Source organism: Streptomyces sp. NPDC088730 (assembly GCF_044751215.1).
Taxonomy (GTDB): Bacteria; Actinomycetota; Actinomycetes; order Streptomycetales; family Streptomycetaceae; genus Streptomyces.
In genome coordinates this window covers 72667-129337 of the sequence record NZ_JBIVLK010000004.1, presented here as the reverse complement: position 1 = coordinate 129337, position 56671 = coordinate 72667, and the positions used below count along the sequence as shown (strand labels likewise).

Sequence of the window (56671 nt, the reverse complement as noted above, 5' to 3'; positions counted from 1 at the left end):
CGGCACCGACGTACGCACCGCCCTGCGCGAACGGCGCAGCAGCTTCGGCCGCTTCGACGCGCAGCGACCGCTGACCGCCCAGCAGCTGGCGTCCTGCCTGGCGGCTGCCGCGGCCGGTTCGCGGATCGGCGGGGACGACGGCGGGCAGCGGCTGGCGAAGCTGTACGTCTTCGTCAGCCATGTCGAGTCGCTCACCCCCGGGGCGTACGAGTACGACCCGGAGGCGCACGGCCTGCGCCTGGTGAAGGCGGGCCGGCCCGGCGAGTTCCTCCAGCGCAACTACTTCCTGACGAACTACAACCTGGAGCAGGCGGCCGCCGTCCTGGTGCCCGCCGTCCGCACCCACGCCGTGCTCGACGCCGTCGGCGACCGGGGATACCGGCTGGTCAACGCCGTCGTCGGGGCGATGGCCCAGACCGTGTACACCGCCGCGTCCGCCGTGCACACCGGCTGCGGGGTGGCGCTCGGCTTCGACAACCTCAGCTACGCCGAGGAGCTCGGGCTGGAAGCGACCGGTGAGGCACCGCTGCTGATCATGATGATCGGCAACGAGCGGCCCGCCCCGGCCGACTTCCGGTACGAGATCGCCTGACAGCCGCCGCGCGGGAGGGCCGCAGGCCCCCACCACCCTCGACGATGCCCGCAACCGGAAGGGGAAGCCCCGAAATGACCCCGGACAACCCACCCACCCCCGCCGTCACCCGGCCCCGCTTCATGCTGCGGGTCGCCGGGCTGCCGGTGGAGAGCGTGCAGGCGCTGCGCTGCCCGGAGAGCCGCCGCTGGGCCGATGAACTCCTCGTCGCCACCGAGCGGTTGCGGGCCGGGGGCGAGGCGCTCTGCGACCTGGTCCACGGCCTGGTCGGCGGCAGCGAGGACGAGGCGCTGCGCCGGACGCTGCTCAAGCTGCGCCGCGACGTCTTCAACAACCGGCTGCCCCGCCCGGACGCCGCGGAGCGGTCCCTCGCCGCCGTGCGGGACCTCGACCCGGCGACGGCCGCGGCACTGTCCGACTGGCTGGCCGCCAGGCGCAGGCTGGACGGGCAACGGGCCGCCGGCGCCGGGCTGCTCGCAAAGGAGACCGGCCGGGCCCGCGAGGCGCTGCGCCGGACGGCGGGCGAGGAGCGGCTGCGCGCCGGGCTGCTGCTGGCGTCACCCACGCTGGAGGCCCAGCTCGACGCGTACGCGAGAGACGGCGGCGGCCCGGCCCCCGACCGCAAGCAGCGCAAGATCGAACGCTCGCTGCTCTCCTACGTGTACCGCACGGCCTGCAAGACCAGCCCCTTCTCCACGTTCACCGGGGTGGCACTGGGCACCCTCGGCGAGCCGGACCCGGGCGGCGGCGGGCTCGGTGTCCGGGTCGACGACGTCTGGAGCGGGCGCATCCGGCTCAATGTGGTGGCGGTGGGCCGGCTCGCCGAAGCGGTGATCGCCGATCCGGTGCGCCGCGCCGACCTGCCGGTCGCCCCGGCCTCCGGCTGGGGCCGCGACGACGACCGGGTCCGCTATGTGCGCCGCTGGGTCACCCAGGGCGACGAGGACAACGCCGTCACCTTCGACGCGGTGAAGGACCGGCTGTTCTTCCTCCACCGCAGCGGCACCCTGGAACGGATCCTCGCCGTGTTCGAGGAGCGCGGCACCCTGCGCTACGGCGAGCTGGTGAGCTGGCTGGCCGCGGACCGGGGCGCCGGGGAGGAGGAGTGCGCCCAGTACCTCAAGGCACTCCTGGACCTCGGCATGGTGCAGGTCCCCGGCCTGCGCACCGAGGTCCACGACACCGACCCGCTGGCCGCCTTCCAGTCCTCCCTGCGAGGGCTCGACAGGCCCTGGGCGGACCGGCTGGCCGCCCGGCTGGACACCCCGGTGTCCTGCGTCGGCCGGTTCGCGGACGCGGACCCGGCCGGGCGGCGGGCGCTGCTCGACGAGGTGCGCGGCTCGCTGCGCACCCTCCAGGAGGAGGAGCTCGGCGTCGCCGCCGCGAAGGTCCCGCAGACCCTTCTCTACGAGGACGTGGCGGCCGGGCACACGGCCCGGCTCTCCGCCCCGGACTGGGAGCGGCTGGCCGCCGGTCCGCTCGGCGCCGTGGAGCGCGTCCTGCCCGCCTTCGATCTCACGCTGCCGCAGCGCGTCACGTTCAAGGGGTTCTTCCTCGCCCGGTACGGGCGGGGCGGGCGCTGCGACGACCTGCTGAAACTGGTCCACGACTTCCACGAGGACTTCTTCGACCAGTACATCTCGTTCACCTCGAAGCACACCACGTTCGACGCGGACGGGAACTACGTACCCGAGGAGAACTGGCTCTCCCTGCCGCAGCTCAAGGCCCTGGACACCGCCCGGCTGGCCTTCGTCGAACGGATGCGCGCCCTGTGGGCGGAGACCACCGCCGCCGGCCCGGTCCCGGACGAGATCCGGATCGACGACGGCTTCCTCGCCGAGGTCGCCGCCGAACTGGAGCCGCTCGCGGCCGACTTCACCCCGCTCACGCACCATGTGCAGATCGTGGACCGGCCGGTCGACCCGCTGGTCGTCCTGAACCGTTCCTACGGCGGGGTGTCCTTCCCGTTCAGCCGGTTCACCCATCTCTTCGACGGCCTGGGCGAGCAGCTCCTCGACGCCGTGACCCCGCTCGTGCCCGAGGGCGCCGTCCTCGCGGAGGTCACCGGGGGACCCGTCACCAGCAACCTCAACCTGCACGACCGGCTCACCGGGTACGAGATCGTCTGCCCCGGCGAGCGCGGCACCCTTCCCCCGGACCGCCGCATCCACCTGGACGACCTGTACCTCGTCCACGACCCGGGCACCGACCGGCTCACGCTGCGCTCCACCCGCCTGGACAAGGAGGTCATCCCGGTCTACCTCGGCTACCTGGTCCCGCTCGCGCTGCCGGAACTGCCCCGCACCCTGCTGCTGCTCTCACCGACCTCGATGTCCCCGCTGCACGTCTGGGGCGGCGTCCCCGAGAGCGCCCCCGTCGACGGGGTGACCAGCAGACCGCGGGTCCGGCACGGCAGCGTGGTGCTCAGCCGGCGCAGCTGGACCGCGCCCGCCCAGGCCCTGCCGCTGCGCGGGCCCGGGACGGCGGACGACGCGTGGTTCCTGGACTGGCACGCGTTCCGCCGCGCCCACGCCCTGCCGGACCGGGTGTTCGTCACCGTCTCGGACAGCGGGGCGCGCGGGGCGACCGGGGCCAAGCCGAGCTACCTGGACTTCGACAGCCCGCTCTCGCTGGCGGCGTTCGAGGCGCTGGTCAGGAACCCCGGGGCGCGGGTCGTGTTCCGGGAGATGCTGCCCGACGAGGACTCCCTGCACACCGTCTCCGCCCACGGCCACCACGTCGCCGAGCTCGCGCTGGAGACCCTCGCCCCCGCCCGAGAGAGGAACCACCCATGAGCTCAGCCCTCACCGGCCCCGCCCCCGCGGACACCCGCAGGGCGGGAGCCTGGCAGGCCACCCACATCTTCTACGCCGCCAACCCCCGCCCGATGCTCACGCACTGCGTCCGCCCCCTGATCGCCGCGCTGGAGGCCGACGGGCTGCTCGCCGGGTACTTCTTCATCAACTACTGGCTGGAGGGTCCGCATGTGAGGCTGCGGATCAGGCCCTCCCGCCCGGACGCGGAGGCGGAGGTCCGGCGCCGCACGGAGGAGGCACTGGACGCGTTCCTGGCCGAACGCCCCGCCCTGTACGAAGTGGACTCGGGCTTCCTCAACGAGTTCTACAACGCTCTGTTCGACATCGAGTTCCCCGGCGCCGAACGCGGCCCGTACCTGGACGACCGGGGCCGGATGAACCTGCGCCCCAACAACTCGCGCAGTCAGGAGCGTTACGAACCGGAGTACGCCAAGTACGGCGGCCCGGCCGGGGTCGAGCTGGCCGAATGGCACTTCCGGCACTCCAGCGACCTGGTCATCGACGCCTTCCGGTCGAAGAACCTGCACCTGCGGACCGTACTGCTGGGCACCTCCGCCCAGCTGATGATGGTGATGTCGGCGACCTTCCTGCCCGACCGGCGGAAGCTGGCCGACTACCTCGACAGCTACTACGAGTTCTGGCACCGGGCGTTCCCCGGGACCGGCTTCATCGGCAGCGACGAGTACGACAGCAACTACGCCTCGATGGCCGCGGGCCTCGCCGCCCGCTTCGACCGCGTCCGCGCCGCCACGGCCGCCGAGGGCGGGGCCGCCGGGCTGCCCGGCTTCCTCGCGGGCTGGGCCGAGCACTGCGCCGAACTCCGGGACCGGGTGGTCGCGCTGGCCCGCGACGGAGATCTGGTCTTCCCGTCCCGCGACGGGGCCGGGGGCGGCGAGGAGCGGGTCACCGCCCCGTCCGCCGCGCTGCCGATGCTCCTCTCCCCGTACATGCACATGACCAACAACCGGCTGCACGTGACGATCAGGGACGAGGCCTACCTCTCGCACGTGCTCGGCCGCGCCCTGCGGGAGTCCGGATGAGTGCCCCGGCGCCCGGCGCCGAGGCCCTCGCCGCCTACCGGCCCGCACTGCGGCCCGGAGTCCTGCTCAGCGAAGCGCTGCTGCACGGCCCCGCGACGGTGCACCTGATCAAGGACACCGGCCGCGACAGCTCCTTCAAGGTCGGCCCCAAGGAGCACTTCCTCATCGCCCGGATGGACGGCGAGCACACCCTCGGAGAGATCGGCGAGGCCTACGCCCGGACCTACGGCCGCCGCCTCGACCACGCCCGCTGGCAGCAGATCCTCCGGATGCTCGGCACCCGCGGCCTGCTGGCCGGCGCCCCCGGCCGGCCGCCCGCCCAGGCCGCGGACGGCCCCGGACCCGCCGCCGCGCCGCCCCCGCGCGGCGTCCTGGGCGGCAGCATCCGGCTGGTCGCCGACGCGGACGCCACCGCCACCCGGCTGCACCGGGCCGTGGGCTTCCTCCTCGCCCCGGGGTGGACGGTGCCGCTGCTCACCGCCCTGGTGGCGATGGAGGCGGTGATCGCCCTGCGGGCGGGCGAACTCCTCCAGGCCACCCGCGAGGTCTTCACCAACCCCGTGCTGCTGACCGGACTGGCCACCCTGCTCTGGTTCAGCACCGCCCTGCACGAACTGGCCCACGCCGTCGTCGCCCGGCACCACGGCGGCAAGGTCGCCGAGATCGGCCTGCGCTGGCGGTTCCCCGTGGTCATCATGTACTGCACGGTGGACAACTACCTCTACCTGGGCTCCCGTCGGCAACGCGTCGGCACCGCGCTCGCCGGGGCGGTGATGAACCTGCTGTTCCTGCTGCCGTTCTCCGCCCTGTGGCTGTTCGCCCCGCTCGACGACGCCACCCACGACGCGTTCGGCGCGCTGCTGCTCCTCGGCAGCGTCCAGGCGCTCGCCATGCTGGTGCCCCTGCCGCCGCTGGACGGCTACCGGATCGCCGGCCAGCTGTGCGGGGCCACCGAACTGGCCGCCTCGACCGCCACGTATCTGCGGCTGGCCGCACGCCGCGACCCGGCCGCCGCCGGATATCCGCGCCGCGCCCGGACCGCGTACCTCTGCTACGGGGCGTGCGCGGTGCTCTCCCTCGTCCTGGTCGTCGCCGTGGCCGTCGCGGCCGTTGTCCACCTGCTCCCCGCCTGACCGCCGCCCGACCCGCCGATCAGCGGCGGACAAGGAGAAGCCCATGACCCCCACCGCCCCGTCCACCTCCTCCGGAGCCCAGGCCGGCCCGGACCGCGACCACCCGGCCGCCGTCGTCCTGGACGGCGTGCACAAGCGGTACGGCGACACCCGTGCCGTCGACGGGGTGTCACTCACCGTGCCCTGCGGCGAGTTCTTCGGACTGCTCGGCCCCAACGGGGCGGGCAAGACCACGCTCGTGGAGATCATGGAGGGCCAGCGCGAGGCCGACTCCGGGACCGTGACCGTCTTCGGCAGCAGCCCCTGGCCGCGCAACGCCGCGCTGCTGCCCCGGATCGGCGTACAGACCCAGAGCTCGGCGTTCTTCGTCAGGCTCACCGCACGCGAGCACCTGCGCACGGTGGCGGCGCTGTACCGGACGGACGACGCGGCGGCCGAGCGGGCCCTGGCCTCCGTGGGCCTCACCGAACACGGCGACACCCGGGTCGGCGACCTCTCCGGCGGCCGGCGCCAGCGGCTCGCCATCGCCTCCGCGCTGGTCCACGAACCGGAACTGATCTTCCTCGACGAGCCGACCGCCGCCCTCGACCCGCAGGCCCGGCGGGATCTGTGGCAGGTGCTGCGCGAGCTCAAGGGGGCGGGCCGCACCATCATCTACACCACCCACCACCTGGACGAGGCCGAGGCGCTCTGCGACCGCGTCGCCATCATCGTCGACGGTTCCGTCGCCGCACTGGACAGCCCGGCCCGGCTCATCGCCGGCTCCAGCCCCACCACCCGGCTGCTGATCCCGCCGGGCCGGCTGGACGCGGAGGCGGCGCGCGGGATCGACGGCGTCGACCGGGTCACGGAGGAACCCGAGGCACTCGTCCTGGAGACCCTCGAATCGGGCCGGGTGCTGTCCGCGATCGACCGGCTCATCGGCCTCCAGGGCGTACAGACCCGCACGGCCAGCCTGGAGGACGTCTACCTGACGCTCACGGGCGCCAACCGGCCCTGATCCGCCGCACCGTCCCCACCACCCCGCTCCCAGCGATACGGAGACCCCGATGAGCGCATACGCGGCGCTGACCACGGCCGGATACCGGGCCTGCACACGCGACAAGACCACCCTCTTCTTCACGTTCGCCTTCCCGCTCGTCTTCCTGGTGGTCTTCGGCCTGATCTTCCACGGCCAGACGGTCGAGGAGAGCGGCAGGCCCTACATCAACTACATCGCCCCCGGAGTGCTGTCCTGGGGCATCGGGAACGCGGCCGTCTTCAGCGTCGGCTTCACCCTCATGCAGTGGCGGCGCGACGACGTCCTGCGCCTCATCCGGATGACCCCGACCCCGCTCTCCGCCGTCCTCGCCTCCCGCTACGTCCTGGCGACCGGCATCGGGGCCGTGCAGGCCGTGCTCTTCGTCTCGGTCTCCCTGCTGCCGGTGTTCGGCCTCCAGCCGGCCGGCCGCTGGCCGCTCATGCTGCCGGTGCTGGTCATCGGCATCACGGCCTTCCTCGCGATAGGGGTCATCGTCGGCAGCAGCGCCGGCACCCCGGAGGCGGTCGCCGCCGTGGCCAACTGCCTGATGGTTCCGATGGCGTTCCTCTCGGGCTCGTTCTTCCCGCTGGACTCCATGCCGGCCTGGATGCAGAACCTGTCGTACGTCCTGCCGCTGCGCTACCTCAACGACGGCATCTCCGGCGCACTCACCGGCGACGGCACCACCGGCCACATCGCGCTCTCCTGCGGGGTGCTGGCCGGATTCGCCGTCGTCCTGTGCGTGATCGCGGCGAGGACCTTCCGCTGGAGCAACAAGTCATGAACACAGCCACAGCCACAGCCGCCGCCACGGCCACCGAGCGCCCACGGCCGGGAGAGAGCCCGCTGGAGTCGGCCCGCACCGCCCTCCAGCACGAACTGGCCCTGCGGCACGCGCGACAGGCCTCCGGGACGCTCCCCGCCCCCCTCGTCGTCCCGCTGGGGGCCGCCGACACCCTCGGGCACGGCCTCCCCGACCCGTACGCGGACAGCCGCCCGGCCGCCAACGTCCAGCTCACCTCGCGGGCCGTGCTCATCGGCCCCTGGGGCGGCGACGGCACCGCGACCGCCTGCGGCCAGTGCCTCGCCATGCGCTGGCAGCGGCTGCGCAGCCGCTCGGAGCGCGAGGCGCTGGAACTCGGCCGCGCACCGCACGGCGCCGCCCACTGGCCGGTGCTCACCGGGTACGCCGTGGACGCGGCCTGGGCCGTCTACCGCGCGGTCCTGGGCGGCGGCCACGGCACCCCGGAGGCGGCCCCCGCCGACCGGGCGCTGCCCAGGGTCACCCGGATCGATCTGGTCACCCTGGCCACCGCCACCTTCCCGCTGCTGCCCGAACCGCTGTGCCCGCACTGCGTCCAGGAGGTCCCGGACACCGCGGAGGCGGCCCGGATGACGCTGGGTCCGGCGCCCAAACCGGACCCGGACGGCTACCGGCTGCGCTCCCTCGGCTCCTACGCGCTGCCGACGGCCGCGCTCGCCAACCCGGTGTGCGGCGCCCTCGGCGCGGACACCTGGATCAACCCGACGTCCACCACCACCGCCCCGGTCGCCGGTACGCACTTCGTACGCGGCTACGCCGGCCTCAACGACGTCACGTGGAGCGGCCAGGCCAACAGCTACGCCACCAGCCGCGTCCTCGCCCACCTGGAGGGCCTGGAACGGTACGCGGGCACCACGCGCCGACGCGGCACCTCACCGGTGCTCGACAGCTGGACCAACCTCGCGGACCGGGCCCTGGACCCCGCCGACTGCGGCTTCTACGCCCCGCAGACCTACGCGGACGACCCGATGGTCTCCCCGTTCGACCCGGACCGGCCCATCCCGTGGGTGTGGGCCCACTCCCTGCGCAGCGACCGCCCCGTCCTCGTGCCCGCCCGACTGGCCCATTACAGCGCCGGCGTCGAGGCCGACAACTTCGTCTTCGAATGCTCCAACGGCTGTGCCACCGGCGGCAGTCTCCAGGAGGCGATCCTGTTCGGACTCCTCGAACTCGTCGAGCGCGACGCCTTCCTCCTCGCCTGGTACGGCCGCACCCCGCTGACCGCGATCGACCTCACCACCTGCCGCTCCGCCGCCGTCCGCAGCATGATCGACCGGGCGGCGCTCCAGGGCTACGACGTCCATGCCTTCGACACCCGGATGGACCTCGGCGTCCCCGTCGTCACGGCGCTCGCCGTGCGCCGGGACGGCGGTCCGGGGACGCTGTCGTTCGCCGCCGCGGCCGGATTCGACCCGGAGGGAACCGTCGAGTCGGCCCTGTCCGAAGTGCTCACGTACATCCCGCACCTGCCCTACCAGGTGACCGAGCGGCTGGACGAACTCACCGCCATGTCACGCGACTTCACCCGGGTGCGGCAGCTGAAGGACCATGCCCAGCTGTACGGCCTGCCCGCGATGTCCGCCCATGCCCGGGAGTACCTGGAGCCCGTCGGCGTACGGACCCTGGACGCGACCTTCGCGGACTGGCAGGAGCGGCGGCCGCGCACCGGGGACCTGCTGGACGATCTGAACCTGCTGCGGGACGGGCTCGTCGCCGCCGGGCACGATGTCATCGCCGTCGACCAGACCACCCCCGAGCAGCGCCGGATGGGTCTGCGCACCGTCGCCACGATCGTGCCGGGGCTGCTGCCGCTCGACTTCGGCTGGACGCGGCAGCGGGCGTTGCTGATGCCCCGGCTGCGGACCGCGCTGCGGGCGGCCGGCCGGCGCGCGGACGAGCTGCCGGAGGCCGCGGTCAAGCGGGTACCGCACCCCTTCCCGTGACACCCGCGGCGGCGGGACGGTGCCGGCCCGGCATGCGGCAGCCCCCTCGCGGAACGGTTCGCGAGGGGGCTGTGACGCGTGCCGGCCGGGTGTGGATCAGGCGCAGCAGGAGGTGGTGCTGGTGGTGCTGGAACAGGTCGAGGTCGAGGAGCAGGACGTGGAGCCGGCGAGCACGACCTCCGCGTCGTCCGAGTAGTCCGAGATCTCGAAGGTCTCCGACTCCAGCTCCAGGATCTCGCTGGCGAGGGTGGCGAGCTCGGTCTTGGGGGCCATGGTGTTCTCCTCGGTTCATGGGGGTGGACCGGCTGTTCCGGCACCGTTCCCCTGCGCTGATGGCATTCCAGCCCCGGCCGCTGTCGGATCGGCCGCGGTTTCGCTGTCACCCCGCTGGCACCCGGTGACAGCGGAACGCCGGACTTACGCCGGGGAAGCGGCGCAGGCTCGGTACCGAGACCCACTGAGCGGAAGAGGCGAGCCCATATGCCAGCCCGTGTGAAGGAGACCCCCGCCCCGCCCCGGCCCCCGGCCGTATCCCGTGAGGTGCTGCGCCCGGCGCTGGAGTTCTGTCTCGACGTGCACGCCCACCCCGAGCTCTCCGGCGCCGAGCGGCGCACCGCGGACCGGTTCGCGGCCCGGCTGGCGGCGAGCGGCTGCACCGTCACCCGGGGGGTCGGCGGCGGCCACGGCGTGGTGGGTGTGCTGCGCAACGGCGAGGGTCCCACGGTGATGATCCGGGCCGAGCTCGACGCCCTCCCGGTGACCGAGCGGACCGGACTGGCGTACGCGAGCACCGTGCCCGGTGCCATGCACGCCTGCGGGCACGACCTCCATCTCGCGGCGGCCGACGGTGCGGTGGCCGAGCTGGCCCGTACGCGCTCCGCGTGGCGCGGCACCGTCCTGGTGGTGGGCCAGCCCGCGGAGGAGACCCTCCGCGGTGCGCGGGCGATGCTGGCGGACGGGCTGTACGAACGGTTCGGCACCCCGGACGCCGTCCTCGCCCAGCACGCCTCGCCCGCCCCGGCCGGCACCCTGGCGCACGCGGCGGACTTCCGCACCCCGCTGCTGGCGGCCAGTACGGCGCTGGACGTCACGCTGTACGGCAGGGGCGGTCACGCGGGCACCCCGCACCTCGCCGTCGATCCGGTGCTGCTGGCGGCCGCCACCGTCATGCGGCTCCAGTCCGTGGTGTCCCGGGAGACGTCCCCGGCCGAGCACGCGGTGCTGACGGTCGGTTCCGTCCATGCCGGTGAACGCGGCAACGTGATCCCGGAGACCGCCGAACTCGCGCTCTGCATAAGGGCGTTGTCGGACCCGGTGGTGGACCGGATGGCGGCTGCCGCGGAGCGGATCGTGCGGGCCGAGTGCGCCGCGTCCGGCTGTGTGCGGGAACCCGGCCTCGTGGTCACCTCGCGCTCGCCCGCGCTGTCGCCGGACCCCGCCGCCACCGCCGCCGTCCGCGGGGCGCACGAGGCCCTGTTCGGTCCGGACCGGGTCCTGGACTGCGGGCCCCTCACGGCCACGGAGGACTTCGCGTGGTTCGGGGAGCAGGGGGTGGCGACGGTGTACTGGATGCTCGGTGTCACCGGAGCCGGGCCGTGGCGCGCGGCCAGGGCCGGAGGACCGCCCGTACCGGCCAACCACGCGCCGGAGTTCGCCCCCGACCTCCGTACCGCGCTGCCGGCCGGGATCGGGGCGATGGCGTCGGCGGCCCGGCGGATTCTGGACGGCGAGGGGGGCGGCCGGTGACGAGCGGGGCCGGGCGGGATCACGACCCGGACCCGGACCCGGCCCACGGCCATGTGCCGGGAGACGAACCCGCCCACGTCCCCGCCCGGCTCCGGGGCCACGCCCCCGGACTTCCCCCGGGGCCCGCCCCCGCGGACGGACCCGGCCGCGCCCCCGGCGAGGCGTCCGGCCATGCCGGCCTGGTGGTCGTGCGGGTCGACCGCACCGCCCCGGCCGGCGGGACCACCGTCCTGCGCCTGCTGAGCCTGCTGCCGCCCCACTGGGACTGCGCACCGCGTTCCGTCACGTCGGACCGGATCGTGCTGCGGATCGCCCTCGGCCCGTCGCCGGACCTGGCCGCGGTCCGCCGCGCCGTGCGCGGGGCCCTGGCCGACCGCGCCCTGGCGGGCTGGGCGGCCAGGGAGCCGGAGGGCGGGGGGCTGGGCGGGGGCGGGCCGGGCGAACGGTCCACGGGGGCGTCACACCCATCCGCGCTCCCGTGCCAGCAGCGCCGCCTGGGCCCGGCTGGAGGCGCCGAGCATCTGTATCAGCTCGGCGACATGCCGCCGGTACGTCCGTACCGAGACGCCCAGCTCGCGGGCGCCCGCCTCGTCCTTTCCCACGGTGCACATCGACACGAGCACCCGCCGCTCTGCCCCGGACAGCGCCGCGTCCGCCGGATCGCGGCCCTCGTCGTCGGCGCGGGCGAGGTCCACGCACTGGTCCCAGATCTTCTCGAAGAGGGCGACGATGTTGGAGACCAGGCCGGTGCGCTGGGCGAGCAGCACGCCGCGCAGGGGGTCGCGCGGGTCCAGCGGGACCAGAGCGGTCCTGCGGTCGTACACGAGCAGCCGTTCGGCGGTCTCTGACGTGAGCCGGATCGCGGCGCCGTGCGCGGCCAGCTCCCGCAGGTGTGCGGCGGTCGCCGGATCCTCCAGCGCGGCCCGTGCCACGACGGACCGGATGCGTACGCCGCGGCGCAGACATCGCAGATCCATGGGGCGGGAGCGGGCGATGCTCTCGGGGGAGAGCCGGGTGTGCGGCTCCACGGAGAGGATCTCGTCCCGGGCGAAGAACGCGAGGTCGTCGATCCGGTCACGTATCCGGTCCACCCCCTCTAATTGTTCGATACCCGCCGGAGACGGTCTTCGGCCGCTCTGCTCCGCGCGTAGACCATCAATGAGGTGGCGTGATCGGGTGACCTGCTGGAGCTCCTGGTGGAGGATGTTCAGCCGCAGGTCGACCAGCCGGGGCAGTGCGATGTCCGGATCTGTCGGAAAGATCCCCGTGCTGTGGCTCTCGGGGCCGTGGCTCTCGGATCGGAGCAGTCCGAGCTCCCGGAGCCGGGCGATGCAGGCGTGCAACGCCTGTGCGTCGATGTGCAGCAGCAGGTGCAGGCCGTCGGTACCGGCGCCGGGATTGCGCAGGAAGTGCCGGTAGACGTCCTCCTCGGTCTCCGAGACCCCGAGTGCGTACATCTCGTTCTTGCCCACGTATACCCCCACTGCCTGGTCCCTGTGCAGCCGACATTTCGGGTATTGCCGTTGATCGAGAGCGTGTCCACGAGGGTCGTCAGCCCTGCCCGGGCAACGGCTCGCGGGGTCGGTAGCGTACCTGCTGCCACTTGCGCCGCGGCAGTGCCCGTGCGCGTCCACGGGTGACGCGTTCCCGCCGTACGGCCCCGCCCGTTCGCGTTCGTGGGAGCGGCTGTCCGAGCGGAGTCGTAGGCTGGAGAACACCCCGGCCCGCCCGGAGGGTGCTTTCCGGACCGGTCCGGAGACCGCCCCCCACACGTGTCGGGCCCTTCGCGTTGCCCCCTGGCAGCAGCCGGCTGCCGGACCCTCGCCCTCGTTACCCGGACGGAAGCCCTTCATGAGCCTGCACGGTCTGCTGGATGTCGTCGTACGTGACCCGGCACTGTCCGAAGCGGTGCAGGCCGCCGGGGACGGCCACCGGATGCACATCGACCTGGTGGGACCGCCTGCCGCCAGGCCCTTCGCGGTGGCGGCGCTGGCCAGGGACACCGGGCGGACCGTGCTCGCCGTCACCGCGACCGGACGTGAGGCCGAGGACCTAGCGGCGGCGCTGCGCACCCTGCTGCCGCCGGACACGGTCGCGGAGTTCCCGTCCTGGGAGACGCTGCCGCACGAGCGGCTCTCGCCCCGCTCCGACACCGTGGGCCGCCGCCTCGCCGTACTGCGGCGCCTGGCGCACCCCCGGCAGGACGACCCGGAGACCGGCCCGGTCTCCGTCGTCGTCGCACCGGTGCGCTCCGTGCTCCAGCCGCAGGTCAAGGGGCTCGGTGACCTGGAACCCGTGGCGCTGCGGATCGGCCAGAGCGCCGATCTCGGGGAGACCGTGGAGGCGCTCGCGGCCGCCGCGTACTCCCGGGTCGAGCTGGTCGAGAAGCGCGGCGAGTTCGCGGTGCGCGGCGGCATCCTGGACGTCTTCCCGCCGACCGAGGAGCACCCCCTCCGGGTGGAGTTCTGGGGCGACGACGTCGAGGAGATCCGCTACTTCAAGATCGCCGACCAGCGGTCCCTGGAGATCGCGGAACACGGGCTGTGGGCGCCGCCCTGCCGCGAGCTGCTGCTGACGGACCAGGTCCGCGAGCGGGCCGCCGCGCTCGCGGAACGCCACCCCGAGCTGGGCGAACTCCTCAACAAGATCGCCGAGGGCATCGCGGTGGAGGGCATGGAATCGCTCGCCCCGGTCCTCGTCGACGACATGGAACTGCTGATCGACGTGCTGCCCGAGGGCGCGATGGCCGTGGTCTGCGACCCCGAGCGGGTCCGCACCAGGGCCGCGGACCTGGTCGCCACCAGCCAGGAGTTCCTCCAGGCGTCGTGGGCGGCCACCGCGGGCGGCGGCGAGGCCCCGATCGATGTCGGCGCGGCCTCGCTGCGCGGCATCGCGGACGTCCGGGACCGGGCCCGCGAGCTGGAGATGATGTGGTGGTCGATCTCCCCGTTCGCCGCCGACGACGAGGTGGACGAGGACACCCTCAAGCTCCGGATGCACGCCCCCGAGGCGTACCGGGGCGACACCGCCCGCGCGCTCGCGGACACCAAGGGCTGGCTGGCCGACGGCTGGCGCACGGTGTACGTCACCGAGGGCCAGGGCCTCGCCTCCCGTACCGTCGAGGTGCTGGGCGGCGAGGGCATCCCGGCCCGCCTCGACGCCGATCTGGGCGAGATCTCGCCGTCCCTGGTCCACGTCTCCTGCGGCGCGATCGACTACGGCTTCGTCGACCCCGGGCTGAAGCTCGCCGTCCTGACCGAGACGGACCTGACCGGCCAGCGCACCGCCATCAAGGACCTGGGCCGGATGCCGGCCCGCCGGCGCAAGAGCATCGACCCGCTGACGCTGGAGACCGGCGACTACATCGTCCACGAGCAGCACGGCGTGGGCCGCTACATCGAGATGGTGCAGCGCACGGTGCAGGGCGCCACCCGGGAGTACCTCCTCGTCGAGTACGCCCCCGCCAAGCGCGGCCAGCCCGGCGACCGGCTCTACATCCCGACCGACCAGCTGGAACAGGTCACCAAGTACGTCGGCGGCGAGGCGCCCACCCTGCACCGGCTCGGCGGCGCCGACTGGACCAAGACGAAGGCCCGCGCCAAGAAGGCCGTCAAGGAGATCGCCGGCGACCTGATCAAGCTCTACGCGGCCCGGATGGCGGCCCCCGGCCACGTCTTCGGCCCGGACACCCCCTGGCAGCGCGAACTGGAGGACGCCTTCCCGCACGCGGAGACGCCCGACCAGCTCTCCACCATCGCCGAGGTCAAGGAGGACATGGAGAAGTCCGTGCCCATGGACCGACTGATCTGCGGTGACGTCGGTTACGGCAAGACGGAGATCGCGGTGCGCGCGGCCTTCAAGGCGGTCCAGGACGGCAAGCAGGTCGCCGTCCTCGTCCCCACGACCCTCCTGGTCCAGCAGCACTACGGCACGTTCACCGAGCGGTACTCCCAGTTCCCCGTCAACGTACGGGCGCTGAGCCGCTTCCAGTCCGAGTCCCAGTCCAAGTCGACGCTCGAAGGGCTGCGCGAGGGCTCCGTCGACCTGGTCATCGGCACCCACCGGCTCTTCTCCTCCGAGACGAAGTTCAAGGACCTCGGCCTGGTCATCGTCGACGAGGAACAGCGCTTCGGCGTCGAGCACAAGGAGCAGCTGAAGAAGCTCCGCGCCAACGTGGACGTCCTCACCATGTCCGCGACGCCCATCCCCCGTACGCTCGAAATGGCGGTCACCGGCATCCGCGAGATGTCGACGATCACCACCCCGCCCGAGGAGCGCCACCCCGTCCTCACCTTCGTCGGCCCGTACGAGGAGAAGCAGATCGGCGCGGCCATCCGCCGCGAACTGCTCCGCGAGGGCCAGGCGTTCTACATCCACAACCGCGTCGAGTCGATCGACCGGGCCGCCGCGCGGCTGCGCGAGATCGTCCCGGAGGCGCGGATCGCGACGGCCCACGGCCAGATGTCCGAACAGGCCCTGGAACAGGTGGTGGTGGACTTCTGGGAGAAGAAGTTCGACGTGCTGGTCTCCACCACGATCGTCGAGTCCGGCATCGACATCTCCAACGCCAACACCCTGATCGTGGAGCGCGGCGACAACTTCGGCCTCTCCCAGCTCCACCAGCTGCGCGGCCGTGTCGGCCGTGGCCGCGACCGGGGCTACGCCTACTTCCTCTACCCGCCGGAGAAGCCGCTCACCGAGACCGCCCACGAGCGGCTGGCCACGATCGCCCAGCACACCGAGATGGGCGCGGGCATGTACGTGGCCATGAAGGACCTGGAGATCCGCGGCGCCGGAAACCTGCTGGGCGGCGAGCAGTCCGGCCACATCGCGGGCGTCGGCTTCGACCTGTACATCCGCATGGTCGGTGAGGCGGTCGCCGGCTACCGGACCGCGCTGGAGGGCGGCGCGGAGGAGGAGGAAGCGCCGCCGGAGGTCAAGATCGAGCTCCCGGTCGACGCGCACATCCCGCACGACTACGCCCCCGGCGAGCGGCTCCGCCTCCAGGCCTACCGCTCGATCGCCTCCGCCACCTCGGAGGACGACATCCGGGCGGTCCGCGAGGAGCTGACCGACCGCTACGGCAAGCTCCCCGAACCGGTCGAGAACCTCCTCCTGGTGGCCGGCCTGCGGATGCTGGCCCGCGCCTGCGGCGTCAGCGACATCGTGCTCCAGGGGCAGAACATCCGCTTCGCCCCGGTGGAGCTGCGCGAGTCCCAGGAGCTCCGCCTGAAGCGCCTCCACCCCAAGACGATCATCAAGCCGGCCCTCCACCAGATCCTGGTCCCGCGCCCGACGGCCGGCCGGATCGGCGGCAAGCCGGTGGTGGGCCGCGAACTCCTGGCGTGGACGGGGGAGTTCCTGACGACGATCCTCGGGTCGTAGCAGCCCGGAAGGTTACTGGAGTCCAGTTGTGAGAGTTGACTCTCACAATATGTGAGAGGAAACTCTCACGTCATGGACTCCGGTAACCGCATGGGCGACCTCGAAATCACCGACCCGCAGACGATGCGCGCCCTCGCGCACCCCGTGCGCCTCGCGATCCTCGAACGGCTGGGCCGGGACGGTCCGGCGACCGCGACCGAGCTGGCGCCGGACGTCGGGGCGACCCCTTCGGTGACCAGCTGGCACCTGCGACACCTCGCGACGTTCGGCCTGGTACGGGACAGCGCGCCCGGCCCGGACCGCCGCAGCCGCCGCTGGGAGGCGGTGGCACGCGGATTCCGGTTCGAGGAGTCGCGGGACCCGGCGGACGACGAGGGCCGCTCGGCGGCCCGGGAGCTCTCCCGGCAGATGTTCCTGCGCTACGCGGACGTCCCGGTCCGCTGGTCGGCCGAGGTCGAACCCGGACTCGATCCCGCGTGGCGCAGGGCCGCCGGGCTCGCCCACACCCGGATCAGGGTCTCCGCGGAGGAACTCGCCGCCATCCAGGACGGGATCGAGCGCGTCCTCGCGCCGTACGTCACCCGCGACCCGGCCGACCGCCCGGACGGCAGCCGTGACGTCGTGCTGATGCGCTACGCCCTGCCGGAGGGCGAAGGGGAGGAACCGGACGAGGGCCCGGCGGAGCGGACGCCGTGAACGGCGCGGACGGGGGGAGCGGCGCGGACGGGGCGTCGGGCGCGGAAGCCGTGCGCGCGAGGGACGGGATGAGCGGAACGGGAGGCGTGAGCGGCGCGGACGGGGGAAGCGGAACGAACGCCGTGCGCGGTGCGGACAGGGCGTCGGGTGCGGACGGGGCCCCCGCCCTACCGCCGTCGCTGTGGCGGGACCGGCGGTTCACCCGGTTCTGGGCGGGCAACTCCGTCTCGCAGTTCGGTGACCGGATCACCGAACTGGCCCTGCCCCTGATCGCCGTCGGCGCGCTGAACGCCTCGGCCAACCAGGTGGCCTGGCTGACCGCGCTCATCTGGACCCCCAACCTGCTCGCGATACTTCTGGGCGCCTGGGTCGACCAACAGCCCCGCAAACGCCGCCTGATGATCCTCGCGGACCTCCTGCGCGCGGCCGTCCTGCTGAGCCTGCCGGCCGCCTACGCGCTCGGCGCGGTGACGCTCGCGCACCTGTACGCGGTGGCGGTGCTGGCGGGTGCGGCGGGGGTGCTGTTCAACACTTCTTACCCGCCGTTCTTCGTACGCCTCGTCCCGCGCGCCTCCTACGTGGACGCGAACAGCAAGCTCAGCACCAGCCGTTCGGCGTCCTACGTCGTCGGCCCCGCGATCGGCGGCGCTCTGGTCCAGGCGCTCACCGCACCCGTGGCCATCGTGGTGGACGCGCTGACCTTCCTGGCCTCCGCGGTGCTGATCGGCAGGATCCCGGACGAGGAGCGGCGGCCGCCGGCCACCGCGGACCCGGACGCGCCCTCCCTGGCGCGGCGCGCCGGGGAAGGCCTGGCGTTCGTCGTGCGTCACCCGGTGCTGCGGGCCTCGCTCGGCTGCGCGGCCACCGTCAACTTCTTCACGTTCGTGGCGGGCAGCGGGCTCCTCGTGCTGTTCGCCAGCCGGAGCCTGGGCCTCTCGGCGGGCACGATCGGCCTCGCCCTCGGGGTGGGGGCGACCGGCGCCCTGCTCGGCGCGGTGTGCGCCCCCGCGATCTCACGGCGACTGGGCGTGGGGCGCAGCATCGTCGCGGGCGCGGTCCTGTTCCCGGCGCCGATCGCCATCGCCGCCGCGGCGGACGGTCCCGTCTGGCTCCGCGCGGGGGCGCTGGCCGGGGCGGAGTTCCTCTCCGGATTCGGCGTCATGCTCTTCGACATCAACCTCAACTCCCTCCAGGCATCGGTGATCCCCGACGGGATGCGCAGCCGCGTCGCGGGGGCGTACAGCACGATCAACTACGGCATCCGCCCCCTCGGCGCCGTCGCGGGCGGCCTGCTCGCCACCCTCGTCGGGCTGCGGCCGACCCTGCTCGTCGCCGCGGTCGGCGGAGCCCTGTCGGTGCTCTGGCTGCTGCCGTCCCCGATACCGGGCATCCGCTCGCTGGCGCCGGACACCGCTGCGAGCGCGGTTGGCGAGGCGGAGGGCGAGAGCCGGCCGGTGGCCGGATGACGCGGCGGTCACGAGGGTGCGGGTTCGGGCGTGGTCGGCGTCTTGAAGACCAGCCATACGGTCTTGCCGACGACGTGATCATCGATTCCGAAGTCGTCGGCGAGTTCGCGTACGAGGTGTAACCCGCGTCCGGAGCAGGCGTCGTTGTCCGGCTGCCGCACCACCGGTAGGCCGGGCCCGCTGTCGCGGACCTCCAGGCGCACCAGTCCCTCGCCCCGGTGGATTCCGACACTGAATTCGCGGCCGGGCGGCACCCCGTGCAGCAACGCATTGGTGGCGAGCTCTGACACGCACAGCTTTATGTCCTGGACCAAGGGGCGGAGCTCCCACTTGAGGAGGGTGCTCGTGACGAAGTCGCGTGAGGCACCAACAGAGGCGCGCCTGCGGGGAAAGCGTTGTTGCTGAGACAGGGACACGGTGGTTCACCGCCTTGCTCGCGGAACGTAGTGTGGTGGCGACTGTATTGCTATTCGCGAAAAGCAGCAAGGTGAAATCGATGAGGGCGCCGCCTGGGTCGCCTACCGTGTGATGCGGCAGGCTGGTGCGGGTCTCGATGTTGGCTGTGGAGGAGAACGGCATGGGCGGCAGTGAATGGATCAGTACTTCGGTGCCTTATCTCGCCGCGCCTTCCGGAGCTCCGGTCGACGCGTGGGCTGCGGAAGCCGCCGCCGAGGGGCGTCGGGGTGGTCAGCGCATCGTTCGGGCGGGCGAGGTGGAGGCGCCGGAAGCCGTCGCGGAGCTGCTGGGGCTGTCCGCCGGACAGCGCGTCGTCGCTCGGCGCAGGATCATGTTCCTCGACGGTGAACCTTGCGAGTTGACGGATACGTACTACCCCGTGGACATCGCGGGCGGTACCGGTCTGGCCGGTACCGCCAAGATCCCGGGCGGGGCGGTCAGACTGCTCGCGGACCTCGGGCATGTGGGCGTCCGGGTGCGCGAGGAGGTGACCGCGCGGCCGGCGACCGGGCCCGAGCGGGAACAACTTCGGCTGGAGGCGGGGGAACCCGTGCTGCAACTGACCCGGCTCACGCTGAACGACGCGGACCGGCCCATCCAGGTCGACATCATGGCGATGCCGCCGCGACGCCAGAAGCTGCGGTACGAGATCAGGATCGGATGACTGTGCCCAGACCCGAAGCGGATGCCGTCGACCGCCGCTCGCTGCACGAACGGATCGCGGCCGACCTCAGGGACGAGATCATGAGCGGGGATCTCGCCCCCGGCGCCAGTCTGCCGTCCACCGTGCACCTCAAGGAACGGTTCGGTGCCTCGAACGCGACTGTGCAGAAGGCTCTGCGACTGCTCAAGGAGGAACAGCTGGTGATCGGCAGGGCCGGTGCCGCCGTAACGGTCCGCGAGCATCGCCAGCGAACGGTCCGCCCGGCCTCGTACATGGCGCCGGCGGGTTCGGGAGAGCCGTACCGCTGGCTGACCGAGGCCGCCAGGACGGGCTCCCGAGCACACAGCACGCTGCTTGAAGTGGCCGAGTGCGCACCTCCGGCGGACGTCGCCGAGGCCCTTCGCCTGCCGGACCGCGGCACCGCACTTCTGCGGCGTCAGCTTCTCGTGATCGATGACGAACCGGCCGAACTCGTGGCGTCGTACTACCCACTGGAGATCGTCGCCGGTACGGCGATGACGGGGCGCCGAAAGATTCCCGGCGGCACACCCACCCTGCTCGCGGAACTGGGCTACCCGCCGCGACTCAGCGTGGACCGGGTCTCGGCGCGGGTACCCACCCATGAGCAGTACCAGGCGCTGCGGCTGCCCGGTGGACTGCCCGTTCTGCGGACGCTGCGCGTCGTCTACAGCGAGGCCGAACGGCCCATTGAGGCGACCGTCATGGTGAAGGCCGGCCATCTGTACGAGTTGCAGTACGAGTTCACGGCGGAGTGAGGCGGGGCGGGGAGCGGTGCCGCGGCTCTGTCCACCCGGCGCGTACCCCGGCCCCGCCGCCGGGCGGCAGCGGGGCCGGAGCCCGTCAGAGGCCGCTCAGGTCCAGGGCGTCGGCCATCGCGTGGTAGCCCGCGTCGTTCGGGTGGAGGTGGTCGCCCGAGTCGTAGGCGGGGGCGATCCTGGTCCGGTCCGCGGGGTCGGCCGTGGCGTGGTCGAGGTCGGCCACCGCGTCGTACTCGCCGGAGGTGCGGATCCAGTGGTTGACGGCTACGCGCTTGGCCTCGTTGGCGGGGCTGTCGTAGGCCGAGCCGCCGATGGGGGTGAGGGTCGCGCCGATCGCCCTGATGCCCTTGGCGTGGGCCTGGCGGATCAGTGAGCGGTGTCCGGCGATCAGCTGGGCGACGGAGACCTCGGGGCTCGGGGTGCCCACGGCGCCCGTGCCGGCGGCGCCGATGTCGTTGATGCCCTCCAGCACGATGACCGTGCCCACGCCGGGTTCACCGAGCACGTCCTTGCGGAAGCGGGCCACCGCCTTCTCCCCGGCCCACTCCGTGTCCTGGGTGACCTGGTTGCCGGCGATCCCCTGGTTGACGACGCTGCGCGGCCTGCCGGCGGCCACGAAGCGCTCGGCCAGCTCGTCGGGATAGCGGTTGTCCGCGTCCGGGGTGGACCCGACGCCGTCGGTGATGGAGTCACCGAAGGCCACCACGCCGTTCCGGGGTGCCGGACGGCCGCCGCTGACCTCGACGCCGGTCAGGTAGTACGAGGAGTCGCTGGTCTCCGTGAACGCCGTGCCCGCGCGGTCGGAGCGGTGGTCGCCCGCGCCCGGTAGCTCGTGGACGAGGAGATCAGGTGGAAGGTGGCCGGTCCGGTCGGCTCGGCCAGGTACAGCGTGACGGTCAGCGACTCAAGGGCCCCGGTCCTGAACGGCAGGGCGTCACTGGTCAGTTCCGCACCCGCCGGGACGGTCGTCGAGCGGTGTCCCCCGAAGGACAGCTGCCGGAGCGAACCCGGCGTCACCGAGGCCCCGTTGTCCGTGCGGCCCACGGTCGCGCCGGTGATCCGCAGCGGGGTGCTGCCGTAGCGGTTGGACAGCTCGACGCGGGCCCGGGTCCCGCCGGTGCTGACCCGTACCACCTGGCGCACCGTCTGGTCCGCGAAGCCCTGTTGCGACCAGTTCGGTCCGAAGGGCGCGGCCGGGGCCTGCGGCGAGGTAGCCCAGCCGCCCTGCCAGTGGTCGTGGTCGCGCTGGGACGAGGTGCCGGGCCCGGACGTCGCGGCATGTGCCGGTCCGGTGAGCCCCTCCCCGCCGGCGACCGGCAGTAGCGTCAGTGCGGCCGCGGTCAGCATCGTGGCAGCCGTGCGCCGTGCTGCGTGCGTGGTTCTCATGTTCCCCACCCTGTCGTCTTCCGAAGTCCATGTTGCCGATCACGTGCGCACGACACGGTCAAGCGTCGGCCGGCTCCGGCTATTCCCCTGGGGTGAGGGTCAGTTGGCCCCGTCCGCCTCGAATATCAGAGCGGCCAGTGCCCGGAACACCTCCTCCGGATCCCGCTCGCCCACCGCGCCGACCAGGTTGCCGCTCAGCAGCAGGGTGGCGAAGCCGTGGGCCAGGGACCAGGCGGCCGTGCCCGCGAGCCGGGGGTTCTCGCCGCGGCGTACGGCGGGGAGCCCGCTGATACCGGCCCGCAGTTCCGTCGACGCCCGGTCCTTCGCCGCCACCAGTTCCGGGTCCTCCGCGCGGAAGAGCTCCGGCCGGAACATCACCTGGAAGTGCGCCGGGTGCTCGGTGGCGAACCGCACGTACCGCACGCCGCGCTCCCGCAGGTCCGGGGCGTCGGCCAGGGCGTCCGCGAAGAGCTCGTAGCCCTCGGTGGCGATGGCGGTGAGCAGCCCCGTGCGGTCCTTGAAGTGGTGGGCGGGGGCGGCGTGCGAGACACCCGCCCGGCGGGCCAGGTCGCGCAGGCTCAGCGCGCCGGGGCCCTCGGTGCGGATGACGTCCAGCGCGGCGGTGAGGACGGCCCGCCGCAGATCGCCGTGGTGGTAGGTGCGGGTGCTGGTCATGGCAGCAGATTACGCAGAATCTAGGCATTGACAAGTTGTTGGGGGAGGGGCAGTCTGAGGATCTAGTCACTGGAAAGATTCAGAGCGGCGCGGAAGGCGGAGACATGTACGAGGAGTTGGGGCGCGCACGGCAGATGTGGCACCTTCTGGAGCCCCTGCACGCTGTTCTCTACTACGCGCCGGAGGCCTTCGAGGAGGCCGCCGCGCTCGGCTACCGGACCGACGAGCGCTGGCCGAGCTACTTCGCCTGGCGGGCGGCGCCGCTCGGGGACGCGAGCGCCGCCCGGGTCGCCGGGGTGTTCTACAGCTTCAGCCCGGCCATGGTGGACGAACACGTGCCCGCCGCCTGGTCCGTCGCCTCGTCCGACGCCGTGCTCGCGGCCCGCACCAGGGCCGTCGACCGCGCGTACCGGACGCTGCTGGGGGAGGCGTGCGCCGCACCGGACACGGCAGAGGCCGTCGCGCTGCTGCGCCGCGTCACGGATGCGGTCGACACGGCGAACTGCCCGCTCGCCGCGGCCAACGCCGCACTGCCCTGGCCGGACGAACCCCACCTCGCGCTCTGGCGGGCCGCGACCGTCCTGCGCGAGCACCGCGGCGACGGGCACCTCGCGGCGCTCGCCCACGCGGAGCTCGACCCGGTCGAGTCGCTGGTCTCCTTCGCGGCCGTCGGCGCGGCGGCACCCGAGGTGTTCGCGAGCCGCGGGTGGGGCGCGGAGGAGTGGGACGCGGCCCGGCAACGGCTGTTCAAACGCGGTCTGTTGACGGACGACGGTACGGCGACCGAGGCGGGCCGGGCGCTGCGCGCCGAGGTCGAGCGGCGTACGGACGAGGCTGCCGCCGCCCCGTGGCGGGAGCTCGCGGGCGGGGAGCGGGAGCGGCTCGTGGAGCTGCTCGGGCCGTTGTGGGTGGCGGTGATCGGGTCCGGGATGCTGCCGTCCGAGACGACGCTGGGCATCGGAAAGGTGTGATTCGGGCCGCATCCGGGGTGAACGGCGGTCATGAACACGTCGTGGCGGGGAAGACGTCCATAGAATTCCCGAGTTGGTTCGGCTTTCTCCCCGTCAGGACGGCTTCGAGTGATATCTCCCCGCGCATACCGAGTGATGGTGCCCGCCCTCGGCATGGCCGCTGTGCTGGCCCTGACGGGCTGTGACCCCGAGAAGATCGCCTCCGGTGCCGAGTCGCCGGGCACCGGATCGAACGGCGGCGGCCCCGTCACCGGCTTCGGTGCCAGGCCGCTCGACAACGCCGACGGTACGAAGCCCGGCCTGGCGCCCCTCACCTCGGACCAGGACCGGGCGGCGGCCCGGAAGGTCATCGAGAAGGTGGCCACCAAGGGGCGCGGCCCGAAGACCGGATACGAGCGGGACAAGTTCGGGTACGCCTGGAAGGACTCCGTCGACGGCATACCGCTCTCCCACAACGGCTGCGACACCCGTAACGACCTGCTGGCCAGGGACGGCAAGAAGGTCGTGCTCAGGTCGGGTTCCAAGTGCGTGGTCGTCTCGATGACCCTCAAGGACCCGTATACCGGCAAGGCCATCGAGTGGCGCAAGCAGCAGGCCACCAAGGTCCAGATCGACCACGTCATGCCGCTGTCGTACGACTGGCAGATGGGCGCCGCCCACTGGAACGAGGCCAAGCGGCAGCAGATCGCCAACGACCCGCTCAATCTCATCCCGGTGGACGGACCGGCCAACAACGCCAAACGCGACTCGGGCCCGGCGTCCTGGCTGCCGCCGTACAAGCCGGTCCGGTGCTCGTACGCGCTGCGGTTCGCCCAGGTCTCGCTGAAGTACCGGCTGCCGGTCACCACGGCCGACAAGAAGGTCATGCTGGAGCTGTGCGGCGGCTGACGGCTCCGGCCGGCCGGGTGCGGGACCTGTCCCGCCCGGGTCGCGGCCGGGCGGGACAGGCCTGAGTACAAGCGCCCCCGGCCGCGGGGGACTCCCTGGCCGGCAGATCGACACCCTTCCGGGGCCGGGGATGCCGCGGCCGGTCCCCGTCCGGACCCCGATCTCCAGCCCGGCGGGGTTTCGTCATCGGCCACCCGAGGGCCACCACGCCCGGCGACCGCCCAGCGCGAAGCGGCTCCAGGGTGTTCGTCCGGATCAGGCCGGATCAGGGAGCGATCAGGGAAGCGGGGCGTACGGAACCACAACGGTTCCGCACACCCCGGCACGCCGGCCCGCGCCGCCCTCTACCCTCGGAGCTGCGCGTACGCCCGTGTGCGCGGACCTTCCACGACCAGGTGTCCAGGAGCAGCCATGTACGCGCCGGGTTATCCGCAGAGCGTTCCGCCCAGAATCCCGGGGCGCGCCTGGATCGTGTCGATGCGGGTGCTGTTCTGCGCGCTCTCGGTGTTCTCCGTCGGGATGCTGCTCTGGGCCCCGCTGCTCCGGCTCGCGATCGTGCGCCGCAGGGCCTCCGACTGGTGGCTGACGGGCGGCGCGTTCGCGTTCGTCGTCGCGGTCATGATGGGCATCGGCCGGGACGAGGGCGATGCGCACGGCATCGACTTCGTCCTCATACCCCTGCTGCTCCTGGCGATGGTGGCCGCTCCCGTGTACTACCTCGTCGCTGACATCCGCCACTACGGGCCGCACGGGGCGAAGCAGCACGCCATGGGCGGATACGTACCGCCGGCGCCCGGATACGCGTACGCGACCACCACCCCGGTGACCGGAAAGCCGGGCCCCGCCGCGCAGCCACCGCACCAGCAGCAGACCTTCCCGCAGCAGCCCGTCGCGCAGCAGACCTTCCCGCAGCAGCAGTACGGGCAGCAGCAGGCCCCGCCGCACACCCCGGCACCGCCGCACACCCCGTACCCGCAGCAGCTCCACCCGCAGCCCCAGCGCATCGACCAGGTCCGCGCCGAACTCGACGAACTCAGCGACTACCTCCGCAAGGAGGAAGGCCGGTGAGCGGTCGCGTCATCGGCGGGCGCTACGAGCTGGCGGCCATCCTCGGCCAGGGCGGCATGGGCCAGGTCTGGACGGCCTACGACCAGCGACTGGACCGCCGGGTCGCCGTCAAGCTGCTGCGCCCGGACCGGGTCACCGGCCCCATGGGCAGCGAGGCGGCCGCCGAACTGCGCAGCCGCTTCGTCCGCGAGTGCCGCGTCACCGCCCAGGTCGACCACCCCGGCCTGGTCACCGTCCACGACGCGGGCAGCGACGGCGACGAGCTCTTCCTCGTCATGAGTCACGTCGAGGGCACCGACCTCGCCGACCACCTCGCCGAGCACGCCCCGTACCCCTGGCAGTGGTCCGTCGCCGTCGCCGCCCAGCTCTGCGCCGTCCTGAGCGCCGTGCACGCGGTGCCGATCGTCCACCGCGACCTGAAGCCCCGCAACGTGATGGTGCGCCCCGAAGGCACCGTCCTCGTCCTGGACCTCGGGGTCGCCTCCGTCCTGGACACCGACACCACCCGCCTCACCCACACCGGCTCACCCATCGGCTCCCCGGCCTACATGGCCCCCGAGCAGGCGATGGGCGGCGCCGTCGGCCCCTACACCGACCTGTACGCACTCGGCGTCCTGCTCCACGAACTCCTCAGCGGCGACGTGCCGTTCGCCGGCTCCACCGCACTGGGCGTGCTCCATCGCCACCTCTACGAAGCGCCCGTCCCCGTCCGGCAGCTCCGGCCCGACATCCCCGAGGCGCTCGAAGCGCTCGTGCTGCGGCTGCTCGCCAAGGACCCGCAGCACCGCCCGTCCGGCGTCCAGGAGGTCTACGAGAGCCTCGCCCCGCTGCTCCCCGTCCGGGGCGGCGGACTGCCCGGCGGGCCGCTCGACCCGACCCGCCCCTTCCTGCGCCCGCACGCCCCGTGGCCCGACCGCGCCACCACCCCGCCCGCCGCCGCCCCCGCACCGGCGCCCGCCCGGCCCGATGTCGCCGCCGCCGTCGACGAGGTCAAGAAACTCCTCGGCGAAGGCCGGATCACCCACGCCGTCGACCTGCTCGGCGGCATCCTCCCGGCCGCCGCGGAACAGCACGGCGAGAGCTCCCCGGTCGTCCGCATCCTGCGCAAGCAGTACGCGGCGACCCTGATGGACGACGGCCAGTACCGCCGCGCCCTGCCCGAACTGCGCCGCCTCGCCGACGACCGCGCCGCGGAGGCCGGACCCGCCGACCCGCAGACCCTCCAGTTCCGCCAGGACACCGCGCAGTGCCTGGAGCAACTGGGCGAGCCCGCCGCCGCGCTCGCGGAGTACCGCGCCGTCCTCCCGTACTACGAGAACCGCTACGCGACGGGCGACGACCCGGCCCGCTCCTACGAGATCCGCCACCGCATCGGCCACCTCCTGCTCGCGCTCGGGGACCACGCGGCGGCCATCGGCGGACTCCAGTCGCTGCTCTACGACACCGAGCGCAGATACGGCCCGAACCACCCGCTGCCCGCCGAACTGCGCCGGCAGCTGGACCGCCGCCGCAAGGTCCGGGGCGGCTGACGGCCTCGTTCCGCGGAAGGGCCGGGCGGCTGAATCCCGGTCCTCACGGGCCAGTTCACCCAATGGTCGCCCCCGGGCCACACCCGGCATCCGCTCCCGACACATTGACCGGCTGGTCTGCATGGGTGCTGATCTCGCTGGTGGTGCCCTGCTTCAACGAGCAGGAGATACTCGAACGCTTCCATGAACGCGTGACGGATGAGATGACCCGGCTGGGTCATGAGTTCCAGCTCGTCTACGTGGACGACGGGAGCGCGGACCGGACCCTGCCGATCCTGCGGCAGCTGGCCGCCGCCGACCCACGGGCCCGCTACGTCTCCTTCAGCCGCAACTTCGGCAAGGAGGCCGCCATGCTGGCCGGCCTCCAGCACGCCGAGGGCGACGCCGTCGTCATCATGGACGCCGACCTCCAGCACCCGCCGGAGCTCGTCGGCCGCATGCTGGAGGAACACGCGCACGGCTACGACCAGGTCATCGCCCGGCGCACCCGCAAGGGCGACCGCGTCACCCGGACACTCACCGCACGCGCCTACTACTGGCTCATCAACCACCTCGTCGACGTCGAACTCGTCGACGGAGTGGGCGACTTCCGGCTGCTGTCCCGGCGGGCCGCCGACGCCGTACTCGAACTCACCGAGTACAACCGCTTCTCCAAGGGCCTCTTCGCCTGGGTCGGCTTCCCCACCACGACGTTCAGCTACGAGAACGCCGTCCGGGAGGAGGGCCGGTCCGCCTGGACCTTCGGAAAGCTGCTCAACTACGGACTCGACGGGCTGCTCTCGTTCAACAACAAGCCGCTGCGCGCAGCGCTCTACCTCGGCCTGCTGCTGCTGTCCCTCGCCCTCGCCTACTCCGGGTGGATCGTCGGCGTCGCCCTGGTGAAGGGCGTCGACACCCCCGGATACGTCACCCTCCTCGTCGTCGTCACCGCCCTCGCCGGGGTCCAGATGGTGATGGTCGGGGTGGTCGGGGAGTACGTCGGCCGGATCTACTACGAGGTGAAGCGCCGCCCGCACTACCTGGTACAGGCCACCAACACCGGAACCCGCGGACCGGCATCCGAGCCGGAGCGGGAACCCCTGGAGTTCGTACGCCGATGACGGTCAAGGCACAACTGGCCCGCTTCGCCCTCGTAGGCGCCGTGAACACCGCCACGTACTACGGCTGCTACCTGGTCCTGCTGCACTGGCTGCCGTACATAGCGGCGCACGTGCTGGCCTTCGCGCTCAGCATGACCGGCTCGTTCTTCCTCAACTCGTACTTCACCTACCGGACCCGGCCCACCTGGCGGAAGTTCCTGCTCTTCCCGCTCACCAACGCCGCCAACTTCGTCATCACCACCGGCGGCGTCTACCTGCTCGTCGACCTGGCCGGATTCAGCAGCCGGTACGCCCCGCTGGTCGCGGCGGCGGCCGCCATCCCGATCACCTTCGTGGTCTCGCGCACGATCATGCTGCGGCCGGAGGCACCCCGGAACCCCTCGGTACCGGCCCGCTGACCAGTGCGCCGACCGGGCCCCCGGGGAGCCCACATCCCCAACTCCTCCCGAATCGTTGGTCGAATCAGCTGAATCAGCCGAATCAGTGGCTCAGACCTGTTCCACTGCCTAACATCGATCAACGCAAGGCCTTGTGCACCGCCGCACAATCTCCTCGGGAGGCTCCTTTGCACCGCCGCCGTCGCACCGCGCTCACCGTCTCCGCCGTGACCCTCGTCGCAGCGCCGCTCCTCTCCGCCTGCGGCAGCCAGGCCCACCCCGGCGCCGCAGCCGTCGTGGGCGGCGACCGGATCGCGGTGTCCACCGTGCAGGCCCAGGTGGCGGACGTGCGCGACGCCCAGGACAGCTCGAAGCAGACGGCGCAGACCACCGACCAGTCCGGCCAGCTCGTCCGCGCCAAGCTGCACGGGATCATCCTGGACCGGGTCCTGGACCGGGCCTCCGCGGACGCCGGGGTCACCGTCAGCCGCGCCGAGATCCAGCAGATGCGCCAGTCGGCCGTCGCCCAGTACAAGGGGGAGAAGGGGCTGCGGGCCGCGGTGCTCCAGGAACGCTGGATCTCCCCGGGCCAGATCGACTCCTTCCTGCGCGAGCAGATCCAGCTGACCAAGCTCTCCCAGGCGCTCGGCGCGGACCCGTCGACCCCGGCCGGCACGAAGATCCTCGGCGACGCGCTGACGAAGGCCTCCAAGGCCCTCAAGGTCGACGTCAACCCGCGCTACGGCAGCTGGGACAACAAGCAGATCCAGCTCGCGGACTACAAGGCCCCCTGGATCAACCAGGTCACCAAGTCCGCCCAGGCACCCGCGGAGGCCGGGGCGTAGCAGCGGCCGGGCGGCCGGGTAGATTCGCAGCGTGAACGCTGAAGACCCCGGCCGTATCGTCCTGCTCACCGCCAGCCACCGCGTCGCGCCCGGACTGCTGTCCTGGCCCGCGTGGCAGACGCTGCACGCCGCGGACCGGGTGCTCTGCGGGGAGCCCGGCCAGCCGCAGCTGCCGTATCTGCGCGAGGCGGGCGTCACCGTCGAACCGGCCGTCCCGGACGCCGAGGAGCTCGTCGCCTCCTGCGCCGGGGGCCGGACCGTGGTCGTCCTCACCGGCGGCGAGGGCAACCAGCCGCTGACCGACGGGCTGGCGAGGCTGGCCGGTTCGGGGCGGGTGCGGATGCCGGACCTGGAGCTGCTGCCCGGCTCGTACGATCTGCCGGGCGCCCGGCTCCTCGATCTCGTCCAGGTCATGGACCGGATCAGGATCGAGTGCCCCTGGACCTCGCAGAAGACCCACGAGGGCCTCGCCAAGTACGCCATCGAGGAGGCGTACGAGCTCGTCGAGGCGATCGAGGACGGCACCCGCGAGGAGCTGCGCGAGGAGCTCGGTGACGTACTGCTCCAGGTGGTCTTCCACGCGCGCATCGCGCAGGAGGACGAGCAGGAGCCCTTCTCGGTGGACGACGTCGCCGCCACGCTCATCGAGAAGCTGATCCACCGCCACCCGCACGTCTTCGGCGACGAGACCGCCGAGACCCCGGAGGACGTCCACGCGCACTGGCTGCGGACCAAGGCGGTCGAGAAGCAGCGCGAGTCCGTCACCGACGGGGTACCGCTCGGCCAGCCCGCCCTCGCGCTCGCCGCGAAGCTGGCCGGCCGCGCCCGCACCGCCGCACTCGACGTGCCCCTCCCCGAGGGCGACGGCATCGGCTACCGGCTCCTCGCCCTGGCCGTCCGCGCCCAGGAGGACGGCACCGACCCGGAGGCCGCCCTGCGCGCGGCGGGCCGCGCCTACCGGGACGCCATCAGGGCGGCGGAGGGCAACGGATAGCGGCACCGGGCAGCGGATAACGTCGGGGGGTGAACGACAGCCCCGCCGACACCTGCCCCGCCCACCCGGCCGACGCCGTGCCGCCCGCCCCGGAACTCTTCACCTGGGAGTTCGCCACCGACCCGTACCCCGCGTACGCCTGGCTGCGCGAGCACAGCCCGGTGCACCGCACCACGCTGCCCAGCGGGGTCGACGCCTGGCTCGTCACCCGGTACGCCGACGCCAGGCAGGCCCTCGCCGACACCCGGCTCTCCAAGAACCCCGCACACCACGCCGGACCGGCGCACGCCAAGGGCCGCACGGGCATCCCGGGCGAGCGCAAGGCGGAGCTGATGACGCATCTGCTGAACATCGACCCGCCCGACCACACCCGGCTGAGGCGTCTCGTGTCGAAGGCGTTCACGCCCCGGCGCATCGCGGAGTTCGCGCCGCGCGTGCAGGAGCTGACGGACCGCCTCATCGACTCCTTCGTCGAGAAGGGGCAGGCGGACCTCATCCACGAGTTCGCCTTCCCCCTCCCCATCTACGCGATCTGCGACCTGCTGGGCGTCCCGCCCGAGGACCAGGACGACTTCCGGGACTGGGCGGGCATGATGATCCGCCACGGCGGCGGCCCCAGGGGCGGGGTGGCACGTTCCGTGAAGAAGATGCGCGGATATCTGCTCGAACTCATCCACCGCAAGCGCGAGAACCCCGGGGACGACCTGATCTCGGGCCTGATCCGGGCGAGTGACGACGGCGAGCACCTGACCGAGAACGAGGCCGCCGCGATGGCCTTCATCCTCCTGTTCGCGGGCTTCGAAACGACCGTCAACCTCATCGGCAACGGCGTCCACACCCTGCTGGGCCATCCGGAGCAGCGCGAACGGCTCCAGCGTTCCCTGGCGGCGGGCGAGACGGAGCTGCTGGCCACCGGTGTCGAGGAACTGCTGCGGTTCGACGGTCCGGTGGAGCTGGCGACCTGGCGTTTCGCCACCGAGGCGCTGACGATCGGCGGGCAGCGGATCGCGGAGGGGGACCCCGTGCTCGTGGTGCTCGCCGCCGCGGACCGGGACCCCGAGCGGTTCGACGCTCCCGGCACGCTGGACCTCGCGCGGCGTGACAACCAGCACCTCGGCTACGGGCACGGCATCCACTACTGCCTGGGAGCACCGCTCGCCCGGCTGGAGGGACAGGCCGCGCTCGCCACGTTGCTGAAACGCCTTCCGGACCTGCGACTTGCGGGTGAAGCTGCCGATTTGCGCTGGCGCGGCGGGCTCATCATGCGCGGACTGCGGACGCTTCCGGTGGAGTTCACCCCCGGGTTCACCGGCAAGCAAAGTGACACTCTGTCAACTCTGTGACTTCGGCGTGATCTCCGCTGCATCGACTTGTGACACACGTTCGAGTCCCGCTAGGTTCACCGTTCGACTCACCAGTCACCTCGTCAGTCACACGGAAGGCATTCCCATGGGCTCCGCGAACGGCAGACACCGTCGCCCTCGGCAGGCACCCGCGATCATCGTCGCCGCAGGCGTGACCGGCTCGGCCATCGCCATCCCGCTGCTCGGCGCGGCCGGTGCGCACGCCGCCGACGCCTCGACCTGGGACCGGGTCGCGGAGTGCGAGAGCGGCGGCATGTGGAGTGCCGACCTCGGTAACGGCTTCTACGGCGGCCTGCAGTTCTCGCAGGAGGTCTGGAAGTCCTACGGCGGCGAGGCGTACGCCCCGCGTGCGGACCTCGCCAGCCGCTCGCAGCAGATCGCCGTGGCGGAGAAGGTGCTGGGTGATCAGGGGCCGAAGGCGTGGCCCAGTTGCGCCGTCATCTCCGGCCTCACCCCGGAGGGCTCCCTGCCGGGTGTCGACCCGGGCGTCGATCCGGCCGCCACCCCGTCCGCGGACCCGGCCGGGAGCGCGGACCCGGCCGAGGGTGCGGACCCGGCCGCGACGGCCGATCCGTCGGAGAGCGCGGACCCGGCGGACGGCGCGGCCGGGGACACCGCGAAGACCCCGTCGGACGACGCCGCGTCGGACCCGGCGGGCAAGGGCGGTGGGCCGGATGCCTCGGCCTCCCCGGACGCCACGCCCCCGGCGGCCGGCTCCTCCGGCGCGGGTGACCGGGCCGGCGGCCCGGACGGGTCCTCCCCGGCCGCGGAGGCGGGCGGCAGGCACCGCGGCGCGCCGGCCCCGGAGCGGACCGGTGACGGCCGGGACGCGGGTCGGCACGCCTCGCGCGGGGACGCGGACGGACGCGGCACGGGCGCGCCGGCCGCCGACGGCACGTACACCGTCCGGCCCGGCGACAGCCTCTGGGCGATCGCCGACGCGCAGGAGCTGCCCGGCGGCTGGACCGGGCTGTACGAGGCCAACAAGGCGGCCGTCGGCTCCGACCCCGACCTCATCCTCCCTGGCCAGCACCTCGATCTCGGCGTGAAGACCGGCTGAGACCGCCGGGCGCGGACGGTGGTGGAAGCAGGCGTGGAAGCCGCCGTGAAAACGGTCTGATCAACAGCTGAAGACACCTCGAACCTGGGGTACTTAAGAGGCCTATGTCCCACTTTTGACTAAGTGAGACATGGGTCTCTTCGCGTGAACCGGCGCGTCTTGTCCGGGAGGTCCTCCCGCATCCGCTCCGACCTGCGCAAACAGGTGTTAATCCTATGCAATTAAGGGCTGTTTATCCGGTATGTCCTTCTTTGAATGTAGGGGTTGGGTGTGTTTACGGTCAGAACCGCTCGCACCGCGGGCCCCGTCGACCGTCACGCCGAATCCTGCCGTCGGTCGAAGGGAACAGACGCGTAAAGCGCCGTAGGCAGGAGCGGGGGACCCAGGTAAGTGCCGGGCCCGATCGTCGCAAGACGCATCAGGACCGGCTTGGGGTTAAGTCGTGCGCTAGGACGTGCGACCGGGCAACTCACTTGGCCCGAACCCGACAGCTCACCTCGCAGGCGTCGGTGAGGAGAAGTCTCGATGCTGCTCAACAGCAAGGGCAACAAGCACCGCCGCCCGTCCAAGGCCGTCCGTATCGCCACGCTCGCCGGTGTGACCGGTGCCGCCATCGCCGTGCCCCTGATGGGTGCCACCGGCGCCTCCGCCGCCTCCGTCTCCACGTGGGACGCGGTCGCCCAGTGCGAGTCCGGCGGCAACTGGTCCATCAACACCGGCAACGGCTACTACGGCGGCCTGCAGTTCTCGCAGTCCAGCTGGGCCGCCGCCGGCGGTACGCAGTACGCGCCCCGTGCCGACCTGGCCAGCAAGGCCCAGCAGATCGCGGTCGCCGAGAAGCTCCTCGACATGCAGGGACCGGGCGCCTGGTCCTGCGCCGGTGCCGGCAACCTGAGCAACGACGGTGTCGACCCGGGCGTCGACACCGGCTCCAGCGCCCCCAAGGCGGAGGCCGCTCCCAAGCAGGAGTCCGCTCCGGCGCAGCAGGCCGAGCCGAAGAAGGCCGAGCGCACCGAGGCCCCGGCCACCAACCGCTCGGACCGCTCGACCGCCCCCGAGGCCGAGAAGAAGACCGTGACCACCCCGACCGGCGAGAAGGTCAAGAAGGGTGACGGCGAGTACAAGGTCGTCACCGGCGACTCGCTGAGCAAGATCGCGGCCGAGCACAAGGTCAAGGGCGGCTGGCAGAAGCTGTTCAAGCTCAACAAGGACATCGTCAAGGACGCCGACATGATCTTCCCGGGTCAGCAGCTCCACCTGGTGAAGTAGTCCGGCACTCTCCTCGCCGATCTCCCCGGCCCGGTTCGCGTCTTCCCCCCACGCGTGCCGGGCCGGGGTCCGTCGGTCGCCCGTCCGGCGGCCCGGTGGCCGGTGGATTGCCTGCCGACCGTTCAACTGTTGTCGTTACTGGTCAGTAAATTTCTGGCCTTTCATCCCGCTATCACCGCTCTTGGGTCCTTTTTCGTCCCAGGGGACGGGCGGGCGGCCGACTGATACGGCCGAGCCGGTTAGGCTCTTGTCGCAAGGCCAAAGCGACCCTGCACCACCTGCGTCATATCCCAGAAGGAGATGCCTCGTGCCGTCCATCGACGTCGTCGTAGCCCGGGAAATCCTCGACTCCCGGGGCAACCCCACGGTCGAGGTCGAGGTTGGCCTCGACGACGGCAGCACGGGCCGTGCTGCCGTTCCGTCCGGAGCCTCCACCGGTGCGTTCGAGGCCATTGAGCTTCGCGACGGTGACCCCAACCGCTACCACGGGAAGGGCGTCGAGAAGGCGGTCCTCGCCGTGATCGAGCAGATCGGCCCGGAGCTCGTCGGCTACGACGCGACCGAGCAGCGGCTGATCGACCAGGCCATGTTCGACCTGGACGCCACGGAGAACAAGGGCTCGCTCGGCGCCAACGCCATCCTCGGCGTCTCGCTCGCCGTCGCGCACGCCGCGTCCGAGGCCTCGGACCTGCCGCTGTTCCGCTACCTCGGTGGCCCGAACGCGCACCTGCTGCCCGTCCCGATGATGAACATCCTCAACGGTGGGTCGCACGCCGACTCCAACGTGGACATCCAGGAGTTCATGATCGCCCCGATCGGCGCGGAGTCCTTCTCCGAGGCCCTGCGCTGGGGCGCCGAGGTCTACCACACGCTGAAGAAGGTCCTGAAGACCAAGGGCCTGTCCACCGGTCTCGGTGACGAGGGCGGCTTCGCGCCGAACCTGGAGTCCAACCGCGCCGCGCTCGACCTCATCGTCGAGGCCATCAAGGAAGCCGGTTACGCCCCCGGCAAGGACATCGCGCTCGCGCTCGACGTCGCCGCGTCCGAGTTCTACAAGGACGGCACGTACGAGTTCGAGGGCAAGTCCCGCTCGGCCGCCGAGATGACCGAGTACTACGAGGAGCTCGTCGACGCGTACCCGCTGGTCTCCATCGAGGACCCGCTGTACGAGGACGACTGGGCCGGCTGGAAGGTCATCACCGACAGGATCGGCGCCAAGGTGCAGATCGTCGGGGACGACCTCTTCGTCACCAACCCGGAGCGCCTGGCCCGCGGCATCGAGGAGGGCTCCGCCAACGCCCTGCTCGTCAAGGTCAACCAGATCGGCTCGCTGACCGAGACCCTGGACGCCGTCGAGCTCGCCCAGCGCAACGGCTTCAAGTGCATGATGTCCCACCGCTCCGGCGAGACCGAGGACGTCACCATCGCCGACCTCGCGGTCGCCGTGAACTGCGGCCAGATCAAGACCGGCGCCCCGGCCCGTTCGGACCGCGTCGCCAAGTACAACCAGCTGCTGCGCATCGAGGAGATCCTCGACGACGCCGCGGTGTACGCGGGCCGCTCGGCGTTCCCGCGGTTCAAGGGCTGACAAGCCCGACCGGGTCCAGCGACCCGGCCTCCGTCCGTCCCCGCACTCGGTCCCGTACCGTGTGCGGGGACGGACGTGCGTAATGGGGAGGCGGAGACATGGCCGCGAAGGACCGGGACCGGTTCTCCACCGCGACCCGGCTGAGGCTGCTCGGTGAGCAGACCGCAGCCCGCGTCTACCGGTCCCAGAGCAAGCGCCAGGCCCGCCGCTCCCGCCTGACCGGCCGGGCGGCCTTCCTGGCCCTGGTGGTCTGCTCCCTGGTCGTCGCCCTCGCGTATCCGATGCGGCAGTACGTGTCGCAGCGCGACGAGATCGCGGACCAGGAGCGGCTCGCGCAGGAGGCCGAGGCGCGCACGGAGGAGCTGCGCGACGAGAAGGCGCGCCTCCAGGACGACGCGTACATCAAGCGGCTGGCCCGCGAGCACCTGCACTACCTTCTTCCGGGAGAGACCAGCTACACCGTGGTCGATCCCGACGCGGTCAAGGAGCGCAACGGAGTGCCGGACGAGTCCGGCCGGCCGTGGCACTCCAACCTGTGGGACGGCGTCGACAGCGCCGACCGGGGCTGACCCGCGGTCCGTCATTTCGCATTTCACCGTCCGTCTGCGGCACCGCGGTCCGGGCGGCCCGATCAGAACCTAGGCAGGCATGGAAACGCCCCCTCCCCAGACCGAGTCCACCGCGCCCACCGACGCGGACATCGCCGCGTTCCAGCAGCAGCTGGGGCGCCCGCCGCGCGGGCTGCGCGCCATCGCGCACCGCTGTCCGTGCGGCAACCCGGACGTGGTCGAGACGCAGCCCCGGCTGGAGGACGGTACGCCGTTCCCGACGACGTTCTACCTGACGTGCCCGCGTGCGGCGTCCGCGATCGGCACGCTGGAGGCGAACGGGGTCATGCGGGAGATGACCGAACGCCTCGGTAAGGACCCGGAGCTGGCGGCCGCGTACCGGGCCGCACACGAGGACTACATCGCGCGGCGCGACGCGATCGAGGTGCTGGAGGGCTTCCCGAGCGCGGGCGGCATGCCGGACCGGGTGAAGTGCCTGCACGTGCTCGTGGGGCACTCGCTGGCCGCCGGGCCGGGTGTGAACCCGCTGGGGGACGAGGCGATCGCGATGCTGCCGGAGTGGTGGCGCAAGGGCCCGTGCGTGTCGCCGTGCGGCGCGGGTGACGGGGACGAGGGCTGAGGCTCCCCCCTCGGGGGCTCCGGCCCCCGGACCCCCGCTCCTCAATCGCCGCAGGGGCTGGGAGGCATGACGCGTCGGAGGGGCCCGGAGCCATGACGTGTCGCAGGGAGCTGGAGACGTGGGGCGGCGGGGCTTGGAGAAGAGAGGCTTGAGGACATGACGCGTGTGGCCGCCATTGACTGCGGTACCAACTCGATCCGGCTGCTGGTGGCGGATGCCGACCCCGCCACCGGGGAGTTCGCCGAGCTCGACCGGCGGATGGAGATCGTCCGGCTCGGCCAGGGCGTCGACCGGACCGGGCGGCTCGCCCCCGAGGCGCTGGAGCGGACGTTCGCCGCGTGCCGGCGGTACGCGGCGGTGATCAAGGAGCACGGTGCGGAGCGGGTCCGCTTCGTCGCGACCTCCGCCTCCCGGGACGCGGAGAACCGGGACGACTTCGTCCGCGGGGTGCTGGACATCCTGGGCGTCGAGCCCGAGGTGATCAGCGGTGACCAGGAGGCGGAGTTCTCCTTCGCCGGGGCCACCAAGGAGCTGGCCGGGCGCGACGACCTCGCGAAGCCGTATCTCGTCGTGGACATCGGCGGCGGCTCGACCGAGTTCGTCGTCGGCGACGACCGGGTGCGGGCCGCCCGGTCCGTGGACATCGGCTGCGTCCGGATGACCGAGCGCCATCTCGCGCGGGACGGAGCGGTCATCGACCCGCCCACGCCGGAGGCGGCCGACGCGATCCGTTCGGACGTCGCCGCCGCCCTGGACCTGGCCGGGCGCAGCGTCCCGCTCACCGGGGCGGGCACGCTGGTGGGGCTCGCCGGCACGGTCACCACGGTGGCCGCGATCGCGCTGGGCCTGGAGGAGTACGACTCCGCGGCGATCCACCACTCCCGGGTCTCCCTGGAGCGGGTCCGGGAGATCACCGGGCGGCTGCTGTCCTCGACCCACGCGGAGCGTGCCGCGATCGGCGCGATGCATCCGGGGCGGGTCGACGTGATCGCCTCCGGGGCGCTGATCCTGCTGGCCGTCATGGAGCGGACCGGGGCCCGTGAGGTGGTCGTCAGCGAGCACGACATCCTCGACGGGATCGGCTGGTCCATCGCGTAGCGCGGTCCCGCGGACGCGATCCGGGGAGTGGCGCGGCTCAGCGCCCTCCTGAGGGCTGCGCGCGCGGCCCTGGGGGCCCCGTGCCGACGGGCGCGGGAACGTTGCTCATACGCATTCCTGCCTGCACCTTTGAGCCGCTCAGGGCCACCCGGGGGAGCCCTTCCGGGACACGCCGCGACGAAGTTCGTGAACTTCTTCACAAGGAATTGGGTCCCTAGGGGCGGACTTCTGCTCCGGACGGGCCCCCGGGAGCGTGTGCGGGGTCACTCGCGGCGGGAACGGGGTGGTTCCGGGGGTGTTGCGGGCGTGTGAACCGAGCGGGTGGTTCACCTCGCCCGGTGGCTCAAGGGCCAGCTCACAAGCGGTGAACAACGTTCGCCACGGTGCTGTGGTTCCCTGCCGGGGCCATGACCTGGGTCACGTGGGCGGCGAAGTGTAGCAGAGGGTGGGCCATACCTTGTGAAGGGGCTCACGAGCTCCCTGCCGGGGAGGGGTGGATACTCGATGGCATGAGCACCACGGAGCGTCCCAGGATCCTCGTAGTAGGCGGTGGGTACGTAGGCCTGTACGCAGCTCGGCGCATCCTCAAGAAGATGCGCTACGGAGAGGCGACCGTCACGGTCGTCGACCCCCGGTCGTACATGACCTACCAGCCCTTCCTCCCCGAAGCTGCTGCCGGCAGCATCTCGCCCCGGCACGTCGTCGTCCCGCTGCGACGCGTGCTGCCGAAGGCCGAGGTCCTCACCGGCCGCGTCACGACCATTGACCAGGACCGCAAGGTCGCCACGGTCGCGCCGCTCGTCGGCGAGGCCTACGAGCTGCCCTTCGACTACCTGGTCATCGCGATGGGCGCCGTCTCGCGCACCTTCCCGATCCCCGGCCTGGCCGAACAGGGCATCGGCATGAAGGGCATCGAGGAGGCCATCGGCCTGCGCAACCACGTACTGGAGCAGCTGGACAAGGCTGACTCGACGACCGATGAGGATGTCCGCCGCAGGGCGCTCACCTTCGTCTTCGTGGGCGGCGGGTTCGCCGGCGCGGAGACCATCGGCGAGGTCGAGGACATGGCCCGCGACGCGGCGAAGTACTACACGAACGTGAAGCGCGAGGACATGCGCTTCGTGCTCGTCGACGCCGCCGACAAGATCCTTCCCGAGGTCGGCCCGAAGCTGGGCACCTGGGGCCGGGAGCACCTGGAGTCCCGTGGTGTCGAGGTCTTCCTCTCGACCTCCATGGACTCCTGCGTCGACGGTCACGTGGTGCTGAAGAACGGCCTGGAGGTCGACTCCAACACCATCGTGTGGACGGCCGGCGTGAAGCCGAACCCGGCGCTGGCCCGCTTCGGCCTGCCGCTCGGTCCGCGCGGTCACGTGGACACCTCGGAGAAGCTCCAGGTGCAGGGCACCGACTACATCTGGGCCGCGGGCGACAACGCCCAGGTTCCCGACCTGGTCGGCCGCAAGGCCGGCAACCCGAACGCCTGGTGCCCGCCGAACGCCCAGCACGCGCTGCGTCAGGCCAAGGTCCTCGGTGACAACGTCATCTCCGGGATGCGCGGCTTCCCGCAGGCCGACTACAGCCACGCCAACAAGGGTGCGGTCGCCGGTCTGGGCCTGCACAAGGGCGTCGCGATGATCGTCGTCGGCAAGATGAAGATCAAGTTCAAGGGCCGTCTCGCCTGGTACATGCACCGTGGCTACCACGGCATGGCGATGCCGACCTGGAACCGCAAGATCCGGATCTTCGCCGACTGGACGCTCGCGATGTTCCTCAAGCGCGAGGTCGTCTCGCTCGGCGCCATGGAGACGCCGCGCGAGGAGTTCTACGAGGCCGCCAAGCCGGCTCCGGCCCCCGCCGCCGCCCAGCCGGTGGCGGAGAAGGCCAAGGCCTCCTAGCGCGCCCCGGACCGGGGGCCAGTACCTCCCGGTCCGCCCGCGGATACCCGTATCCGCACACAGCAGTCGCACAACGCCCGAAGGGGCCGTCCGCCATCCGTGGTGCGGGCGGCCCCTTCGGCGTATCGGGGACGGGCGGGGCGGGGCACGGTACAGGGGGAGCGGGGCCAGTGACCCGGCGGATGCGTGGTTCATACAGGTATTTTGCCGATCCATTGCGCGGTAGCGGGATGGCCAGGCCGCCGGAAACTGTTGTGGGGGGTGTACCTCGCCGCGCCGCCAACGGTGCCGCGGCGTGGTCCGAGACATGTGTGGGCATGTCTGGGCACGTTGGGAAACACCATCACGGAGGTGTGCGCCATGGCAGACGCCGCGTTGCGGCTGACCGCTCTCGCCCAGGAGTTGCTGGGAGAACCCCTACCGGTCCGGATCCGGGCCTGGGACGGCAGCGAATCCGGACCGCCCGAGGCCCCCGCCCTCGTCTTCAGGAGCCGTCGCGCCCTGCGTCGGCTGCTGTGGAAGCCGGGCGAACTGGGCCTCGCCCGCGCCTGGGTGGCCGGGGAAATCGATATCGAAGGCGATCTGTACGAGACCCTGGACCGGGTGGCCGGGCTGATCTGGGAACGCGGGATCGAGGCGAAGAACAGCATCCACCCGGTCCGCGATCCGAAGGTGCGGGCTGCCGCCAAGGGGCTGCTGCAACTCGCCGGTCCGTGGCCGCCGCCCCCTCCGCCGCCGGAGGAGGTACGCCGCCGCACCGGTGCCCTGCACACCAAGCGCCGCGACAAGGAGGCCATCAGCCACCACTACGACGTGGGCAATGACTTCTACGAACTGGTCCTCGGCCCGTCCATGGTCTACTCCTGCGCCTACTGGGAGGACGGCGGCACCCTTGAGGACGCCCAGCGCGACAAGCTCGACCTGGTCTGCCGCAAGCTCGCGCTGAAGGAGGGGGACCGCCTGCTGGACGTCGGCTGCGGCTGGGGCTCCATGGCGATCCACGCGGCCCGCGAGTACGGCGCACGGGTCACCGGCGTGACCCTCTCCACCGAACAGGCCGCCTTCGCCCGCAAGCGCATCGCGGAGGAAGGGCTGACCGACCGGATCGAGATCCGGGTCCAGGACTACCGGGACGTCAGGGACGGCCCGTACGACGCCATCTCCTCCATCGGGATGGCGGAACACGTCGGCTCGGTCCGCTACCGCGAGTACGCCGACGACGTCTACGCACTCCTCAAGCCCGGCGGGCGCCTCCTCAACCACCAGATCGCCCGCCGCCCGGAGAAGGACGAGTCCGCCTACCACGTGGACGAGTTCATCGACGCCTATGTCTTCCCGGACGGTGAGCTGGCCCCGCTGGGCCGGACCGTCGCGACCCTTGAGGAAGCCGGCTTCGAGGCCCGTGACGTCGAGTCGCTCCGCGAGCACTACGCGCTGACCCTGCGCCGCTGGGTCGCCAACCTGGAGAAGGAGTGGCCGCGCGCGGTGAAGATGACCTCGCCCGGCCGGGCCAGGGTCTGGCGCCTGTACATGGCCGCCTCCGCGCTCTCCTTCGAGCACAACAAGATCGGCGTCAACCAGATCCTGGCCGTGCGGCCGGCGGAGGGCGGAGCCGCCCGGATGCCGCTGCGCGCCCGCGACTGGAAGGCGTCCGCGACCGGCTGAGCCGTGCACACGCGTGAGGGCCGGTACCCGCCGTGGCGGATACCGGCCCTCTCTCTCGTCCGGCCTTCTCTCGTCCGGTCCTTGCCCGGCCGCCGGCCGGCGCTACTCGGTCTTGATGGCCGTCAGCATGTTGAGCTTCGCGGCGTTGCGGGCCGGCCACATCGCGGCCAGCACCCCCACCAGTCCGGCCAGCAGCAGGAAGAGCGCGATCCGGCCCCACGGCACGACCAGTTCGTACTGCGGGATGCTCGCCGACGCGGACTGACCGATCGCCCAGCCGAGGAACATGCCGAGTCCGATGCCGACCACCGCGCCGAACAGCGAGATCACGACCGCCTCCAGCCGGATCATGCGCTTGACCTTGCGCCGGTCCAGGCCGATCGCCCGCAGCATGCCGATCTCCTGCTGCCGTTCGAAGACGGACATGGCCAGGGTGTTCACGACCCCGAGCACCGCGATGATCAGGGCCATCGCCAGCAGCCCGTACATGATGTTCATCATGAGGTTGATGGAGCCGCCGAACATGTCCCGGATGTCCTGGCGGTCCATGATGCTCATGGCGGGGTTGTCACCCAGGGCGTTCACCACCGACTGCTCGTTGGCCGCGCTCGCGCCGCCGTCGGTCTTCACGTAGATCTCGCGGATGTCCGCACTGCCCTCGTGCGGGGCCACCTTCTCGCGGGGCATCAGGACCGGCGACAGGAACTCGTTGTCCTTGTAGAGGGCGCCGACCTTCAGGGTCTCCTTCTTGTCGTCGTCGTACGTGACCGTGACGCTGTCCCCGGTCTTCCAGCCGTGCGACTTCGCGGTCTTGTCCGAGACGGCGATCTCGCCCCGGCCGAGGGAGTCCACCGAGCCGGAGACGGTGTCGACGTTGAGGACCTTCTGCACATCGCCGGGGGTCACGCCGGACGCCGAGAGCCCGTCGTCGCCGATCGTCAGCCAGACGGACTGCTGGGGCGAGACCGCGGTGACGCCGTCGGCCTTCTCCAGCGCGCTGAGCGCCGACTCGTCGAGGGAGTCCCCGCTCGCCATCGAGATCATGTAGTCGGCCTTGATGTTGTCCGTCGTCATCCGGTCGACCGCCTGGCCGAGGGTGACGCCGAGCACCGAGATGCCGGTGACGAGGGTGAGGCCGATCGCCAGGGCGGAGGCGGTGGCGCCGGTGCGCCGCGGGTTGCGGACCGCGTTCTGCGTGGCGAGCTTGCCGGAGACCCCGAACAGCCGCCGCAGCAGCGGGCGGACCAGGGCGATCACCGGGCGGGACAGCAGGGGGATGAGGATGATGACGCCGATCAGTGCCAGGAAGGCGCCGGCCGCGATGGCGAGCTGGGCGTTCGTACCGGACTGCGTCGAACCGGCCACGACCGCGGCCGCGCCGAGCAGGGTGATGACCGCGCCGATCGAGTTGCGCAGCACCAGGGACTTCACGGTGGCCACCGAGTACTGGCTGTTCATCGCCGCGACCGGCGGGATCTTCGCGGCCCGTCGGGCGGGCAGCCAGGCGGCCAGCACGGTGATCAGGACGCCGACGGCGAAGGTGGCGACGACCGTGGCCGGGGCGATCACCAGCGGACCGGCCGGGATCTTGCCGCCGATCAGGCTCATCGCGGAGCGCAGCCCGGTGGCGAGACCGATGCCCAGCGCGAAGCCGATGACGGACGCGACCAGACCGACCACGGCCGCTTCGAGCAGCACCGAGCGCTTGACCTGACGGCGCGAGGCGCCGACGGCACGCAGCAGCGCCAGCTCCTTGGTGCGCTGGGCGACCAGCATGGTGAAGGTGTTGGCGATCAGGAAGATGCCGACGAAGAGGGCGATGCCCGCGAAGCCGAGCAGCAGCTTGTTGAGGCTGCTCAGGCCGCGCTCGGTCTGTTCGGCCTCCTCGTCCGCGACCACCTTGCCGGTCTTGGCCTCGGCGTCCTTGGGCAGCAGCGGCTTCACCGCGGCCAGCACCTGCTGGTCGGAGGCGCCGGGTGCGGCGGTGACGGAGACGTCCCGGAACTCGCCGGGCCGCAGGAAGAGCTTCTGGGCGACGGTGGTGTCGAAGAGGACCAGGCTGCCGCCGGCGTTGACCGCGCCGTCCTCGGTGGTGAAGACACCGGAGAGGGTGTACTCCTTCACCGGCCCGTTCGTGGCGACCCGTACCTTGTCGCCGACCTTGTACTCGCCCTTCCTCGCGGTGTCCTTGTCCAGGGCGATGCTGCCCGCCGCGACCGGGCCGGAGCCGTCGGTGAAGGTGTACTGGGCGTCCTTGCCGTCCTTGCCCGGGGCGAAGTTGCCACCGGCGTTGGTCCAGCCGTTGCCGATCAGCTTGCCGTCGGGGTCGGCGACCCCCGCGAAGCCGTCGACCCGGCCGGTCGCGCTCTTCACACCGTCCAGGGCCTGGATCTTCTTCAGGACGGCGGCGTCGATCGAGGCGGCCTTCTCGTCACGCTGGTTGGCGTAGGTGGTGACCGAGACGGCGACGTCGTCGTAGTTCTTCGCCGACTGGTTGCGGAAGGCGTTGCCGAGGGTGTCGGTGAAGACCAGGGTGCCGGAGACGAAGGCCACGCCGAGCATCACGGCGAGGACGGTCATCAGCAGCCTGGCCTTGTGCGAGAGCACATTGCGCAGGACGGTACGGAACATGGCTGTGTCCTGGAGGGGAGGGGTTCCGGAAAGGGGCACGGTTCGGGCGGCGCACGGCGCGAGGCGGTGCGGCGTCGGGGCCGGGGGCTGCGGCCCCGGTGGCTCAGCTCAGCTGGTGCGGCCCTTGGCGTCGAACGCCTTCATCCGGTCCAGCACCCCGTCCGCGGTGGGGTGCATCATCTGGTCCACGATCGCCCCGTCCGCCAGGAAGATGACCCGGTCCGCGTAGGAGGCGGCCGCCGGGTCGTGCGTCACCATGACCACGGTCTGGCCCAGCTCGCGCACCGAGTTGCGGAGGAAGCCGAGGACCTCGGCGCCGGAGCGCGAGTCCAGGTTGCCGGTCGGCTCGTCACCGAAGATGATCTCCGGCTGCGAGGCCAGGGCGCGGGCCACCGCGACGCGCTGCTGCTGGCCGCCGGAGAGCTCGGTGGGCCGGTGCTTCAGCCGGTCGGAGAGCCCCACCATCTCGATGACCTTGTGCAGCCAGTCCTGGTCGGGCTTGCGGCCGGCGATGTCCATCGGCAGCGTGATGTTCTCCAGCGCCGTCAGCGTCGGCAGCAGGTTGAACGCCTGGAAGATGAACCCGATCTTGTCCCGGCGCAACTGGGTGAGCTGCTTGTCCTTGAGGGACCCCAGCTCCGTCTCGCCGATCCGCACAGATCCGCTGCTGAAGCTGTCGAGACCGGCCACGCAGTGCATCAGCGTGGACTTGCCGGAACCCGACGGGCCCATGATCGCGGTGAACTCGCCCTGCGGGAAGTCCACGGTGACCCGGTCCAGCGCGGTCACCTTGGTCTCGCCCTCCCCGTAGACCTTCGACAGTTCCGTGGCGCGGGCAGCCACCGCGGTGGCGCGGTGAGCGGTGGTCATGGTGGTCACGGGAGGCTCCAGGGTGGGGTGCGTACGGGACGGGGCGTGCGGTCGGGGGAGGTACGGTCCGGGGCGGGCACCGCGTGACGCGGCGCCCTCCTCGGAGGCACTGCTCCATCGTCTCCGCCGTCTCGCCGCGGATCGTCACTCCCGGTGCCCGTTCCCGGGGCCGCCTTGAGTCGCACCGGAGGGCGTCCGCGTCCTCCTGCGGTATGACACCGCCCCTGAGACCGGGACGCCGCGGGAGGGGGTACGGCACCGTGTTCATGATCACAGACGCGGCCCCCGGCGGCCCCGGAGACCCGGGGCGGGCACCCGGTCCCGAGCCGCGTGAACGACCCCGCCGGCCGGTGGGGGTGGCGCACCCCTGGCGATCCGTGGCGCGCCCCTGGCGAATCGGCTGTGTGGGTGCGGCGAATTCACGTCAATTCGGATTGCCGGTCGTCGCGGCCACAACCGGGCCAGGCGTGTGACTATGCCTCTCGGGTGTGCTGACGGACCCTCAAGCGGTCAATAAAATAAGACAACATCGAGCCACTGTTCGGCTGATCGGGGGAGCCCCCCGGATAGGGTCATGTGCCAACGCAGAGCCGCGCCAAGCCCGGATGGTGGAATGCAGACACGGCGAGCTTAAACCTCGCTGCCCCTCGGGGGCGTACCGGTTCAAGTCCGGTTCCGGGCACCACCGCGCTCATGCGGTTGACCTGCAAGTACGGCTGATTCCCTATGCCCCTCTTCTCTGTGTGGGCGCACCGTGGGTGCACCGTGGGCGCACCGCTGTCCTACGGTCCCGATATGGCGTACTTCGCGAAGCGGAAGAATCAGGCCGGTGAGGTCACCAGCTACCAGGTGAAGTGGCGCCTGGGTGGCGCCCGGGACGGGGGCTGGCAGACGGAGCGATTTAATGACGAGCCGTCTGCGGAGGTCATCCAAAGAGCTGTTGACGACGTCGGTCAGCAGTGGCCGACGGGCTGGATCAAGGGGCAGGGCTCCATCACCACGGTGAGTAACGGTGACAGCGCGACGAAGGACCGTTTCCGCGAATACGCACTGCTGAGGCTGAAGAACGGACCGGCATCGAGGATCACTACCGCTGGCGTCGGTCGTCACGGCTGCGGGCACCGTGCTGTGGCGCATCACCCGAGGAGTGCTCCACCTGAGCAGGCGAGTCGAGGAATTCATGGACGACTGGGCAGGCGCGGAAGAGCGCCCCGGAGTGCCGGGTCGTCGCGGGGTCATGGAGCGGCTCGGCGGGTTCGAGGACCGGATGACCCGCGTTGAGCACGAGCTGTATCCCAACAACGGCGCGTCTCCGCGCGATGCCGTAGACCTTGCGAATCACCGCCTGGCACAGATGTGTCCAGACCCGGACGCGTGCACGCAGCGCTCTGCTCCCCGTGAGCCACCTCTTCCGGCCGCTTCAACCTGAATCAGGGTTCTGGCCAGGACGGTCCACATCGGGCCATGTCTTCTCCCTCGTGCTCACGGCCCTGGAAACGGATTCCCAGCACCTGCATGCTTGCGGCCAACCAGTGGCAGCAGCCATCCATTGGAATCCGTCACGCCATCCCTGGGGGGAACCATGAAGAAGCCCGCCATTCTTGCCGCGATAGCCCTGTCGCTCGCAGCCACGCTGGGCCCCATCACCACCGCCGAGGCGGCACCAGCTCCGAAGGTGTCTACCGTTGTCAGCGCTCCGACCACCGGCGAAAGCCTGGCCGCGGCGGGAGTCTCTGCCGTCGGCAGCAACCGTGCAGCCAGCGGCGCCTGTGATCTTGCCCTGAACGGCCCGGCCAAAGCGGTAGTCCTGTGCGGTTCCCACTACGTGGAGTTGGTCTGGCCCGACGGACGTCTTGAGTACGTAGTACTCGGAAGCGACCGCCAGATATGGAACAGCTACCAGTACTCCGTAGGCGGATCGTGGTCCACCTGGGGCCTGCTCGGCAACAGCAACAACGTCCAGGACATCACCGGCGGCTGGTTTAGTGGCGGAAACCCCACAGTGCAGGCGCTCGGAGGCAACGGCGGCTACTGGTGCAATACGTACACCGGAAACGGTGCGTGGACCAACTGGTACGCCTGCTAGTGCGTTGCCTGCGCACATCCGACGGAGTTGATCAGAGGACTTGAGGCCGTGGCCGGCGTTGTTCGCGTTCGCGGCGCTGGCCAGCAGGCACACCAGGCTCGCTGAGCCCGAGCACCGGGGGCCAGCCTTTGCGTATCGCGAGAGTGTACGCGTGAGACTCCGACAGCTCTTGCTGCTCTCTCGTACGCTGGACTGTCCGGACATTCGTGTACTGGGGCAGCATGACGAGGAAAGAGGTCGGCCAGCGGATCCGCGAGCTGCGCAAGGTGCGGCAGCTCAGCGTGCGGGAGTTGGCCGCTCGTGTCGCAATCTCGATCAGCCTGTTGGAGAAGGTCGAGACTGGGAGCCGGCTCCGACACCTTGCGCAAGCTCGGCCGCCCACGGGTGTGCGAGACGGCCGGCCTGTATGGCGGAGTCCTCCTCACCCGGATCGTGTCCGGGAAGCCGCTGGCTGACGAATTGGCGTCCCACCCGTGGGAGACGGGCGACGACCTCCTCGACGCGGTCCTCGTTTCCCTCGGTGGGCTGCACGGCCCGGCCGGCGCCGCGTGCCTGCGCGGAGCGGCGTCGATCGGTGAGCGGTCGGTTGTCGGCGTCTTCCGCCGCAAGTTCAACGGCCTGAGCGCCAACAGCTATCTGCGGACACTCGGCCAGGGCAGCGGACTCCCGGAGCACGAGCGCCAGGAAATCATCGAACTCGTCCAGAACGCGGTGTGGCGGCTGCTCCGCCTGTCCGGTGCGATCTCGTTCCGCAAGAGCACCGCGGTGTTCGGGGACCTCAAGCCCGAGCACGTGGATCTGGACGGCCGGGCGCTGCTTCTCGCCCTGGGGCATCCGGACACGCGTGCCGGACAGCAGATCGTGCAGGGGTTGCCTCCTTCCTCGTCCGGCACGTCGCGGCGTTACCCGAGCGCGAGGGACGGGGGAGGAGGGGCCGGAATGGGTGACGCGGCCCAGGTCGGGGACGAAATACCTGTTCAGCGGCCTGCCTGAGTCCGGTTCCGGGCACCACCGCGATCTCATCCCTGGGGAGCCGGCCGGCCCCCATCCGTTCGAGGATTCCGGCGTCGGGGCGAGCGGACGGCCGTCGTCGGCCGCACCGGCGCCACCGTTCACGGGCACCACTCGTACGGACCTACTTCAGCGCGGTGGCGGCCAGCCTCCCCGCGAGTCCGTGACGGGAATGGATGATCATGCCCTTCCGGTCCGTTGCCACGAGCGGCATGCGCGTGCGCGATCACATCGCCGCTGGAGGATGCCCGCATGTTCCGTCCGCTGCGCGCCGCGATGTCCTCGGCACCGGGTTCGGCGGACCACGAAGGCGGCACCGCCATCCGCACGCCCGCGACCCGCGACGTCGTCCTGGCAACCCTGGCGGCGACGGCCGTGGTGGTCGTCCTCGGCCTGCTGACCGGGACCGCGGTTCTCCTCCTCGGGCTGCTGGTGTTCCTGCCGGCGTTCGCCGCCGCTCTGTGCGGCCCGGGTCAGACGGCGCTGGTCTCCGGCTGGGTGAGCCTCGTCGTCGTCGAGCCGTTGCTCTTCCAGCCCGGGGAACGGATCCTCGACCGGGTGATCCTGGCGCTGTTCGCCGTCAGCTTCGGCGGTCTGGCCGTCCTCGGCGCCCGGATGCGCATCGCGCGCGAGGACGCCCTGGTGCGGCTGCGGTCGACCGCGGCCGCGATGCAGCGGCAGATCCTGCGGCCGCTGCCGCTGCTCACCCACGACGTGCTGGTGGACGGCGTGTACGAGCCGTTGCAGGAGGACAAGCTCGTCGGGGGCGACATCTACGACGTGGCGGCCACCCCCTGGGGCACCCGGGTCCTGATCGGTGATGTCCAGGGCAAGGGGCTGGCCGCCATCGGGATGGCCATCGACGTGGTGGGGGCGTTCCGGGAGGCCGCCCACCGGGAGCCGACGGTGACCGCGCTGATCGACGCGCTGGAGGCGGCGGTGGTCCGGCACAACGACTACGCCGGACAGCGCGGCGAGCCCGAACGGTTCGTCACCGCCCTCGTCCTGGGGGTGGACGCGGGCACCGACACCCAGGTCGTCGGCTGCGGCCACATCCCGCCCTACCTGCTGCACGAGGGCGCCGTCACCGTCGTCGGCGTGGGGGACGAGCACGTACCCCTGGGCCTGGCGAGTCTGGTCGACGAACCGCGCACGGTGGCGTGGTTCGCCTTCCCCGCCGGGGCCACACTGCTGCTGTGCACCGACGGCCTGACCGAGGCCCGTTCGCGCGACGGCGCCTTCTATCCGCTGGCGGCCCGTCTCGGCGGCCAGGTCGACATCACCGCCGGCCGGCTGATCGGTTCGCTCGTCGACGACGTGCGGGACTTCACCGCGGGGGTGCTCCAGGACGACCTGGCGGTCCTCGCGGTACGCCGCGCGCCGCACCGGTCGGGAGAGGACGCGCCGCCGGGCGGTTCCGGGTACGAGCAGGCGGGGCAGCGGTAGACGTCCATCTGCCGGCTCGGCCCGTCGGCTCCCTTCGCGCCGCCCGGCAGGCCGAGCCGGAGGGGGCCGGTGATCCGCCGCTCGCGCCCCCGGGCCCCGGCCGGACTCCTCGACCAGGCCGGGCTCAAGCCCCGTCGCACCGCACTGGGCGCACCGCGTGCTGTCCCTCGGTGGAGTGCGGTGAGCGGCCGAGGGCGTGGACGGCGCACCCCAGGGCGAAGCCGTAGACGGACACCAGGCCGTGGCCGTTGGACTGGGCGAACCAGACCGCCAGGCCGAGCATCGGTACGCCGGCCGCCAGCAGGGCCTCCTTCAGGAGCTCCCGGCCGGGGCTGTGTCCGGTGCCGGGTTCTGCGCTGCGGCCGGTGCCGCGGCCGGGACCGCGGCCGGAGCGCAGGACGCGCAGGAGCAGCGCCGCGGACAGGGTCGCGGCGAGGAAGTACGTGGCACCGGAGCTTCCGGCGAAGTTGCGGGGGTCGGTGCTGGGGCCGCTCTCGCCGAACAGGGCGTCGACGTACCCGGGCAGCAGGATGCCGGCGAGGAACAGGCCCAGCGTGAGGGGCGTGCCCCAGAACCAGTCGGCCAGGGCGGCGATGACGGCGAGGGTGGCGATGTTCCACGCCCCGCCGAGCAGGCCGCCGTTCTGCATGAACGTCGAGGTGACGGTCCGCCACCAGCCGGACCTGGCCGGGTCGCTGTCGAGTGCGTCCATCGCGCCGGACCAGCAGAGCTGGGTGATCACCCCGGCGACGGCGACCGAGGTGAGCCCCACCGCCGCCCACGGGACGCGGCGTCCCCGCAGGGTGTCCTGGCCCAGCAGGGCCAGTCCTCCGTTGAGCATCAACATCATCAGTGCCGCCGTGGTCACGTTGAACAGCAGTCCGCCCATCGTCACCACCCCCCTTCAAACGCTGTTTGATTCCCGTCGTCGATGACAGTAGACGCGTCTCCGGTAGTTTTCAAACGGTGTTTGAAAGTCGGCTACAGTGGGCCCATGAAGCTGAGTACGGACCGGATCATCGACGCGGGCATGGCGGTGTTCGCCGAAGCCGGCTACCACGGGCTGTCCATGCGGCAGGTGGCGAAGCGGCTCGACGCGCACGCCGGCAGCATGTACTACCACGTGCCCAACAAGAGCGCCCTGCTCCAGCTGATGGCCGACCGGCTGGCCCAGCAGGCGTACGACGCGGGGACCGCCGCCCTGGCCGCCCTGCCCGAAGGGGCCGGCTGGCCGGAGCGGGTCGAGGCCCAGGCCGTCTCGCTCCGGCAGAGCCTGCTGAGGCATCCCGGCGGCGCGGTCATGTTCGCGGACAGCCCCAAGGTGCTCAGCGCCGGAGCGCTCTCCCTCATGGAGCGGCTGCTGCGGACGCTGAAGGACGCCGGTGTCCAGGACGGGCATGTGGGCATCGCGGGCGACGCGGTGCTCAGTCACATCACCGGTTACGTGCTCCAGGAGCAGGGCGAGCCGCCCGCCGTCGAGGTCGGCCCCGAGGATGTCGTCGAACTCCACCGGCGCTTCCCGCTGACCGTGGCGGCGGCGGCCGGCGCGGATCCGGACGAGAAGTTCATCCGCAGCGTGCGGCTGCTCTGCGCCGGAATCCGGGCGCTCGACGAGGCGGGGGCGGGGGCGGCTCCGTTCCCCGTCCGGCCACCCTCTGATGATCATGACTGACGCACTGTGTACATCGGGTGGGTGCTGTGGAGAATGGACCTTCACAACCGGTCGTACTGGGGGGTTTCAGTGAGCAGTGGTGTATCAATCGGCGTGTTATTGCTGATCGTCTTGATTGTGGTGGCCTATTTCGTGCCGACCGTCGTCGCTTTCGCGCGAGGGGTGTCGAACAGCGGCTCCGTATTCGTGCTGAACCTGTTTCTCGGCTGGACCGTGGTGGGGTGGGTCGTTGCGCTGGCGATGGCGGTGCGCAGCACCCAGCCGCGCACGCAAATGTGAGCCACCGGCTCCTCGGGTGACCGGCGGGCCTGGCGCGTCTTCGCGTTCACGTGCGCGACGGCGAATGGACCGATTTCCAGGACGGCGGCAACCGGCGCTTCGTCGAGGGTGCGCGGGACTCGGTGCGCTGAGACCCCGCCGGCCCGAAGCGCACCCCACCCCGGCCGGCAGCCCGCGCGGGCTGCCGGCCGGGGTGGGGTGGCCCTGGCGCTGCTCGTGCCCGTGCCGGTGATGTCTCCGACCGGCTTCCCGGAGAGCCTGCTCTCCGGACGGGTGTCCTCCTGACGGGGGTAGCCGCACGGTCTGCGGCGCCTCCCGTTATCCGTGCATGCCGACCTCGTAGTCGCCGGCGGGCTGCTGGATGATCACGTTCAGCCGGTTGAAGGTGTTGATCACGGCGATGACGCAGACCAGGGCGGCGAGCTGGTCGTCGTCGTAGTACTTGGCGGCGTTCGCCCAGACTTCGTCCGGGACGCCACCGGCCGCGTCCGCGATGCGGGTGCCCTGTTCGGCCAGCTCAAGGGCGGCGCGCTCGGCGTCGGTGAAGACGGTGGCCTCCCGCCAGACCGCGACCAGATTGAGGCGGACCGCGGTCTCCCCGGCGTGTGCGGCCTCCTTGGTGTGCATGTCGACGCAGCCGGCGCAGCCGTTGATCTGGCTGGCCCGGAGCCTGACCAGCTCCTGCGTCGCCAGCGGCAGCGTCGACTCGGTGAGCGCGTTGCCTGCCGCGATGATGTGTTTGAGGGCCTTGGCCGCGACCGGGCTCTCGAAGGGCTTCAAGCGGGCGTTCATGGTGCACTCCCTTGCGGTTTTTGGTGCCTGTACCTCTCTGACCGATCAGGCCGGCACAATGTGACAGCTGCGAATGTGACGTGCGTCTCACTGTCGCGCATTCCGCTGGTTCTCGCGGAAGGGACGGTCGTCACGCACCGAGCCGGAGTTCGCAATAGCCCTCCTGGTTAAGGGAGTTGCGCACGGCGGTGGCGCGCCCTGTCCCAGTCGGCATACGGCTTCGACGGCTCCGCGGACCGACCGGGCCGACGCCCTTCGACGGACCGGCCGGCGGCTGCCGGAGCAGACCGGGTTCCTCCTGCCGCCGCTGGTGGCCCGCACGGAATAAGCGGTTGGCCGCGGATCGACAGGCTGGCAGATTTGGGCCCATGACCGCGACCGGCCACAAGAGGGACCTCCACCTGTATCTGCAGGACGCCCGCGACACCTTCCTGTGGAAGCTCGAAGGGGCCTGCGAGTACGACATCCGGCGCCCGCTGACCCCGACCGGCACCAACCTGCTGGGGCTGGTCAAGCACGTGACCGGGGCCGAGGCGTTCTACTTCGGTGCCGCCTTCGGCCGGCCCGTCGAGGCGCCGGAGCTGTGGATCGCGGGTGCCGCCGAGCCGAACGCGGATCTGTGGGCCACCGCCGACGAGTCACGCGCGGAGATCGTCGCGGGGTACCGCCGGGTGTGGGCCCACTCGGACGCGACGATCGGCTCGCTGGAGCTGGACGCCGTCGGCCGGCTCCCCGGGCCGGCGGGAACCGAGCTGACGCTCCACCGGATTCTCGTCCACATGGTCGCCGAGACCCAGCGGCATGCCGGGCACGCCGACATCGTCCGGGAACTCATCGACGGGACCACGGGCCTGCGCGCCGGGAGCGACAACATGGCCTCCGGCGACAGGGAGTGGTGGGCGAACCACCGGGACCGGGTGGAGCGCGCGGCCCGACAGGCCCCGGACGTGCCGAAGGCCTGACTGCGCCGCACCCGCCCCGCCGGGCGCCGGTTCCGCCGCGGAAGCGGAAGCGGGAGGGGAAGGGCGTCCGGTCGTCCCGCGCGACGCGGGCCTGGTCACGGGCGCGAGAGCCGGCCGGTGTGTCGTCTACCGGCGCACCGAGGCCGGTGACGCCCTCGCCGGGGGCCGTCCCCGACCTGCGGTGACCGGCGCGGCGGACGGAATCGCTGTGATCAGGTGATCAGATGATGAGTGCGATCACGGAAAGATCCTCCCCTGGCACTAGGGAGTTTGTTTTGCCTACCCATTACTCTTGTCGCAAGGCCGCGCTGGGTGGCCATGGAGGAGTGAGATGAGGAGCAGCAACCCGGTCTTCTCGCGACGGGGCTTCAGCCGCGACAACAGCTACGCGAACGTCAACGCGGCGCCGCAGGCCGGGGCCCCGGTAGCGGGTACCAACCCGTACGCCACCAACCCCTACGCCCAGCCGGACGCCCAGTACGGCGCCCCGCAGGCGCCCGCGCGTTCCGGTGCGATGACGATCGACGATGTCGTCACCCGTACGGCGCTGACGCTGGGCACGGTCGTGGCCGGTGCCGCCGCCGCCTGGGCCCTGCTCCCGGTCGACGAGGCGAACCTCAACAAGTCGTACGGCATCGCGATCGGCGCCGCGCTGATCGCCTTCGTGCTGTCGCTCGTCCAGTCCTTCAAGCGCACGCCGGTTCCCGCGCTGATCATCGCGTACGCGGCCTTCGAAGGCGTTTTCCTCGGGGTCATCTCCAGCGCGGTCAGCACGTACATCGGACCGGGCGTCGTGATGCAGGCGGTGATGGGCACCATGTGTGTCTTCGCCGGTGTGCTCTTCGCGTACAAGATGCGCTGGATCCGCGTCACCCGCCGGTTCTACGGCTTCGTGATGGCCGCGGCCATGGGCTTCATGCTCCTGATGGTGGTCAACCTGCTGTTCGCCGCCTTCGGTGGCGGTGACGGCCTCGGCTTCCGCAGCGGCGGCCTCGGCATCCTCTTCGGTGTCGTCGGCATCATCCTCGGCGCGTGCTTCCTGGCCCTGGACTTCAAGCAGGTCGAGGACGGCGTCGCGTACGGCGCTCCGCGCGAGGAGTCCTGGCTGGCGGCCTTCGGCCTCACCATGACCCTGGTGTGGATCTACCTGGAGATGCTGCGCCTGCTCTCCATCCTGAGCGGCGACGACTAGACAGCCGCCGGACGGCACAGCGACCGGATCGGCCCGCAGGCTCCTTCGCAGGAGCCTGCGGGCCGTTTCTGTTCCGTGGGGACGGGGGGCTACAGAAGCTTGCGGGCTGCTCTTCGCAGGTCGTACTCGTGGATGAGCGCCTTCGCGTGTCCATAGGCGAGGTCGTGCTCGCCCCGCAGCCAGCTGACCTTCTCCTCGAAGCGGAGAGCGGGGCCGTCCTCGACGGTGCGGAGCCAGTCGGCGATCTCACGACCGGTGCACTGCGGGATTCTGGAGAGCAGATTGCGATGGGTCTCTTCGGACAGGACTTGGGACATCGGCGCCTCCGACGCGTTGTACCGGTACTGGTCCTTCCCGACACCGTGCCTGAGCGACGGCCCGTTGGCAACCATCCCGGCAGGGGCGCGTAGGGTCGCGGGGTGCTCGATACGACGCCCCTGATCATCGCCGTGGACCGATTCGCCGACCGGCTGCGTGCCGCCCCGCAGAGCAGACTGCGGCGGGGCGCGGCGGCCGAGGGACTGGCCGCGGCCAGGCGGTTGGCGGGGTGGGCCCAGCGCGTCGAGGCACCGGACCGGGAGCCGAGGACCATGCCGGACGCGGGGATGTTCGCGGTCGGGGACCAACTCGCGGTCGCGGGCCGTGACCTGGCCGTGGCACTGGAAAAGGCCCCGTCGGCGGAGCTGGACGAGGCCGTGCGATACGTCGAGGAAGCGACCGCCCGAGCGTTCGCCTAGGCGTTACGGGGGCGGTGCGGGCGGTGCGCTGCGGCAGCGGCCGGCGAGGGCCGCTGTGTCTGGGGCGCGGGGGTGCGGACGACCGGTCGGGCGGGCTAGAAGCTCGCGATGACGCGGTCGGCCAGTATGTACACGTTCTCCCGGCCGCACGAGAACGTCAGCGCGTACGCGCCGGAGACACCGGAACCGCCCAGCAGCACCGGGTGTTCACCGTCCCGGAGCGATGCGGCCAGCCGCTCGGCCGTCTCGCGGTGGCCGGGGGTCATACAGAGCGTGGTGCCGTCCGCGAAGACGTACACGTCGAGCGTGCCGAGCGGGCCGGGGCGCACGTCGGAGAGTTCCGTACGGCTGTCGGCCAGCTCCTCCAGACGGTTCACCGTGCGCTCGTGGTCGGTGACGACGGGTGTCTGCACCGGTACGAAGTCCGGGTGCGAGGGGTGGCGGCGACGGGCCGCGGCCAGTTCGGGGGAGTCCTCCGCGAACTCCGCGATCTCGGGGAGCTCGGTGATGTCGGTGAGCTCGGTCAGCTCGGCCAGTTCCGTCAGCTCCTCCAGCGCCTCGGTGGCGTCGAGGTCCATCGCTTCGAGGCCGGCGAAGTCCGCCTGGCGCGGCATGAAGAACGGGGTGTCCTCACCGACTCCGGCCAGGCCGCCCAGCAGGGACGGGGCGTCGGCGGCGTCCCGCGCTTCCTGCGTGGCCCAGAACGCCCGCGCCTCGGCGAGTTCCCGCTCCCGCTCCTCGGCCAGCGCCTCGGCCACCGCCGCGCGTATTTCCGCGGCAGGGGTGGCGTCGCTACGACTCTGGGCGGGGACCGTGGCGGCCTGGGCGCGGCCGTCGGCCAGCTCCCTCCGAAGGGCCGATACCTGCTTACGCAGCCCGTGAGCGGCGTGCAGAGCAGCAGCGCCCACGGCCGTGGCGGCGGCGGTGGTCAGCAACAGGGCAAGAGGCATGGCGCTCACTGACTTACTCCCGGTTTCAATCGATCCCCCGACTTCCTACATCAGCTTGACCCGTACCGGCACCATGTGTCAGTGCATTACGTCACGAATTGGACAGGTCTTTGTGCCCGGGGTTTAGCCCTGATGCCGGTGTGACCTGCGGGAATGAGTCTCCCCCAGGAGATAGGTCACATCCTGGGGGAGATTCGGTCACGGTCGGAGCTCGGAACCGGCCATCGCGTCCGCCTCGAAGGCGCCCGCTGCCCGCCGCTTCAGCTCAGCCGCCTGTGTTTGTGGTCGCGTTCGCTTCGCTTCCGCTGCGGGCAGGTGCCGCCCTCGTCCCTCGGGCACCCCCTACCCTCCGCTTCAGCTCAGCTCAGCCGCTTGTGTTTGTGGTCGCGTTCGCTTCGCTTCCGCTGCGGGCAGGTGCCGCCCTCGTTCCTCGGGCGCCTCCTACCCTCCGCTTCAGCTCAGCTCAGCCGCTTGTGTTTGTGGTCGCGTTCGCTTCGCTTCCGCTGCGGGCAGGTGCCGCCCT

Annotated in this window: 51 protein-coding genes, 1 tRNA gene and 1 riboswitch (1 of these 53 cut by a window edge); of the genes, 40 read left to right on the top strand and 12 right to left on the bottom strand. The window is 71.5% G+C overall.

Features of this window, described 5'->3' with window-relative positions; translation table 11 throughout:
• The 7 genes from ACIP89_RS15675 to ACIP89_RS15645 all read left to right on the top strand — a co-directional run.
• Window positions 1-592, top strand: partial view of a nitroreductase family protein gene (locus tag ACIP89_RS15675; protein ID WP_402115303.1) — the final stretch only. Its footprint begins 995 nt before the window's first position; only the last 592 of its 1587 coding nucleotides appear in the window; its start codon lies off the left edge, out of view; the stop codon is at window positions 590-592.
• 74 nt (window positions 593-666) lie between these two features.
• Entirely contained in the window at window positions 667-3387 is a 2721-nt protein-coding gene (locus ACIP89_RS15670) for a lantibiotic dehydratase (RefSeq protein ID WP_402115301.1), read from the top strand.
• A complete protein-coding gene (locus ACIP89_RS15665; RefSeq protein WP_401926741.1) occupies window positions 3384-4448 on the top strand; it encodes a lantibiotic dehydratase C-terminal domain-containing protein in 1065 nt (354 codons plus the stop codon). Before ACIP89_RS15670 ends, ACIP89_RS15665 begins: the two co-directional genes overlap by 4 nt.
• Window positions 4445-5581, top strand: a complete 1137-nt coding sequence (locus ACIP89_RS15660; protein WP_402115299.1) for a peptidase M50 — start codon at window positions 4445-4447, stop codon at window positions 5579-5581. The genes ACIP89_RS15665 and ACIP89_RS15660 overlap by 4 nt, the downstream gene beginning before the upstream one ends.
• A 43-nt stretch (window positions 5582-5624) precedes the next feature.
• The gene (locus ACIP89_RS15655) at window positions 5625-6581 is read left to right on the top strand and encodes an ABC transporter ATP-binding protein (protein ID WP_401926959.1); all 957 of its coding nucleotides are present in this window, start codon (window positions 5625-5627) and stop codon (window positions 6579-6581) included.
• A 49-nt stretch (window positions 6582-6630) separates the two neighbouring features.
• The gene (locus ACIP89_RS15650) at window positions 6631-7386 is read left to right on the top strand and encodes an ABC transporter permease (protein ID WP_401926734.1); all 756 of its coding nucleotides are present in this window, start codon (window positions 6631-6633) and stop codon (window positions 7384-7386) included.
• Window positions 7383-9368 (top strand): TOMM precursor leader peptide-binding protein, encoded by a 1986-nt coding sequence (locus ACIP89_RS15645; protein ID WP_402115298.1) that lies wholly within the window; start codon window positions 7383-7385, stop codon window positions 9366-9368. The genes ACIP89_RS15650 and ACIP89_RS15645 overlap by 4 nt, the downstream gene beginning before the upstream one ends.
• A 96-nt stretch (window positions 9369-9464) precedes the next feature.
• Here the strand turns inward: ACIP89_RS15645 and ACIP89_RS15640 are convergent, their stop codons facing one another.
• Entirely contained in the window at window positions 9465-9641 is a 177-nt protein-coding gene (locus ACIP89_RS15640; protein ID WP_390089589.1) for a thiazolylpeptide-type bacteriocin, read from the bottom strand.
• A 207-nt stretch (window positions 9642-9848) separates the two neighbouring features.
• Between ACIP89_RS15640 and ACIP89_RS15635 the strand changes: the two genes are divergently transcribed.
• Window positions 9849-11114, top strand: coding sequence for an amidohydrolase (locus ACIP89_RS15635; protein WP_401926952.1), 1266 nt, complete (start codon window positions 9849-9851; stop codon window positions 11112-11114).
• A gap of 458 nt (window positions 11115-11572) precedes the next feature.
• Here ACIP89_RS15635 and ACIP89_RS15630 read toward each other — a convergent pair whose 3' ends face one another.
• Window positions 11573-12586: a helix-turn-helix transcriptional regulator gene (locus tag ACIP89_RS15630; RefSeq protein WP_402115534.1), complete on the bottom strand. Its 1014-nt coding sequence runs from the start codon at window positions 12584-12586 to the stop codon at window positions 11573-11575.
• A gap of 379 nt (window positions 12587-12965) precedes the next feature.
• On the opposite strand from ACIP89_RS15630, the gene mfd reads away from it, so the two are divergent.
• From mfd to ACIP89_RS15615, 3 genes are all read left to right on the top strand, one after another.
• Window positions 12966-16499: a transcription-repair coupling factor gene (gene mfd / locus ACIP89_RS15625; protein WP_401926950.1), complete on the top strand. Its 3534-nt coding sequence runs from the start codon at window positions 12966-12968 to the stop codon at window positions 16497-16499.
• A gap of 72 nt (window positions 16500-16571) precedes the next feature.
• Entirely contained in the window at window positions 16572-17195 is a 624-nt protein-coding gene (locus ACIP89_RS15620; RefSeq protein WP_402115296.1) for an ArsR/SmtB family transcription factor, read from the top strand.
• Between the two features lie 68 nt (window positions 17196-17263).
• Window positions 17264-18661, top strand: coding sequence for an MFS transporter (locus tag ACIP89_RS15615; protein ID WP_402115294.1), 1398 nt, complete (start codon window positions 17264-17266; stop codon window positions 18659-18661).
• A gap of 8 nt (window positions 18662-18669) precedes the next feature.
• Here ACIP89_RS15615 and ACIP89_RS15610 read toward each other — a convergent pair whose 3' ends face one another.
• Window positions 18670-19077: an ATP-binding protein gene (locus ACIP89_RS15610; protein ID WP_402115292.1), complete on the bottom strand. Its 408-nt coding sequence runs from the start codon at window positions 19075-19077 to the stop codon at window positions 18670-18672.
• Window positions 19078-19238: 161 nt separating this feature from the next.
• Here ACIP89_RS15610 and ACIP89_RS15605 point away from each other — a divergent pair, with 161 nt between their 5' ends.
• On the top strand, window positions 19239-19781 hold the full coding sequence (locus ACIP89_RS15605) for a GntR family transcriptional regulator (RefSeq protein ID WP_401926942.1): 543 nt from the start codon (window positions 19239-19241) through the stop codon (window positions 19779-19781).
• Window positions 19778-20557, top strand: a complete 780-nt coding sequence (locus ACIP89_RS15600; protein ID WP_402115290.1) for a GntR family transcriptional regulator — start codon at window positions 19778-19780, stop codon at window positions 20555-20557. The genes ACIP89_RS15605 and ACIP89_RS15600 overlap by 4 nt, the downstream gene beginning before the upstream one ends.
• 85 nt (window positions 20558-20642) lie before the next feature.
• Here the strand turns inward: ACIP89_RS15600 and ACIP89_RS15595 are convergent, their stop codons facing one another.
• From ACIP89_RS15595 to ACIP89_RS15585, 3 genes are all read right to left on the bottom strand, one after another.
• Window positions 20643-21263 (bottom strand): SGNH/GDSL hydrolase family protein, encoded by a 621-nt coding sequence (locus tag ACIP89_RS15595; RefSeq protein ID WP_402115288.1) that lies wholly within the window; start codon window positions 21261-21263, stop codon window positions 20643-20645.
• A gap of 47 nt (window positions 21264-21310) precedes the next feature.
• Complete coding sequence (locus ACIP89_RS15590; RefSeq protein WP_402115286.1) at window positions 21311-21946, bottom strand: hypothetical protein; 636 nt, start codon at window positions 21944-21946, stop codon at window positions 21311-21313.
• A gap of 99 nt (window positions 21947-22045) precedes the next feature.
• On the bottom strand, window positions 22046-22621 hold the full coding sequence (locus ACIP89_RS15585; RefSeq protein ID WP_402115285.1) for a TetR/AcrR family transcriptional regulator: 576 nt from the start codon (window positions 22619-22621) through the stop codon (window positions 22046-22048).
• A 104-nt stretch (window positions 22622-22725) separates the two neighbouring features.
• Between ACIP89_RS15585 and ACIP89_RS15580 the strand changes: the two genes are divergently transcribed.
• The 17 genes from ACIP89_RS15580 (at window position 22726) to ACIP89_RS15500 (ending at window position 41520) form a co-directional block, all read left to right on the top strand.
• On the top strand, window positions 22726-23592 hold the full coding sequence (locus ACIP89_RS15580) for a hypothetical protein (protein WP_402115283.1): 867 nt from the start codon (window positions 22726-22728) through the stop codon (window positions 23590-23592).
• Between the two features lie 135 nt (window positions 23593-23727).
• Complete coding sequence (locus ACIP89_RS15575; RefSeq protein WP_401926704.1) at window positions 23728-24480, top strand: HNH endonuclease family protein; 753 nt, start codon at window positions 23728-23730, stop codon at window positions 24478-24480.
• Between the two features lie 411 nt (window positions 24481-24891).
• The gene (locus ACIP89_RS15570; protein ID WP_402115281.1) at window positions 24892-25548 is read left to right on the top strand and encodes a hypothetical protein; all 657 of its coding nucleotides are present in this window, start codon (window positions 24892-24894) and stop codon (window positions 25546-25548) included.
• A complete protein-coding gene (locus tag ACIP89_RS15565) occupies window positions 25545-27077 on the top strand; it encodes a protein kinase (RefSeq protein WP_401926700.1) in 1533 nt (510 codons plus the stop codon). The genes ACIP89_RS15570 and ACIP89_RS15565 overlap by 4 nt, the downstream gene beginning before the upstream one ends.
• A 125-nt stretch (window positions 27078-27202) precedes the next feature.
• A complete protein-coding gene (locus ACIP89_RS15560) occupies window positions 27203-28177 on the top strand; it encodes a glycosyltransferase family 2 protein (protein WP_402115280.1) in 975 nt (324 codons plus the stop codon).
• Complete coding sequence (locus ACIP89_RS15555; RefSeq protein WP_401926694.1) at window positions 28174-28575, top strand: GtrA family protein; 402 nt, start codon at window positions 28174-28176, stop codon at window positions 28573-28575. The genes ACIP89_RS15560 and ACIP89_RS15555 overlap by 4 nt, the downstream gene beginning before the upstream one ends.
• Window positions 28576-28742: 167 nt before the next feature.
• Window positions 28743-29399, top strand: coding sequence for a SurA N-terminal domain-containing protein (locus ACIP89_RS15550; RefSeq protein ID WP_401926692.1), 657 nt, complete (start codon window positions 28743-28745; stop codon window positions 29397-29399).
• 31 nt (window positions 29400-29430) lie between these two features.
• The gene (locus tag ACIP89_RS15545) at window positions 29431-30393 is read left to right on the top strand and encodes a nucleoside triphosphate pyrophosphohydrolase (RefSeq protein WP_402115279.1); all 963 of its coding nucleotides are present in this window, start codon (window positions 29431-29433) and stop codon (window positions 30391-30393) included.
• A 29-nt stretch (window positions 30394-30422) separates the two neighbouring features.
• A complete protein-coding gene (locus tag ACIP89_RS15540) occupies window positions 30423-31736 on the top strand; it encodes a cytochrome P450 (RefSeq protein ID WP_401926687.1) in 1314 nt (437 codons plus the stop codon).
• Window positions 31737-31842: 106 nt separating this feature from the next.
• On the top strand, window positions 31843-32817 hold the full coding sequence (locus ACIP89_RS15535) for a transglycosylase family protein (RefSeq protein ID WP_402115277.1): 975 nt from the start codon (window positions 31843-31845) through the stop codon (window positions 32815-32817).
• 349 nt (window positions 32818-33166) lie between these two features.
• A riboswitch (cyclic di-AMP (ydaO/yuaA leader) is annotated at window positions 33167-33338 on the top strand.
• A gap of 4 nt (window positions 33339-33342) precedes the next feature.
• The gene (locus ACIP89_RS15530; RefSeq protein ID WP_401926682.1) at window positions 33343-34086 is read left to right on the top strand and encodes a transglycosylase family protein; all 744 of its coding nucleotides are present in this window, start codon (window positions 33343-33345) and stop codon (window positions 34084-34086) included.
• Between the two features lie 307 nt (window positions 34087-34393).
• Window positions 34394-35674: a phosphopyruvate hydratase gene (gene eno / locus ACIP89_RS15525; protein ID WP_327337229.1), complete on the top strand. Its 1281-nt coding sequence runs from the start codon at window positions 34394-34396 to the stop codon at window positions 35672-35674.
• Between the two features lie 98 nt (window positions 35675-35772).
• Complete coding sequence (locus ACIP89_RS15520; protein WP_073738483.1) at window positions 35773-36243, top strand: septum formation initiator family protein; 471 nt, start codon at window positions 35773-35775, stop codon at window positions 36241-36243.
• A 79-nt stretch (window positions 36244-36322) separates the two neighbouring features.
• A complete protein-coding gene (locus ACIP89_RS15515; protein ID WP_401926679.1) occupies window positions 36323-36862 on the top strand; it encodes a DUF501 domain-containing protein in 540 nt (179 codons plus the stop codon).
• Between the two features lie 156 nt (window positions 36863-37018).
• Window positions 37019-37960: an exopolyphosphatase gene (locus tag ACIP89_RS15510; protein ID WP_402115275.1), complete on the top strand. Its 942-nt coding sequence runs from the start codon at window positions 37019-37021 to the stop codon at window positions 37958-37960.
• Between the two features lie 509 nt (window positions 37961-38469).
• Complete coding sequence (locus tag ACIP89_RS15505) at window positions 38470-39855, top strand: NAD(P)/FAD-dependent oxidoreductase (protein ID WP_073738486.1); 1386 nt, start codon at window positions 38470-38472, stop codon at window positions 39853-39855.
• Window positions 39856-40215: 360 nt separating this feature from the next.
• The gene (locus ACIP89_RS15500; RefSeq protein WP_401926673.1) at window positions 40216-41520 is read left to right on the top strand and encodes a class I SAM-dependent methyltransferase; all 1305 of its coding nucleotides are present in this window, start codon (window positions 40216-40218) and stop codon (window positions 41518-41520) included.
• Window positions 41521-41622: 102 nt separating this feature from the next.
• On the opposite strand, the gene ACIP89_RS15495 is transcribed toward ACIP89_RS15500, so the two are convergent.
• Together ACIP89_RS15495 and ACIP89_RS15490 are read right to left on the bottom strand one after the other, a co-directional pair.
• Window positions 41623-44151 carry an ABC transporter permease gene (locus ACIP89_RS15495; RefSeq protein WP_402115273.1) on the bottom strand — a complete coding sequence of 843 codons (2529 nt, stop codon included), beginning with the start codon at window positions 44149-44151 and terminating at the stop codon, window positions 41623-41625.
• A gap of 108 nt (window positions 44152-44259) precedes the next feature.
• The gene (locus tag ACIP89_RS15490) at window positions 44260-45030 is read right to left on the bottom strand and encodes an ABC transporter ATP-binding protein (RefSeq protein WP_024491442.1); all 771 of its coding nucleotides are present in this window, start codon (window positions 45028-45030) and stop codon (window positions 44260-44262) included.
• Between the two features lie 590 nt (window positions 45031-45620).
• Between ACIP89_RS15490 and ACIP89_RS15485 the strand changes: the two genes are divergently transcribed.
• From ACIP89_RS15485 to ACIP89_RS15465, 5 genes are all read left to right on the top strand, one after another.
• Window positions 45621-45706, top strand: a tRNA-Leu gene (locus ACIP89_RS15485).
• A gap of 897 nt (window positions 45707-46603) precedes the next feature.
• Window positions 46604-47107: a hypothetical protein gene (locus ACIP89_RS15480; RefSeq protein WP_401926668.1), complete on the top strand. Its 504-nt coding sequence runs from the start codon at window positions 46604-46606 to the stop codon at window positions 47105-47107.
• A 221-nt stretch (window positions 47108-47328) separates the two neighbouring features.
• Window positions 47329-47562 carry a helix-turn-helix domain-containing protein gene (locus ACIP89_RS15475; RefSeq protein WP_402115272.1) on the top strand — a complete coding sequence of 78 codons (234 nt, stop codon included), beginning with the start codon at window positions 47329-47331 and terminating at the stop codon, window positions 47560-47562.
• A complete protein-coding gene (locus tag ACIP89_RS15470) occupies window positions 47468-48100 on the top strand; it encodes a hypothetical protein (RefSeq protein ID WP_402115546.1) in 633 nt (210 codons plus the stop codon). The genes ACIP89_RS15475 and ACIP89_RS15470 overlap by 95 nt, the downstream gene beginning before the upstream one ends.
• 270 nt (window positions 48101-48370) lie before the next feature.
• A complete protein-coding gene (locus ACIP89_RS15465; RefSeq protein WP_402115271.1) occupies window positions 48371-49564 on the top strand; it encodes a PP2C family protein-serine/threonine phosphatase in 1194 nt (397 codons plus the stop codon).
• Window positions 49565-49688: 124 nt separating this feature from the next.
• Here ACIP89_RS15465 and ACIP89_RS15460 read toward each other — a convergent pair whose 3' ends face one another.
• Window positions 49689-50453, bottom strand: a complete 765-nt coding sequence (locus tag ACIP89_RS15460; protein WP_402115269.1) for a hypothetical protein — start codon at window positions 50451-50453, stop codon at window positions 49689-49691.
• A 105-nt stretch (window positions 50454-50558) separates the two neighbouring features.
• Here ACIP89_RS15460 and ACIP89_RS15455 point away from each other — a divergent pair, with 105 nt between their 5' ends.
• Together ACIP89_RS15455 and ACIP89_RS15450 are read left to right on the top strand one after the other, a co-directional pair.
• The gene (locus ACIP89_RS15455) at window positions 50559-51236 is read left to right on the top strand and encodes a TetR/AcrR family transcriptional regulator (RefSeq protein ID WP_402115267.1); all 678 of its coding nucleotides are present in this window, start codon (window positions 50559-50561) and stop codon (window positions 51234-51236) included.
• Window positions 51237-51329: 93 nt separating this feature from the next.
• Window positions 51330-51515: a superinfection immunity protein gene (locus ACIP89_RS15450; protein ID WP_401926653.1), complete on the top strand. Its 186-nt coding sequence runs from the start codon at window positions 51330-51332 to the stop codon at window positions 51513-51515.
• A 318-nt stretch (window positions 51516-51833) separates the two neighbouring features.
• Here ACIP89_RS15450 and ACIP89_RS15445 read toward each other — a convergent pair whose 3' ends face one another.
• Window positions 51834-52307: a carboxymuconolactone decarboxylase family protein gene (locus ACIP89_RS15445; RefSeq protein ID WP_401926650.1), complete on the bottom strand. Its 474-nt coding sequence runs from the start codon at window positions 52305-52307 to the stop codon at window positions 51834-51836.
• Window positions 52308-52675: 368 nt separating this feature from the next.
• Here ACIP89_RS15445 and ACIP89_RS15440 point away from each other — a divergent pair, with 368 nt between their 5' ends.
• Window positions 52676-53269 carry a DinB family protein gene (locus tag ACIP89_RS15440; RefSeq protein WP_402115265.1) on the top strand — a complete coding sequence of 198 codons (594 nt, stop codon included), beginning with the start codon at window positions 52676-52678 and terminating at the stop codon, window positions 53267-53269.
• Between the two features lie 331 nt (window positions 53270-53600).
• Window positions 53601-54461 carry a Bax inhibitor-1/YccA family protein gene (locus ACIP89_RS15435; protein WP_401926646.1) on the top strand — a complete coding sequence of 287 codons (861 nt, stop codon included), beginning with the start codon at window positions 53601-53603 and terminating at the stop codon, window positions 54459-54461.
• A gap of 89 nt (window positions 54462-54550) precedes the next feature.
• Here the strand turns inward: ACIP89_RS15435 and ACIP89_RS15430 are convergent, their stop codons facing one another.
• Window positions 54551-54778 carry a DUF4287 domain-containing protein gene (locus tag ACIP89_RS15430; RefSeq protein WP_401926644.1) on the bottom strand — a complete coding sequence of 76 codons (228 nt, stop codon included), beginning with the start codon at window positions 54776-54778 and terminating at the stop codon, window positions 54551-54553.
• Between the two features lie 102 nt (window positions 54779-54880).
• On the opposite strand from ACIP89_RS15430, the gene ACIP89_RS15425 reads away from it, so the two are divergent.
• A complete protein-coding gene (locus ACIP89_RS15425; protein ID WP_401926642.1) occupies window positions 54881-55198 on the top strand; it encodes a hypothetical protein in 318 nt (105 codons plus the stop codon).
• Window positions 55199-55293: 95 nt separating this feature from the next.
• On the opposite strand, the gene ACIP89_RS15420 is transcribed toward ACIP89_RS15425, so the two are convergent.
• Window positions 55294-56148 (bottom strand): hypothetical protein, encoded by an 855-nt coding sequence (locus ACIP89_RS15420; RefSeq protein ID WP_401926639.1) that lies wholly within the window; start codon window positions 56146-56148, stop codon window positions 55294-55296.
• Window positions 56149-56671 lie beyond the last annotated feature (523 nt).

Excerpts from the sequence above, each read along its gene's own strand:
- ACIP89_RS15650 (WP_401926734.1), top strand. The coding sequence starts at position 6,631 with ATGAGCGCATACGCGGCGCTGACCACGGCCGGATACCGGGCCTGCACA.
- ACIP89_RS15635 (WP_401926952.1), top strand. The coding sequence starts at position 9,849 with ATGCCAGCCCGTGTGAAGGAGACCCCCGCCCCGCCCCGGCCCCCGGCC.
- ACIP89_RS15510 (WP_402115275.1), top strand. The coding sequence starts at position 37,019 with ATGACGCGTGTGGCCGCCATTGACTGCGGTACCAACTCGATCCGGCTG.
- ACIP89_RS15645 (WP_402115298.1), top strand. The coding sequence starts at position 7,383 with ATGAACACAGCCACAGCCACAGCCGCCGCCACGGCCACCGAGCGCCCA.
- ACIP89_RS15580 (WP_402115283.1), top strand. The coding sequence starts at position 22,726 with ATGTACGAGGAGTTGGGGCGCGCACGGCAGATGTGGCACCTTCTGGAG.
- ACIP89_RS15605 (WP_401926942.1), top strand. The coding sequence starts at position 19,239 with ATGGGCGGCAGTGAATGGATCAGTACTTCGGTGCCTTATCTCGCCGCG.
- ACIP89_RS15530 (WP_401926682.1), top strand. The coding sequence starts at position 33,343 with ATGCTGCTCAACAGCAAGGGCAACAAGCACCGCCGCCCGTCCAAGGCC.
- ACIP89_RS15670 (WP_402115301.1), top strand. The coding sequence starts at position 667 with ATGACCCCGGACAACCCACCCACCCCCGCCGTCACCCGGCCCCGCTTC.
- ACIP89_RS15435 (WP_401926646.1), top strand. The coding sequence starts at position 53,601 with ATGAGGAGCAGCAACCCGGTCTTCTCGCGACGGGGCTTCAGCCGCGAC.
- ACIP89_RS15590 (WP_402115286.1), bottom strand. The coding sequence starts at position 21,946 with ATGAGAACCACGCACGCAGCACGGCGCACGGCTGCCACGATGCTGACC.
- ACIP89_RS15430 (WP_401926644.1), bottom strand. The coding sequence starts at position 54,778 with ATGTCCCAAGTCCTGTCCGAAGAGACCCATCGCAATCTGCTCTCCAGA.
- ACIP89_RS15505 (WP_073738486.1), top strand. The coding sequence starts at position 38,470 with ATGAGCACCACGGAGCGTCCCAGGATCCTCGTAGTAGGCGGTGGGTAC.
- ACIP89_RS15555 (WP_401926694.1), top strand. The coding sequence starts at position 28,174 with ATGACGGTCAAGGCACAACTGGCCCGCTTCGCCCTCGTAGGCGCCGTG.
- ACIP89_RS15615 (WP_402115294.1), top strand. The coding sequence starts at position 17,264 with ATGAGCGGAACGGGAGGCGTGAGCGGCGCGGACGGGGGAAGCGGAACG.
- ACIP89_RS15575 (WP_401926704.1), top strand. The coding sequence starts at position 23,728 with ATGGTGCCCGCCCTCGGCATGGCCGCTGTGCTGGCCCTGACGGGCTGT.
- ACIP89_RS15440 (WP_402115265.1), top strand. The coding sequence starts at position 52,676 with ATGACCGCGACCGGCCACAAGAGGGACCTCCACCTGTATCTGCAGGAC.
- ACIP89_RS15520 (WP_073738483.1), top strand. The coding sequence starts at position 35,773 with ATGGCCGCGAAGGACCGGGACCGGTTCTCCACCGCGACCCGGCTGAGG.
- ACIP89_RS15445 (WP_401926650.1), bottom strand. The coding sequence starts at position 52,307 with ATGAACGCCCGCTTGAAGCCCTTCGAGAGCCCGGTCGCGGCCAAGGCC.
- ACIP89_RS15660 (WP_402115299.1), top strand. The coding sequence starts at position 4,445 with ATGAGTGCCCCGGCGCCCGGCGCCGAGGCCCTCGCCGCCTACCGGCCC.
- ACIP89_RS15570 (WP_402115281.1), top strand. The coding sequence starts at position 24,892 with ATGTACGCGCCGGGTTATCCGCAGAGCGTTCCGCCCAGAATCCCGGGG.
- ACIP89_RS15655 (WP_401926959.1), top strand. The coding sequence starts at position 5,625 with ATGACCCCCACCGCCCCGTCCACCTCCTCCGGAGCCCAGGCCGGCCCG.
- ACIP89_RS15495 (WP_402115273.1), bottom strand. The coding sequence starts at position 44,151 with ATGTTCCGTACCGTCCTGCGCAATGTGCTCTCGCACAAGGCCAGGCTG.
- ACIP89_RS15585 (WP_402115285.1), bottom strand. The coding sequence starts at position 22,621 with ATGACCAGCACCCGCACCTACCACCACGGCGATCTGCGGCGGGCCGTC.
- ACIP89_RS15480 (WP_401926668.1), top strand. The coding sequence starts at position 46,604 with ATGAAGAAGCCCGCCATTCTTGCCGCGATAGCCCTGTCGCTCGCAGCC.
- ACIP89_RS15640 (WP_390089589.1), bottom strand. The coding sequence starts at position 9,641 with ATGGCCCCCAAGACCGAGCTCGCCACCCTCGCCAGCGAGATCCTGGAG.
- mfd (WP_401926950.1), top strand. The coding sequence starts at position 12,966 with ATGAGCCTGCACGGTCTGCTGGATGTCGTCGTACGTGACCCGGCACTG.
- ACIP89_RS15420 (WP_401926639.1), bottom strand. The coding sequence starts at position 56,148 with ATGCCTCTTGCCCTGTTGCTGACCACCGCCGCCGCCACGGCCGTGGGC.
- ACIP89_RS15535 (WP_402115277.1), top strand. The coding sequence starts at position 31,843 with ATGGGCTCCGCGAACGGCAGACACCGTCGCCCTCGGCAGGCACCCGCG.
- ACIP89_RS15500 (WP_401926673.1), top strand. The coding sequence starts at position 40,216 with ATGGCAGACGCCGCGTTGCGGCTGACCGCTCTCGCCCAGGAGTTGCTG.
- ACIP89_RS15665 (WP_401926741.1), top strand. The coding sequence starts at position 3,384 with ATGAGCTCAGCCCTCACCGGCCCCGCCCCCGCGGACACCCGCAGGGCG.
- ACIP89_RS15475 (WP_402115272.1), top strand. The coding sequence starts at position 47,329 with ATGACGAGGAAAGAGGTCGGCCAGCGGATCCGCGAGCTGCGCAAGGTG.
- ACIP89_RS15600 (WP_402115290.1), top strand. The coding sequence starts at position 19,778 with ATGACTGTGCCCAGACCCGAAGCGGATGCCGTCGACCGCCGCTCGCTG.
- ACIP89_RS15620 (WP_402115296.1), top strand. The coding sequence starts at position 16,572 with ATGGACTCCGGTAACCGCATGGGCGACCTCGAAATCACCGACCCGCAG.
- ACIP89_RS15455 (WP_402115267.1), top strand. The coding sequence starts at position 50,559 with ATGAAGCTGAGTACGGACCGGATCATCGACGCGGGCATGGCGGTGTTC.
- ACIP89_RS15465 (WP_402115271.1), top strand. The coding sequence starts at position 48,371 with ATGTTCCGTCCGCTGCGCGCCGCGATGTCCTCGGCACCGGGTTCGGCG.
- ACIP89_RS15515 (WP_401926679.1), top strand. The coding sequence starts at position 36,323 with ATGGAAACGCCCCCTCCCCAGACCGAGTCCACCGCGCCCACCGACGCG.
- ACIP89_RS15460 (WP_402115269.1), bottom strand. The coding sequence starts at position 50,453 with ATGGGCGGACTGCTGTTCAACGTGACCACGGCGGCACTGATGATGTTG.